The organism is Enterococcus sp. UD-01 (assembly GCF_044909655.1).
Classification (GTDB): Bacteria; Bacillota; Bacilli; order Lactobacillales; family Enterococcaceae; genus Enterococcus_L.
Genome location: NZ_JBIYEU010000006.1, coordinates 1 through 57671 on the forward strand (window position 1 = coordinate 1; position 57671 = coordinate 57671).

A 57671-nucleotide genomic window follows, 5' to 3' on the forward strand; every position below is an offset into this window, starting at 1 on the left:
TCTCCAGCTCCTCCATACAGTCGGTCGCTTCCGCTTCCTCCGTCTATGATGTCATTGCCGGCTCCGCCAGATAGGTAGTCGTCTCCGGCTCCTCCAAGTAAGTGATCATCTGTATTTGAGCCGTAAAGGTAATCATTTCCTTGATTGGTTGAAGTTTGGTCAATAAGATTTAGATAATGTTCATTGGTTGCAAAATGAGATTTGAATTGATAAAACATAGAATCTAATTGCGGTTCTCGATACCGTAAATAGGTTGCCATTTCTGAAAGAAGGTTTTCATTTTCAGCAGTAAATAGTTGTTGTTCAAGAAACACATTCATCAAATCTAAATGATACCCAGAATCATCTTTGACAATCATTGATAAATACGGCTTCAAGATGGTTTGACTCATCATTTCCATATAATACATTTCTACAAAATCTTGATACATCTTTTCTAGCATAGGGCCAGCTGTTGCATTGGGATTACGCCCATTTTGTCCATTAAAGACAGAACCCATGAAAGCTTCAACTACTGCCAGATGCTGAGCATTCATATGACTTCCTCTGCTATTACTTGCTACTCGATCAGCGCCTGATATCTTAAGGAGCAACTGTTCAACTAGTTCTTGTCTAAGACTTCTATCTTCTTCACTGATAATTTGTTTGACTAACTGTTGCACTTGATTATCCTGTGACATTGCTGTATGTAAAGAACGTATATTACCTATACTCCGTATATTCGGCATATCTTCAAAACCAACAACATTTTCATGCTCCTTCGTATCATAATAATCACTAGATACCCATAGCTCGCCGATACTAGCGACTTTCCCATCTATAAATTCAAAGGATGCTGTATTTCCAACGATTGCTTCTGTCGCAGTACCCAAATTTTCTTCCTTGGCATTCAAAGAGATAGAAATAATGCCTAATTCTTTAAGCGTTTTTAGTTCTCCAGCATCTGATACACCATCTCCATCGTTATCCACCCACACAAGCAACTGGTCAAAGATAGCATCATTTTGATCAATGATTCCATCGTGATTCGTATCATATTGGGCTAAAGCTTCAAAACCATTTTTGGCTAATTCTCCATTTGCAAGCATGGTATAATTTCCAAAGACTTCTCGTCCATCATCAATTTGACCGTTACCATTCAAGTCTAAGGCAAGTATGCCATCTTGTGTTGTCCAGTTCATCTTTTCGCGGAAGCCATTGCTGTCCAAATCGAAATAAGTACCTTCTTTTTTGCTGAGAATATTATAACCATCTCCGGCCAAATCTAAAATCAGTGGATCATAAACAGCGCTTACAGCTTCACCAAAGAGACTATTCCATAAATCTCCCAGGCAATCCCCAATACTTTCTCCCAACATACTGCCTAATACTCCACCGCCTATACCCAATAACAAACCTAATGGTCCGCCGAATAAACCGCCTAACAAGGCAGAACTAATGAAGCTACCGCTACTAAAGCCTAATGTTCCCATCAGCCAGCCGCCCGCGGAACTGAATGCCCAATCTTTCACATATTCGATGGCCTGATCTTTGTCCCCGTTCAGCCAAGCAGCAATTGCATTTTTCGTTACAAAGCCCATTTCAATCACATCAGCTAAAACACCAGCAATTGCTAAAGCTTTGCCAGCTTTGCCATGTGTCAGCCAATAGCCGGCCTTCTCTAAAGCCTCATCAATCTGATCACGAATCCGCATGTAGTCTTTTCCAGAAAGTCCTTTTGCACCATCTACTGCATCGTCCAGCCAGTTGATGGAAGCAGTCCCTCTTTCATCCCCAAGCAGATTTTTCATTTTTTGTGAAAAGCTTTTATCTGCAATAATCATCTCATCTAAATCAATATCTGCTTTAGTCCACCCATTTTTATCTAATATTTGATTATGTTTTTTTCTTAAATCAAGATAATCTTGCATTGATAAAGGTTGGCCTATGCCGTCCTCTACACGTTTCAGCCAAACATTGCTATGAGTCGAAGAATTGTCCAGATGCTTGGTAAACTCATCTACTGTACTTCCTGATTTGAAAATTTCAGAAGCATCTTTTTTTATTGTATCCAGAAGATTATTAAAATTGGAGTTTGTATGCAGATTGTCCAGATCAGCAGTTGCCATAATCTGATTCCATTCTCGCTGAAACAGTTCTTTTGGCATGCCATTGATTGAAGTAACGTTAGGATTATTTAATATATTCGGCATCTCTACCATTGCCCATGTTCGTGTTGATGAAGCATTTGGGACAATACATATTACACTTCCGGTAGTTTCCTGCGCCAGACGTTTAGAAGCTTCCGCCCATGGGCCGGTTGTTCCGTTTGTATCCCCTCCGTAGAGGTAATTTCCAAGAGATTTTTCAAAATCTTTAGGTTTTACATTGGGATAAGTATTTTGATAAGCTAGTTTAACTGCGTTTTTATAATCTTCACTCAATAAAAACTTTCCCACATGCGTACGATCTATCACCCTCACATTTGTTGCATTATCATCGACTAAAGCTTGAATTACACTTGAACTATGAGTTTTGTCGTTAATCATTCCACTATACAAAATTGTTGTTGCATTTCCACTTGCTACTGGATCTTCAATAGAGATTTGACGAACTAAATCTTCTAACTTATCTAGAGTTAGTTTATTACTCTTTGAAAATTCTTTTAATTTTTGTATAGCTTCATCATAATTAAACATTAATATGCCCTCCCTTCTACTAAAATTTGAATATTAGGAATAGGTGGGTTTGAAACTTGAGTTCCATCTCGACCATAAACGATCATAGCTTCTTTTAAATCTTGAAAAATTTGTTCTTTTTTACTTTTTAACTTTTCTGATAAATGAATTCCTGGTCCATATAAATTGTTTGGAAAAGTCATAATACGATCAAATTCCCATCCTTCTAAGTCTTCCTCACCCCAAATTCGTTCCATTTGTACAATAAATAAACAACCGTACCAATAATAGTAAAACCATACTTCATCTGAATTATCCTGATTCACTCGATTCGTTTTTACGAATACAGTTTGATCCTCATTTACTGTCATTCCACTCCATGTTGAATACTCTCCAACTCTACCTTTTTTTTCTGGATACATTTCTGCAAAGTACTCTGCCCACTTCATTGCTTCTTCTTCTGATAAAATTACATTTTTAAATTTCATTTTTCCTCCTACCTTTCTTTTTTCAGCATTCTTTTATTACCTTACAATCCGTTTCATTTTCTCCTTTCTTTTAAAATAAACACTTCTTATTACTTTAACTCTAAAGTAACAAGAATTATTTATTTTTCTAATATCTTACTAATTAATTCATTAACAAATGTCATGTTTTTCTCTCCTTCATATTCCTTTATTTTCATTTCGTCTCTCTAAACTATCGAATGCCTCGCAATGCTAATAAGTTTTGTGTCGCATAGGAAAATGATTCTTCGAGGGCCGGTTTAACAATTTCAAGATATTGATCACAAACAGCTTTATAAGAATTTTCTAAGTCATCAAAATCAAGCTTTTCATCACTATATAGTAATGTTCTGGCATGATCATAATAATGTTTAGCATAAAAAATTAAGCATCGCGTTTCTCATCCATGTTGTGGATAAACACTTGTTGCTAATTCGGCAACAGTATAGGATGAAAAGATCTCCGAGAGTTTTAATTCAACAAAAGGTACAGATTTACCTAATTTTATGAAATCATTGTGATAATTGTTTATTTTTCATATAGTTCTCTCAAATAGTGCCCTAAATTTGAAATATCGGATTTGAATTTTTCTTATGTTTCAATTGTCATCATATTAATTTCTCTCCTTTTTATATTACTAAATTGTAGTTAAATTCCTTTGTTTTCGATTATTACTTTCATAAATTATTCAGCTACTTTTTGAGCAGTCTTTTATGTTTTATCCGTAAAGATAATCATTAACTGCATCACTCAAAGCTTTTGCTTTCAAATTGGGAGAGGCAGTAAGTAGAGCCATTCGAACAGCATCCCTGTATGGATTACTCCTTAAAAATTCAGCCACAGGAGTTCGATCTAACAAGCGAACATCCTTTCTTAACGCTAAATCTTCAATTAGCAGATGACTGTGTGTTACTTCATCAATCATACCGCTATACATTATAGTTGTGGCGTCTTCATTCGCCAAAGGGTCATCAACTGAAATTTGTCGAATTAAAGCATTCAAATCTTCGAAAGTAAAATTCCTTTTTCTTTGCCTCAACTTTTTTAGTTCTTTCAACCCTTCTTCATAATTAAACATTTGATTCATACACCTCTTTTTCTAATCTAATTTTGATATTGGGGAGTGGTGGATTTGCCACCTTTGAGCCATCTACGCCATATACAATTAAAGCCTGCCTTAAATCTCTAAAAATGATTTTTCTTTTCTTTTTTAGTTTTTGAGGCAAATGAATACTCTTACTTGAAAGCTGCTCAGGATACGGATTAATCCAATCCACCTCCCACGCTTTTAGCTCTTGTTTTTCCCAAATTTGTTTCATTTGTATATTAAATAGATAGCCATGCCAAAAGTAGTAAAGCCAAACTTGTGTAGGCTTATCCGGGTTATCACATTTGTGTTTTACAAAAACGGATTGGTCTTCATTAATGGTCAGGCCGGACCAGGTTGTCCAGCGTCCTACAAAGCCAGCTTTAGTTGGGTATTTCTCTGCAAAATAATTCGCCCACTTCCCTGCTCCTTTTTTAGTTAAAATTACGTTCTTAAATTTCATTTTTTTCTCCTTTTTATCGCTATTCAAAAACTCAATTTATCTTAGTTTAAAGCTTTCATCCAAATACTTCGTTACCGGTTCAAAAAAGAAATCAATGATTCTTCTCCGTCCAATTTCAATATCCGCAGTGACATTCATTCCTACCAATACATTTTTTGGATCAGCTCTGAATTTGGTTTGCTTTTTTAACAATTCTACTTTAGCCTTATACATCATTTGCTGATCTTCCTGTTTTTCTGCCTCCGGACTGATGTATGTCACCTTCCCCTCTAAAACACCATTTTTTTGAAATGAGAAAGCTTCTACTTTAATTGAAACCTTCTGCCCGATCTGAACATAGCCAATGTCCTGATTTTTCACTAAAATCTCAAAATATAACGGGGCTTTTTCAGGAACGATGGTTAAAACCTCTTGAGCCTGCGGTAGTGTTTCTCCCAGCTCATCCGTCGTAATTTCACCAATAGTTCCGGAAACTGGTGCGGTTACTATTTGGTTTTTTACATACTCTTCACCTTTATCAAGAGCAGCTTGGTATTGTTCGATTTCCTTATTTTTTTCCAAAATCATTGTGGAAATTTTATTTTTTTCTTCCGCCCGTGTACTTTCAATCTGTAAATCAAATTCCCCATTCTTGGCATTAGCTAAATTGATATTTTCCTGCTGTACCGATAAGTCAGCTGTTAGTTGCGCAACTTTTGCCTGATAAGAAGCAATCTGACTATCCAGCTCTTTGATGGCTTCTTCCAGCTCTGCTTTTTTTACTGCTATCTGCGCTTCTTTGTTTTCACGATCCGCTTTTTTACTTTCCCATGCGCTCTTATACTCTTTATTTTCTTCATATTTTTTCCGATAATCTGCTTCATCGCTTTGCGCATATTTTAACTGGAGTTCCAGTTGCGCTAATTCTTCTTTACCTACAGCTTGGTTTTTCTTTTCTTCTAAATAGGTAATCTGAGTTTTTGTATTACTTATTTCTGCATCAATCGATTTTTTTTGAAACTCATACATTGATGCATAACGTTCCTGTTGAATTTTTTCGCTTTGCAAAACCTCAACTGCCGACTGCACTGAAGTAAGCTGAATATTATAATAGGATTCAACTTCTGGATTTTGTCTAATTTCTTCTATCGACAAATAATCCGTTAGTTTTTTGTCTTTGAAAATTGCTGTTAACGCTTTTTTTTCTAATTGAGACTGCTGCAGTAATTTTTCATTTGAAACGTTATCAATCCCAATGACTTGCTCATCATCCACTGAAAATAATGTAGTTCCTTTTTTTACTTTTTGTCCCTCTTCAACATTCATTGCAATAATCGTACTTGTTTTTGGCATCTGAACTCGATATATTTCTCCCTTTGGTTTAGTTGTTCCTCTCGCAGTTGAAACTACATTTATTTTTCCAAAAAAGGTAAATAATAGTATTAAAAATAGAAACAAGCAAATCAGCTTAACAATCCATCTTCCTATTGGCGAGATAGGCTTATCGATCAGCTCAATAACATCCGGCTGAAATTCATTAAGCAACTTCATATCTTTTTTATTTTTACGTAATAATCTTTTTTCAGATGCTTTTTGCATTCGTTGATTTAATTTCCACATCATGTGTTTTTCTCCTTTATGCCTTTTTTACTAAAAGTTTTTTCCAAGCATTCCTTCCTGTTGTTCGTACAAGCCTTTAAAAATTCCTTCCGGCTGTGCTAATAATTCTGGAATACTGCCCATTTCTTTTAGCTCTCCATTTTCTAAGGCAAAAATACAATCCGCGTCTTTTATTGTCGTTAAGCGGTGCGCAATGATTAGAACAGTCCGGTTTTCAGCAATTTTCTTAAGATTTTGCTGAATAATATGTTCTGATTCAACATCCAATGCAGAGGTTGCTTCATCGAATATTAAAATCTTAGGGTCCGTTATCAACGCACGTGCAATTGCTATCCGCTGCTTTTGTCCCCCTGATAAGCCAACACCATGTTCTCCAACCTCTGTATCATAACCATTAGGAAAAGAAGCAATGAAATCATGAGCTCCAGCTGCTTTGGCTGCTTCAATAACCTTTTCTATGGATGCACTAGGATAATTAATCGCAATATTCTCTCTAATTGTTCGATTAAATAAAAAATTTTCCTGTAAAACTACACCAATTTGACTCCTTAGCCAAACCATATCCGTAACGGCAATATTAACGCCATCAATGTAGATATCCCCAGATTCAGGAACATAGAGCCGTTGGATTAGTTTAGTCAAGGTACTTTTACCTGAACCGCTCCGTCCAACAATACCAATTGTTTGACCTGGCTGGATTTCAAAACTCATTGCTTTAATTGCTGGTGATCGGCTTGGATCATAACGAAAAGTGATGTTTTGAAAAACTATTTTCCCTTGTAGCGCCTGCATCCTAGTTTTATTATTACTTTCTTCTTCTGGTTTCGTATCAAAAATATCACCAATCCGATCAATAGAGATACCGGTTTGCTGAACCTCACGCCAAATTTGCACAATTCGTAAAATAGGACTGCTAACCTTACTTGCCAACATACGAAAAGCAATCAGCTGGCCAACTGTTAATTTTCCTTCTAAAACAGCTTTTGCACCAAACCATAAAATAAGTAAATCAGACACCTTTTGAATAAATTGTCCGATAACGCCAACGTCTCCAGATAAAATTGATCCCTTAAAGCTGGCCTTGGTGTAGCCGGCTTCCAGTTCCCCCCATTGTTCCTTCATTTTAGGCTCCAAAGCAAGAGATTTTATGGTATGAATTCCTGAAACACTTTCTACCAAAAAAGATTGTGCTTCCGCACCTGTTGCAAAGCGTTCATCCAGTCTTTCTTTAAATATAGGAGTGGTAATCATGGAAAGTAATACAAACAAAGGAATGGTCAGTAATAAAATCAACGTTAATTGCGTAGAATAAAACAATAAAATTATGAGATAAAATACCAGAAAAATACAGTCAATTATGGCATTCAGTGGCGTACCTGTCAAAAAATTACGAATAGTTTCCAATTCTCTAATACGTGCCACCGTATCTCCAACTCTTCTATTCTCAAAATATCTTAATGGCAAACGCAGCAGATGATCATACAGTCTAACACTAAGCAGTAAATCAATTTTATTCGTTGTATTTGAAAACACATGATTTTTAGCTATCCCCAAGATTAATTCGAAAACAAAAGCAATCAGCAAGCCTGTTCCCAAGACCGTTAGAGTTGCTAAACTGTGATGAGACAATACCTTATCAATGACTACCTGAATAAAAATTGGACTAAATAGGCCCAGTAGTTGAATAAATAAAGCAGCCAGCATCACTTCCAACAAGACATGCTTGTATTTGATAATAGACGGTAAAAACCATTTAATTCCAAATTTCTGATTTTTTTTCTTAATTTGCTTGTGTTTGAGCAAGAGAACTGTTTCAATCTCCATTGTGTAAAGCTCATCCAATGATAATTCTTTTGGTCGCTGTTCTAATGGAAAATAAATTAGTGCTTTTTCTTTAGTAGCTTGAATCAACACAAAATAATTTCCAGCCCAATCCTTCAATATACATGGCATAGGCAAACGATAATACAACTCTGGTGTAAATCGACTACTTTTCGCTTTATAGCCTAAATATTTAATAATCTTAAGCATTTGTTTTTCATCTACATCAGCAAATTCTGTCATATTTAATTCATGAAACATTTGCGGAGGATCGATAGGAACTCCGTATAATTCACTTACCACTAACAAACTCAACAACCAATCATTTTTCATAAAACTCCTCCAACATAAGTAAAATAAATTTTCAATTTAGTAAAATTAAGTTAAGACTTTTGAAGCATATAAATCGCTTCAAATATTCAATTTAAATGTCCATAAAACACAAAATACTTTATAAAAAATAACATATAATTTATATAATAATTATCACATTTCTCCTTTGTGTATTCAATAGAAAAAACGAAACCTTTCTTTACAATTTCTTTCTATTTAAAAGAAAAAAGCAGGAATATTTTTCTAAATTTTCTGTAAACAATGTGAACATTTTGTTTTCTCATAAAGAAATAACTATCTTTTTATAATATAAAATAGAAAAAAGTTGGTTCTTCACGTTTAAGCACTCAATTATTATGGCTCTATTTTTAAATAAAAAGACATTTTTTCAAAATTACTCCGCTATAAAATTATTAATAAAATAAAATCATTTGTCTGAATAAGACCATAAGTAAATTTTACTTTTCAAAAATATTTTTTTAAGAAATTTATGTTAATTAACAAAAAAAAACACTATATAATATTTCCAGAATCCAAAACCTTATCAAGCTTTTAAAACAAAAAAAGCCCGATCTCTCGATAAACAAGAGATCGGACAATCATACTATTAATGATTATTTTACAGTTACTGAAGCGCCAACTTCTTCTAAAGCAGCTTTTAAGCTTTCTGCTTCTTCTTTAGAAACGCCTTCTTTAACTGGTGCAGGGGCGCCATCAACTACTGCTTTAGCTTCTTTCAAGCCTAAGCCAGTTGCTTCACGAACTGCTTTGATAACTTTAACTTTTTGGTCGCCAGCTGCTGTTAATTCAACAGTGAATTCAGTTTGTTCTTCTGCTGCGCCACCTGCTGCTGGTCCAGCTACTGCTACAGGAGCTGCTGCTGATACGTCAAATTTTTCTTCGATAGCTTTAACTAATTCGCTTAATTCTAAGATAGTCGCTGTTTCTAATTCAGCAACGATGTTTTCAATGTTCAATGCCATTTGAATTTCCTCCATTTAAATTAAAATTGTTTGATTTTTTTGTTTATATTTTTGAATCAGGCTGCTCTTAAGCAACTTCTTCGTTTTTCTCTGCCACTGCTTTGACAGCGTAAGCCACGTTGCGGACTGGCGCTTGCAATACAGATAATAGCATAGAAAGTAAACCTTCGCGGCTTGGTAGTTTTGCCAACGCAGTAATTTCTTCTACTGAAGAAACTTTTCCTTCGATGACGCCACCTTTGATTTCTAATGCTTTTGCATCTTTAGCAAATTCGTCGATGATTTTAGCTGGTGCTACTACATCTTCATTGCTGAATGCTACAGCAGTTGGGCCTGTAAAGACTTCGTCTAAGCCGTCTAAACCAACTTTTTTAGCTGCACGAGAAAGGATAGAGTTTTTGATAACTTTCATTTCTACGCCGGCATCACGTAATTGTTTACGCAAGTTAGTGACTTCTTCAACTGTTAAACCACGGTAGTCCACGATTACTACTGATGCTGCTGATTCAAATTTGCCAGCGGCTTCTTGAACTAGGGTTTCTTTTTTAGCGATTGCTGCTTCACTCATTTATTTCACCTCCTGATTTTGATGGTGAAGTTTTGTTGGTTTGCGAGATGAAACGTCGCTCACTTCGTTCGCCAAGTATTGTTTTACATCGGCTTTTTTCAAAAAGTCGTGTAAAACAACAAAACTCCATGCCACCGTAGACATAGAGGGACCGAATTGTATGTATCAACAATTGTCCTCGGTAGGAAATTAAGACTTGCGTCACCTACTGTCTTCGGTACAGTTAATCATTAACCTCACTCACTTTACCATAGGGCAAGTGAGTGAGTCAAGAATTTTTTAGAAATTTTTTACTATGATCTAGCTTCACGACCTAAGGCTTCGGAAAAAAGATAAATTTTGTTTGTGACAAAAAGCGTCACAATCAAAATTTCCTATTTTTCTGTCAGCCTTGAGCGAGTTCGTTCAGCTTTTCTTTTGATCTAGCTTCACGATCTAAGACTTCGAAAAAAAGATAAATTTTGTTTGTGACAAAAAGCGTCACAATCAAAATTTCCTATTTTTCTGTCAGCCTTGAGTGAGTTCGTTCAGCTTTTCTTTTGATCTAGTTCCATAGACCAGATTGCTCAGCAAATAGATAAACTTCCTTCAAAGATAAAAACCATCTTTGAGTAAGTTTCCTAATTTGCTCACAATCTAACCGGTCTATTACACTTTTCTAATTAAAAAGAAGCTTGGTCAACATGGATTCCAGGTCCAAATGTTGTTGTTACTGAAATGTTTTTGATGTATTGACCTTTTGCTGCTGATGGTTTAGCTTTCACTAATACATCATTGATTGTGTTGAAGTTTTCAACTAATTTTTCATTATCAAATGAAACTTTACCGATTGGTACATGGATGTTTCCAGCTTTGTCAACACGGTAAGTTACTTTACCAGCTTTTACTTCGTTAACAGCTTTAGTAACGTCCATTGTTACAGTACCAGTTTTAGGGTTAGGCATTAAACCTTTAGGACCTAAGACACGTCCTAATTTACCAACTTCAGCCATCATGTCTGGAGTTGCTACTACTACGTCAAAGCCAAACCAGCCTTGTTGAATTTTGTTAACCATATCTGCATCGCCTACGAAATCAGCGCCAGCAGCTTCTGCTTCTTTCGCTTTATCACCTTTAGCGAAAACTAAAACAGTTTGTGTTTTACCAGTTCCGTTTGGCAATACAACTGCTCCACGGATTTGTTGGTCTGCCTTTTTAGGGTCAACGTTTAATTTATAAGCAACTTCAACTGTTGCATCAAATTTTGCGATATTTGTTTCTTTTGCCAAAGCTACTGCTTCTTCAACTGAGTAAGCTTTTGTAGCATCAACTTTTTTCAATGCTTCTTGCATTTTTTTGCTCTTTTTAGCCATTTTGTTTCCTCCTTGATTGTGGTTATAACGGTAGAACCTCCCACGTAATTCATATCTTTAAATATGAAATAAACTGAGAAGCTACTTCTTTGGGATGCCGGAATAAAATTATTCTACAGTGATTCCCATGCTTCGTGCAGTTCCTTCAACCATGCGCATTGCTGCTTCAACATCAGCGGCGTTTAGGTCTGCCATTTTAAGTTCAGCGATTTCTTTTACTTGATCGCTTGATACTTTAGCTACTTTCGTTTTGTTTGGTTCACCAGAACCTTTTTCGATTTTTGCAGCTTTTTTCAATAATACTGCAGCTGGTGGTGTTTTAGTAATGAATGTAAATGAACGATCTTCATATACAGAAATTACTACTGGAATGATCAAACCAGCTTGATCAGCTGTACGAGCGTTGAATTCTTTAGTGAATCCCATAATGTTGATACCCGCTTGACCTAATGCAGGACCTACTGGCGGAGCTGGTGTTGCTTTACCTGCAGGAATTTGCAATTTAACGATTTTTTCTACTTTTTTTGCCACGAGACATACCTCCTTAAGTCCGTGATGTGGTTAATTGGAGATGAAGATTTCTCCTCCCACGCGATTCTTTGGCTACGCCAAGAAAAGTTGTATGCAAAAACACACACTAAAACAGTATACAACTTTCCCTCTGGATTTTCAATGCTTTTCCTGTATTTCCCTTGATAGCTTCTGAAATAATTGCTTTTGACTAAATAGAACGCTTCACTATCCTGTAGTTTTTATTTTTCTCCGGCCTCTACATAGCTCATATCGCCGACTGATTCTACCTTGAATTGGTTATTTTCATACACAATTTTTGTTACGCTGGCATTTTCTAATTGGATCGGCAGCTCATCATCCGTTAAGTCCGAAACCATCGCTAAAATAGACATACCGTGCGCCACCAGTAAAACATTGCCGCCGTCTGCTTCTGTCTTTTTGGCAATTTCCTTCAATGCAGTCTGCATCCGTTTTTTAACTGTCGGCTGATCTTCCGCTAAACCGGTCGTATCTAAAGATTTTAGATTTTTTACAGCGTCTGCCATATTCACTTTGCGGTCAGCGAAGGCTTTCATGAAATCTTCATAGGAATTATAGCCCATTTTTTTACCAACGGCTCCCCACATGTTTTCATCGGTATCCCCTTCGTAAATACCAAAACAAAATTCACGTAGACGCTTATCTTCAGTTAAAGGAACTTTTTTCTGTCCACTATTATCTAATACTAACTCTGCCGTTTCACGAGCACGGCCTAAATCACTGGAATAAGCTGCCGTAAACTCAATATTTTCTTTCTTAATACCTTTACCTAATGCTTCTGCCACTTCAACCCCAGCATTCGTTAAAGGTGTATCTGCCCAGCCTTGCGCACGTGTGACTGTATTAAACATTGTTTTCCCATGGCGCGTTACATAAAAAACGACCGGTTTTTCCTTAGCTACCTCTGCACTGCTGCTGGATTGACTGTCACTTTGCTGATTTCCTCCATTGTTTCCGCACGCCCCTAAAACGAATACGGCACTTAATAAGACAAACCCCTTCAAACATTTTTTAGCAATTTTCATTCTAACTCTCATCCTTTCTACTTTATAAAAATGAAAAAACTGAACAATGATGCCAGTTCAAAGAACTAGACCAATTGTTCAGGTTTTGCCCAAAACAGGTAACAATCCCGATTGCTAAATTAATTATAGAAATAAAAGAAAGCGCTGTCAACGATTATTTTACTATAAATTTAAAAAACTAGACAAATTGAAAATTTACACAATAGAAAACAGATATATTCCAGCCGATATAGCTGTCGAATGATCCGAATTATTCTTGAAAACTTTCTCATTTTTTAACTAAAACTCCTTTCTTTTTCAAGCGCATATGTTAAACTACTAGCTGTTAGTACATAGTTATCTGCAGAATACAAGAAAGGTCGCCGGCTCTTTTAGGTTCGACAGCCTTTTATGCTAATTTCGCCGAAAGGAATGAGGTAAAATGATGGAACAATTACGTTATAAAAGTGTTTTTGACATTATTGGTCCGGTAATGGTCGGTCCAAGCAGCTCGCATACAGCCGGTGCTGCCCGTATTGGCAAAATCGTCCGCAGTATTTTCGGAGAACAGCCGGATACGGTTGATATTTATTTGTACGAATCTTTTGCTAAAACCTATCGAGGACACGGCACAGATATCGCTTTAGTCGGCGGACTGCTTGATATGGAACCAGATGATGAACGCTTGGCAGACTCATTGAAAATCGCGCATGAACAAAAGATGGAAGTCTTGTTCGTTCCTTTAAAAGAAAAAGCGGAGCATCCTAATTCTGTTAAGTTACTGGTTTCTAAAGGTGATCGTAAGCTGTCAGTAACCGGCATTTCCATTGGCGGCGGCAATATTCAGATTTCAGAGCTGAACGGCTTTAAGATTTCCCTGACGATGGGCACACCAACCTTCATTATTGTCCATCAGGATGTACCCGGAATGATCGCAAAGGTAACCAACTTGCTTTCCGAAACCAATATTAATATAGGAACTATGACCGTTACTCGTGAATCCAAAGGTGAAAAAGCCATTATGATTATTGAAATTGATCACGCGGAGATTGGCGATATCACCATGAACTTAGTGCAAATTCCGCATATCTATAGTGTTAATTATTTTGATTAAGGAAGGAGTCAAACGCATATGTTTCGATCAATTGAAGAATTAGTACAGCAAGCGGCAGACTTTCCCTCAGTAGCTGAACTGATGATTGCTACTGAAATTGAAAATCAAGGCTATAGTCGAGAACGCATCATCGAAACCATGGAACGAAATTTGATTGTCATGAAGCAGTCCATTCAAGAAGGCACGCAAGGTGTTACCTCTGTAACCGGCATTACCGGCGGCGATGCGGCTCGTTTAAATACCTATTTAGAAGCAGGAAACTTTTTAAGCGGAGAAACGATCTTACAGGCAGTCAGAAATGCAGTAGCTGTTAATGAAGTGAATGCTAAAATGGGCTTAATCTGTGCCACACCAACTGCCGGCAGTGCCGGCGTGGTTCCCGGTGTGCTAATGGCGGCCATCGACAAGCTGCATTTAACGCATGAACAGCAATTGGATTTTCTATTTACAGCGGGCGCTTTTGGGTTGGTCATTGCGAATAATTCCTCAATCAGCGGAGCAGAAGGCGGCTGTCAAGCAGAGGTCGGCTCTGCCAGTGCGATGGCAAGTGCCGCTTTAGTTTGTGCGGCAGGCGGTACTGCAGATCAGGCTGCTCAAGCAATCGCGATCACGTTGAAAAATATGATGGGGTTAATTTGCGATCCAGTGGCTGGTCTGGTGGAGGTTCCTTGTGTGAAGCGAAATGCATTAGGCTCTTCCCAAGCCTTTATTTCCGCGGACATGGCCTTAGCTGATATCCGCAGTGTTATCCCACCGGATGAAGTTGTTGCCGCAATGTATCAAGTGGGTCGCCAAATGCCGCAGATCTTTAAGGAAACAGCGGAGGGCGGTTTGGCAGTGACCCCAACAGCCAAGCGCTTAAGTAAAGAAATTTTAGAACAACAAACCAATGAATAATCTCAAAAAAATTAGCTGAGCCACGCGAAAGTGTCAAAATCAACTCTCGTGTGGCTCAGCTTTTTTCTGGAACTAGCTTACTCTACTTATTAATAAGTGGTACCGCCTAACCCCACAATTCCGACGATGGCATTCATAACTTCTTTCATCGAATTACCTGAAAATTCAATTGTACGTCCATCAATTCGGGTAATTTGAGGCAGCATTTCAATTCGGTCGGCTTGTGCCGTGGTCACACATTGCAGCCGTACAGTTGCTGGCGTAGTAATGGTATAGAATGGCAATTCAGCCAGTTCGCCATCCACTGCTTCAGCGGTTTTAGTAATGATCTCATTTTTTACTTTATTCACTGAAAAATTCTTGATGGCATAGCGCCCAAGAGATTGTTTCGTTGATACAAACGGCACCCAAGGCATCATCTGCTCATCATGCAGCTGCTCTTTCAGTCCAGATTCGCCAATAATCAAGCCCACCGGAACCCCTAATTCGCTAGCATAAGCTGCATTAATCGTTGTTTCATTCATATACACTTCGTTGATTTGCAAATCATAGGCGACACTAGCGCTGTAACCATGATCCATATTGCCGTGAAGCTTACCGATACCGGCATGATACCCTAAAAACAATACAAGATCGTACTCGCTGGTCAACCCACTCATCATATAATCCATGCGAGGAAAGCCGCTCACTAGAGAAATCCGTTCATCCATTTCTGCCAGACGGGCGTAGGATAGATTAACGCCGCGGCTATGAGAATCTGAAATAGTAATTTCGTCTATTTCAGGATTTTTTTGACTCTTTTGAATGCCTTCAATGACCCAGGCTACATGTTGATGATAGATTTCTCTAAAAAGCTGAGTGTCATCCTTTTCCATATCAAAAGTGGCAATTCCCGCCAGTCCTTCAATATCACAGGAAATATAAAGCTTCATTTTGCGCAGCTCCTTTTCAAAATTATTTTAAGCCAGCAGAGAGGGCAGAATCTCTTTCGGGTCTGCTTGCCAAAAAGAATTCTTTTCCCCATCGCCTTTGTTCTTATACACTATACTTTTTAGTTTTTTAAGGAAACATTTTTATAGTAAATCGATCCCAGCGGTCCAAAATCCAAGCCTTGTACTTCATTATTGGCTAAATAGGCCTCGGTAATTTGGTATAACGGTACTAACGGTGCTTCTTCCGCTACTAAACGATCAGCCGCCTGCATCGCTTCCCATCTTTTCTCATAGTCATTAGCATATGTTTCATTTGCATCCTTCACTAATTGATCGTATTTTTCATTGGACCATTTTCCGAAATTATTAGAAGTATTGGTATGCAGCAAGCTTAAGAAATCAATCGGATCTGCATAAACCGGCGTCCAGCCACCTAATACAATATCAAAGTCGCCACTGCGGCTTTTTTCTAAACGATTATTGAAAGGAACTGCAGATACATTCACTGTTAAGCCTTCCAACGTCTCATTTAGCGCACCTTGAATATACTCGCTGATTTTTTTCGCACTATCAGAATCAGAGCACAAGATGGAAACAGTCGCTTTGTCTATGCCTAGTTCCTTTTTCGCAGTACTCCATAATTGCTTGGCTTGTTTTTGATCCGTTGGGTTAATGTCGCCAACTTCTTCAGCAAAATCCTGATCGGTTTCTTGATTTTTAAAGCCGGTCGGCACAAACCCTAGAGATTTTTCAGAGCCGTCATTTAAGACATTTTTCGCTAATTTTTCAGAATCAAGTGCCAGAGCAATCGCTTTTCGCGCATTGGTATTGGCAAATAAATCTTTTTGCGTATTTAACTGAATATAATAAGTGCCTGGTAATTTTCTGATCTTCAACGCCTCATTACCTTGTTCCTGTGCCACCAGTTCACCGGAAATTTTGACTAAATCCAACTGACCGTCTTCAAATAGGTTTTTACCAGTTGTTACTTCCTTGATCACTTGAATCTGTACTTCGTCAAGTGCAACCTTGTCCTTATCCCAATATTCTTTGTTTTTCACATAAGACCAAGAAGTGTTCGTGCCATCCCAGTCTTTTAAAACAAATGGGCCATTGTAAAGAGTGTGTTCTGCGTTTGTCCCGTATTCTTTCCCGGCTTTTTCAACAAATTCTTGATTTAGCGGATAAAACGCTGGTACTGCTAAAAGCTGCTGGAAATAGCTCATTGGATAAGCCAGCGTCACTTCTACCGTTTGCTCATCAAGCGCTTTAATCCCTAATTCTTCTTTGTCCTTTGTTCCGTCTGCTATCTCTTTATAGTTTTTAATACCTTCAAAATAATACGCTTGCGGCGAAGCTGTTTTAGGATCAACCGTACGTTTCCAAGAATATTCAAAATCCTTAGCAGTAATCGGTGTACCATCGCTCCATTTTGCACCATCCCGAATGGTAAAGGTATAGGTTAAGCCATCTGCTGAAGGTTCCACCTTATCCGTAGCCAGCGCCGGTACAGCAGCTCCTGTTTCATCAAAAGAAAACAAACCTTCGCCAACCTGACTCATTACGCTGCAGGCGGTGTTATCCATAGCCAATGATACATCAGCGGTGGACAGCTCTGATTCGATGCCTACCTTTAATACCTGTTTTTCTTTTTCAGCAGCTGTCTTTCCCCCGTTTGAACAGCCTGCTAGTGTCAGCAACATTACCGTTGTTACTGCCAATAATTTTTTATAACGTTTCTTCATTTTTTAGCACCTCATTTTTTTGTTCCCACAAATGTTTATTTTTTGGTAGAATTATTTATAAATGCATCCAAGGAGTTCACTATGAATTTACGTTATCTGCAAGAAACCTATCGTTTAACTAAAACAGATCTTCAAATCCTCAGTTATTTAGACCAACAAAGCTGTCTGCTCAGCGAAATCAGTATTCGACAGACCGCTAAGGATTGCTTTACTTCGCCAACCTCTGTGATGCGATTGGCAAAAAAACTCAATTTATCCGGCTACAACGAGCTGTTATACAAAATTAAGGAATCTCATTTGCCGGCACCTGTTGTTTCGGAAGTTACCCTTTTAAAAGAGGAAATTGAGCAATTCTGTCGGCTGATGCAGCAAAATCAGGGCAATTTAATTACTGTCGTAGGCAATAATTTTTCTGCTCACATTTCGGCATATATCAGTGAAGTATTAAATTTTCACTGTATACCAAGTGTGACCACTGCTCATACTCAAATGATAAATAGTCGGAATAGTCAGAATATTTTACTGATCGTTGTTTCGCATTCCGGCGAGGAAGAGCATTTGCAAAAGACTGTCGATCTAGCAGTTGAACGGAAAAATACCATTATTTCTTTTTTAGGAACAAAGAGAGCTCCGCTGGCTGCTGCTTCTGATTTAGTTTTTTCCACGAATTCTTATAGTCCGTTTTCGACAAATGTTGCTCAACCGCAATTATTCTTTGGACGAACCTTGGTTACCTTTGAAACGTTAATATGCGCATATATAAATTCCAAAGAAAATAAATAATTTTTCTTATTATATCCGAAAAAAATCAGCCGTCGAGAGAAAAAACCAGAAAAGGCACCTGTTCCCTAAAAAGCGGAACACGTACCTTTTCTTCAAAAGACATGAGCTTTTATTTCGTCCTATACCAATAGTTACTATTGAGCAAAATGTTCAATTTCTGCTGCTGTCGGCATTCCAGTTTGAGCGCCTAATTTAGTGACGGATAGGGTCGCACCAAAGCCTGCGAGCCGGACAGCTTCCGCAACTGTTTTGCCTTGTGCCAGACAAGCCGCTAAAATGCCATTAAAGGTATCTCCAGCTCCTGTCGTATCCACTACAGCTACTTTTTCGGCTGGGATTGTCACAACATCGTTTGCGGTTGTGTAAGAAATCCCTTGACTGCCGCGTGTTACAATCAGTTGCGTTTGATGCGTTTTAGCCCACGTTAGCATTTCCTCTTCAAGCTCTTCAGGATCCGTCAAGGTTCGTCCCAACAAGCCTTCAAATTCGGTTTCATTCGGAGTAATTATATCTACAAAAGGCAGCATCTCCAGCACACTTTCATTATAGGGCGCCGGATTTAAAATAGTGATTGCACCTGCTTCCTTTGCAAGCGCCAAGCCTTTTTTAACTGTTTCCAGCGGAATTTCCAGCTGGGTTAAAAATACATCCTGCGCGGTTGTTTTTTCATTAATTACCGCATCGACTTCATTTAAGAGCATATTTGCGCCAGGCAATACGACGATTGCATTATCTTCTTTGAGCTTAAAGATCGAAGCGACTCCGGTGAAAATATTTTTTTCTGTGCTGACTGCCTCTACGTCAATCTTTTCTTGTTTTAAATGTTGGTAAACCTTACTGCCGAAGGTATCGTCACCAATTTTTGCGATCAGAGAAACCGGCGCTCCTATGCGCGCTGCCGCTACTGCCTGATTTGCGCCCTTGCCGCCAACGTAATAATCAATCGTATCTCCAAGCAACGTCTCACCGACTTTCGGCAGCCGATCCGTTTCCATGACCATGTCCATATTAATGCTTCCTAATACCACTACTTTTTTCATCGTGGACCCTCCTTACTTATATTCTCTTCAAATACTTATAGAAAGACCCCAGATGTTCTCTTTCACTTTCCTTATACTCTGAAACTTTTTCAAAACCATGCTTCCTAAAGAAATTTTGCATTTTGAGATTAGAATGATTGGTACTTGAATAAAGATGCTTTCCATTTTTTGCTTTCACTCTATTAATTATATCATTTAGCAAGATTGATGCGTAACCATTCGCTAAATAAGCCGGATCTGTGGCAATTCTTCTCAAGGTATAATCAGCTGGTGCTTCTGTAGTCAATGTTGCCACAGCTACAATGCTGCCCTGATCTATAAGCGTATAAAGCTGCTGACCGGCAAGATCTTCTTGAATGATCTTTTGATTAGGGTAGTCCGTGGTCCATTGATAAATATGTGCCTGCGCCATTTGCTTTTTCGCTGCTTCTAATAAGTGATCGATTTCATTGAAATCGGATGGATCAGCTAATCTAATTTCCATGTAGGGTCATCTCCGAAAACTTTCCATTTTTAATAGGGTAATAAAAGAATGGATAAAACAACGACACAAATAATTCCTACAATGGTTGGTACACTAGTCCGCTTCAAGATTCGAACCGGGCTAACGCCTACTGTTGAAGCAACAATCATCACGACAGCCGCTACTGGTGAAATTGTCCGCGCTAGATTAGCAATCATCTGCATTGGCAAGGCAATGAGAATTCCATCGATGCCGGCTTTTGATGCAATATCAGGAATCAATTCGATAACCGCATAGAACATCGCCAGACCGCCGCCGCTTAAAATTCCAAAGAGTGTCGTAGCGCCACTGAAAATTAAGGTCGTCACTAAACCGGCAGAGGCAGAGGATTCTACAGAAGCCATAATCTTATCGATGATGCCTAAAGACTGAATCGCTGTGGTGAATAATGAGCCGCCGACTACCAGCATAACCACTTGACTAAAGCCTTGTCCCATTCCTTTAAACATTTCCGTTGCTGAATTTTGAATCTTTTTATATGATTTGTGCCGAATCGTTTCAATTGCCACTGCAACAAAGAAGGAAATAAAGGTTAGCACAAAGATATCCATTTGAATGCCTTTAACAAACATGCCGGTAATTCCTACAATTAAAATGAGAATCAATGGCAGTAAAGGTAAAATAGCGTAAAATTTCGGTACATTTGCTTCTTCCTGCTTCTCTAAATCATCATTTTGAATCGCAACAAAAGCCGCTGCACCTTCTTTTTTATCACAGTATTTTTGCCAGAAATAATGAACGGCTGCCATGATTAATAAGGTTGGAATGGAAATCTTCGCGTGCCAGGCAACATAGGTTAATACATCATAATTTAACGTTTGCGCTGCAATGACATTGTCAGCCCCAAGCGGTGTCGGCATAATGGTTGCTGTCATCGCAATAACACCGGCAGCAGTTAAAGATGAAATTCCCATATTCGCCAACATTGGGTATAAAATCGCCATTAAAATAATTGCTAAACTAGAAGCACTTGGAACAACTAGCGACATTAGATTTCCAATCAAGAAAACCAGCGGTACAAACAAGGCTTTTGATTTAATCTTTTGCAACGGTTTTACTAAAATATTTACAGCCACCTGATTAGCACCAATCACATTCATATAGCCTGAATAACCGAATAAAATCATAATGACAATACCAGCTGAGCTGACTTGGCTAATAATTGTGTCTTTAAATTTCAGAAAAACATCGAAAAAAGCTAGGCCAGTTCCTTCACCCTCCGGATAAAGCGGATGTCCTAAAAGTACAGCGAATACTAATAATACCAGTGCTCCTGTAATCAAGCTTAATGCCGGATGGTAATTCTTAATAATCAAATAAGCGACAACACCCAACACCACTAACACTAATAATGACTCAAGCATAATAAGTCTCCTTTTTTAATTAATTTTTTCTAAGTTGGTCACAACCCACTTTTGAAAGGCAGGAATATCGATTTCCAAACAAACCTCTGCATTCGTTGTATCATGATACTTCATTTTTAAATCTGCTACTGTTGCTCCAGCTGCTGGTCCTTCCAAAGCAATTTCCACAAAGGTTGGTTGTGTTTTAAATAATTGCGGGTCAGTTAAATAAGCAATCGCGCAAACATCATGCATTTTTAAGCCAGTCTGTAAGCTGCCGCCGCGATAATGTTGGAACAAGGCGTAGAACATTGCGCCTACTTTACCGAATTCCTTGATTTTTTCTGTTTCATTTTTTGTAAGCACTGCGGTGCTGGTTACATCCAATCCCACCATAACGATCGGCAAGCCTGCTTGAAAAACAATTTGAGCTGCATGAGGATCAACATATGTGTTGAATTCGGCACTTGTATTTGTATTGCCGCGTGATAAGGAACCACCCATCATAACGATTTCCTTGATGTTCTGCTTCGTTTCAGGGTACATGCTGAACAGCAGGGCAATATTGGTCAACGCCGCAATCGGTACTAACGTAATCGGTTCAGGACTAGATAAAATCACTTCTTTCATTGCTTCAACCGCATGTATATCAAGCGCTTTCAACTCTGATACAGGAAAATCATAGCCGTCCATCCCGCTTTCACCATGAATATCAGCTGAATCCTCCAATTGGATCAACAGTGGCTTATCGCAGCCCTTTGCCACAGGAACCTTTTTGCCGAAAAATGACACAAGCTTCAAGGTGTTTTGCGTCGTTTTGTGTACGTTTACATTTCCAGCAACTGTGGTTACTAAGCGCACATCTAGCGCTGGGTGATTTAACGCAATGGACAAGGCCACCGCATCATCTATCCCTGGGTCTGTGTCAATAATAACAGGTCTTTTTTCTTTTACCATAAATCCTTCTCCTCTCTTAGGTTAAGCGCATTACCAAATGTGTATAAAAAAATACCTTTTCAAAAGTAAAAAAGTATTTTCAGGTTAAACGCTTTACCTATCTGTGTCTTATGATAGCGTTTTATTTTCAGTTAGTCAATATTTATTTTATTTTTTTTACACTTTCACCCTTAAACAATGTCGGCGTCAAAATTTGCTTAGTGGTTTGTTCCGCTTCCTTGGTTAACATTTTAGTCAATAAACTAACAGCTTCTTCTGTTAGCTCCGAGCTGTTTTGCTCAACTGTAGCTAATGAAATCCCTAATAAATCTGCAATCTCCAGCCGGTCATAACCAATGATGGATAAATCATTCGGAATCGTATAGCCGTTGGTAACAGCTTGTTTTAACACCCCAAAAGCGACCATATCGTTTGAGGTAATGACCGCTGTGATCGGTTTTAAGCGAAAGAGTTCCTTAGCTTTTTCTATACCGTTAGCAAAACGATAGCCGGTTTCAATAATATAATCCTCTTTGATGGCAATTCCATAGCTGTCCAGCGCTTGCTTATAGCCTTTAATTCGTTCCAGCGTTCCTGGAAGCTCCAAATCACCAGTTAAAAATGCGATGTCCCGATGTCCGTTTTCTAATAAGTATTCTGTAGAGAGGCGTCCACCGGCCAAACTATCAAAATAAACTTGGTTTACTCCGGCAAAAGCAACCTGGCGATCCACCAGCACGAAAGGCCGATCAATCATTTTTAGAAATTGTTCCTGCTCTTTTTTATAGGCAAAGGATTCATTTGATAGTGCAATAATTAAACCATCTACACCGCGATTCAAAAGCATTTGAATTAAATTTTTTTCCACAGCAAAATCGTCATTTGAATTAACAATAATCGTTAAATAGCCCCTTGCCCGAAACTGTTCCTCCAGCTGCTTACAAAGCTTTGAAAAGAACGGATTTTCAATATCAGGAATCACAACACCGATTGTTTGGGAAGCATTTTTAGCCAGACTTTGAGCCGCAATATTGGGCATATAATTTAATTCCTTGGCAATGGCTTTGATTTCATTTTTCTTCTTTTCAGAAATTCGAGAAGGTTTATCATTTAAAACTAAAGAAACCGCAGCTTCCGATACGTTCGCCATTTTAGCGATATCTTTCATTCTGATTTTCATGATGCTCTCCTTTTTCCTCCAGCTGTTTTCTATTTGTTTCTATCAGTCGGCCATAAAAAGTCAGCAACTGCCTGGTCCACTTCCGGATTTTCATGCAGCTGGCTGTGTTGTGCCTGCTTCCCGTAAAAGACTTTTTCAGTGACTGGGTTGCCATGATTTTTTAATAAGGCTACTGTACTTAAGGCATCTGACTCCGGCACCGTGCCGTCACTTAGACTACCATCCTGCAGATCTCCGGCAATGAGGAGGACCTGCATTTCCGGTGAAACATTGGCAATACCACTCGCCAAATCAGCATAGCGCTCACTTTGAACAGAAGGACCGTTAGCAAGTAGCTCCTCCATCGTTTCTCCTTGAGACAGTTCCACAAAATTATTAAAGGGCGCTGCAATTCCAATGAATTGATTTACTGCTGGCAGGCTTGTATCCGCGCCATAGGTAGTCAAATAACGCAGAGCGCTGACCCCGCCCATTGAATGTCCGACAAGATTAACTTCCTTAATGCTGTATGTCTCACCGAGATAACGTAAACAATTTTTTAACCACTCTGCTTGATTCCATTCGTTGTTCTTATTATCTTCAAAAAGGACTTGAACGCTTGGATTATCCGCTTTTCCCGACAATTGTCCAGCTGATTGGACGGTTCCGGTCGGACTAACGGTTAAAACTAACTCTTTTTGAGTTTTCTGATTCAAACGCTTAAGCATTCCGCCAAATGAACGATTTCCTCCGCCATAGCCATGAATAAAAAGAGTCGGCACCGCTGTTTTAGTTGCTATCTGACTTGTGTCAGCGGTGGACTGCTGCGTTTTATTTACGGTCTTTTTACCCGCACAGCCAGCCATAACAATGAGAGCGCCCGCTAGCAGAAGCAAGTATAATTGTTTTTTCCTCAAAATAGCTCCCCCTCCGCCTTTTTGATAGTTAAGAAAAAAGCGGAACAAAACTATAATTCAGCTTTGTACCACTCTTAAATAGCAGCGAATCAGAAAGAAAAATAACCGGAAATTTACCAGACTTTTATTTTTCCTTCTATTTCTAATTAGATAGAATCTACTTGCTCGAAGTCCAGCTCTGTACTTGTTTCGCGGCCGAACATATCGATATTTACTTTTAATTTTTGTTTTTCTTCATCTACTTCAGTCACTTCTCCTTCAAGACCAGAGAAGGCGCCTTCGATGATTCTCACTGTATCTCCTACAGCAACCTCTAAATCAGATTGACGTGTACTCATTCCGATTGAACGTAAGATATGATTGATCTCTTCTTGTAATAAAGGAGCGGGCTTGCTGCCTGCGCCATGAGAGCCGACAAACCCAGTAACGCCCGGTGTATTACGAACAACATACCAAGAATCATCCGTCATGGTCATTTCAACTAAAACATAACCAGGAAAGGTTTTATGAACGATTTCTTTTGCTTTGCCATTTTTTACTTCTGTTTCAGTTTCTTCCGGTACAACGACACGAAAAATAAAATCACCCATGCCCATGCTTTGTGCACGTGATTCGATATTCGCTTTTACTTTATTTTCATAACCAGAGTATGTGTGCAATACATACCAATTTTTTTCAAATGATTCCATGACTGTTGCATCTCCTTTAATTGTGATTAAAAATCCGTTACTTTCAAAAGGCCATAATAGCGCTTGAGTCCATAATTTATGTGCAAATAAAAAAACCTCAGTTTTCCCGAAGTTTTTTTCTCATGGCTATTATAGCACTATTCACCGTAAATTACTAGCTAGTTTATTTAAGAATCCAACCAAAAACAGTCTGAACGGCTGTGTCCATTACGAAGAATAACGCTGCAAAAATAATTGATGTTTCGATAACAATCAATGTATCTTTACGTAATTGTTTTTTTGACGGCCAGCTTACTTGTTTCATTTCGTCTTTTACACTACGCAAAAACTTCATCCCGATTCCTCCAATACTTACTTTGTTTCTTTATGTAACGTGTATTTTTGACAGTATTTACAAAATTTTTTAATTTCCAGTCGTTCGCCACGTTTACCTTCACTAACGGCTTTAGAATAGTTGCGGGAGCCACAAACGGAACAAGCAAGTGCTGATTTTTTCGTTGCCATTGTTCGACCTCCTCTATTCATAAATTTACTCAATAACATTATCATTCTTTTTGTAAATTGTCAATGACTGCTCAATAAACGAGATGTAGTGCGCTTTTGATACAAATAAATATAAGAGAGAAGGCAGGACAATCAAAAAAGAAGATTTCCCGCCCTCTGCTTATGAATAGACGGTGTCCAAATATCAGGCTCTTCGGCAATTTCATAAAATCCGCTAATGCATAAAGCGCATTCGCCTCTTTTACTCCAATTGCTCGTGCCTTAACGATTTTTGGCCAACCTTGAATAAACGGTGCCCAAACATCAGGCTCTTCGGCAATTTCATAAAACCTGCTAATGCATAAAGCGCATTCGCCTCTTTTACTCCAATTGCTCGTGCCTTAACGATTTTTGGCCAACCTCAGTTTCTTAGTCGTTTAGAAAAAAGGGATAGTAAAGGGCCAAATAAGAGCATAACGATTACTGATCCCTCTCGAATATTCAAAATCTCGGAACGAGTAAAATAGATCACCAAACACAAAACAATGCATAATAGATCTACCAACAGTCGAATCACACCATAATCAAGCTTCACAATCGCCTGTAGTACTCGGCATGTTCCTTCGAGTGAAAAGGTAACTATGTTTAATTCCATAATTATCGCAATCGAAAATGCTAGACAAATATAGCTGAAAAGTAATAACATAAGGCGATTAATATAGGCTAAATGGGAGACATTGGGAAAAATTCTATAAAAAAAGAAATTAATATAAATTCCCAAAAGAATACATAGTGGTATTTGTAATATTACTTTCGAATGGATTTTTCCTTTCTGTAAAATCAACTGAATGGCAACACAGCCTAAATTCATTATTAACCCCACAGAGCCCACTTGAATTCTAGTCATTTCAGCAATGGTTTTTGCCATTGCATCCCAAGGACCAACGCCTAGACCACATCTCAAGGCCAGAGCAGAAAAGCAAGCTGTACTCGTTATAAAGAAAAATAAAACAGCCAGCTGAGCAGCTTTTCCTTTTGCTCGAACGCGAGTAATCAAATCAATGGTACCTCAGTATTAATTTTGATCGGTTTGCCCGTTTTTAAAGATTCTTCTGCCGCAATTGCAACCCTTTGCGCCATAATGGCATCAATACCGCTAACCGGTACTTCGCGCCCTTCAATGAGACTGTCAGCAAATTCTACAAGCTCAGCATGATAGGCTTGTCGGTAACGCTGGGCAAAATTCGGGTACGGATTTTTTCTAGTCATATCAAGTTCCGAATAAGCTTCCACCATGCTATCAGAAATATTTTCAGCTTTGAACATTCCAAAGCTGCCGAATAGTTCTAAGCGTTGATCATAACCATAAACCGCTTTACGACTATTATCAATAATCCCAAAGCTGCCATCTTCAAAGGTTAATACAGCAATTAAAGTATCTATATCATCAATTTCTCTCAAAGTAGGATCAATCAGAGTATCTCCTTTCACAAAGACCTCTTGAATATTTTTTCCCATAATAAAACGCGCCATATCAAAATCATGCATGGTAAAATCAAAGATCAATCCGCCAATTCTTTTAATTAACGCATGCGGAAGTAAATCCGGATCTCTGGATGTGATTTTCACTACTTGTAAATTTTCCGGTAATTGTTCAATAGCTTTCGCTTTAATTTCAGAAAATTGAGTATCAAAGCGTCGGTTAAAGCCAATTTGAATTTGAACTCTCTGTGCTTTGATTTCTTTTAAAATTTGAATATTTTTTACTTCATCCAAGCTCATGCTTAATGGCTTTTCACAAAAGATATGTTTTCCAGCTCTAGCGGCCTTTAAGCAAAGCTCTTCATGCGTATCGGTGGAAGTAAAGATACAAACAGCAGCAATATCCTCAACTGCCAATAATTCATCAGCCGTCTTATAGCATTTAACCGTGGGATATTTTTCTTGAATCATGGCTATATTTGCATCAGCTATTCCAACTAGCTCAATTGTTGGGATAGTAAAAATATTTTCGATATGAATTTGACCAACGCGACCTGCGCCGATCACTCCCAGCTTTAATTTATCCATAAAAAGAGACTCCTTATCTCAACTTATTTTCTAACGACATCAAGTAATCAAAACTTTGGGCCATACTATTTAGCATGCCGATCTTGGAAGAATCTTGCTCCACACAGTAAAATTCTACGCCGTTTGCTTCGCCCCAATTGATCACTTGATCCATCGCAATTTCACCAGAACCAACTTCCGCAACACTGTTTGCCAGATCAAACCGGTCAAAGCCAGATTTGAAATCTTTTAAATGAATAATTGGACAGCGTCCAGAATACATTTTTATTGCCTCAACCGGATTTTCACCGGCACAAGCCAGCCAGTAAGTGTCTGGTTCCGCATAAATGCCTACATTAAAATCCGGATCAGTTATGAACTGTAAAACATTGCGATTATTGATTTTATTAATATAGTCATATTCCGGATTGTGTAATCCGATTCGATAGCCTTTCGGAGACAACTCATAGGCTACCTGTAGTAATTGACGTTTTGTCTTGATATAGCCCTCAGTGTTTTGATCCTCATCATCAATATACTTATCAAAAATTGTTTTCGATCCAAATAGTTCACACTCAGAAACAATTCCTGCAATATCATTAAAAAAGCGCTCATGCTTAATATGCATCCCAGCAATTGAAAAGCCTAACTCCTTAACTAGCTGAGCGATGTCTTCTGCCTTATGTCCGCGCATTCCATCGACCTGAACTGCCTGGTACCCGATTTCTTTTAATGCTTTCAAAGTGGCTTGCGGATCCTTTTCAAATTCTTTTCGAACTGAATAAAGTTGTGCTGCAATTTTCTTACGGATTTCTGCCATTTTACTCCCTCATTTCCTTAGCTAAATGATCTCGTTACACTAGTGCTTTTTAAATCTAAATAATCGAGCTCGTCTTGTGTTAATTTAATATTATCAGCTGCTACGGACGATTCCATTTCTTCACGATTTTCAGAACCAATCACAGCTGAAGTTGGGAATTTTTGATTTAATACAAAAGCTAATGAAACTTGAATAGGGCTCACACCTTTTTCTTCCGCTAGTTTTTTCGCTCTAGCATACCGTTCCCAATTATCATCACTATAGTATACTGCAACCATTTCTTCATCATCGCGTACTTCCGGTGCAAAACGTCCCGAAAATAGTCCACCTGCCTGTGAAGACCAAGAGATAAGAGGAAGCTTCGTTTCCTCATGCCAAGCAACCATTTCTTCATCAGCAGAAACACAATCCGGCCAGCGCGGAATTTTAACTCTTGCCAGAGATAAGTTGGGAGAATTAAAGGCAATTTGATGTAACCCATGGCTTTCACAATATGCCATCGCTTCTTTGATTCTTGGTAATGTCCAATTTGATAGACCTGCCGCATAAACACGACCAGATTCGACAACTTCATGAAGCTTTTCCATAATCGGTCCTACTGGTTTCGTTTCATCATCACGGTGTAGCGCTAAAAATTCAACATGGTCTGTTTGCAGTAAACGTAACGACTCTTGAAGATCTTCTTCAATCGCTTCTGGGTTTACTCGAGGTATGTCTAAAGCGCCTCGAACGGGGTGACAACATTTAGTTAAAATATTGATATTATTCCGATTGTCACGTTCTTTCATCCAAACACCAAGCGCTGTTTCACTATGACGGTAGTGTCTGGCAGTGTCAAATGTATTTCCGCCCATTTCAATAAATTCGTCGATAACAGGAGCCGCAAATTCTAAATTGTCTACGCGCAAAAAATCTCCTGAACCCATGATAATATCAGAACAGACGATTTCAATTTCTTTTCCGTTTTTATACCCTTTAATTGTAGTTGATTGATTTATCTTCATAATGATTCCTCCTCCAGTAAGCTAGCAGCAGCTTCATCTAAATAAAAGTCCGCTTCTTTTTCTGCTAATTTTAGCACTGTTGCCGGTAATTGATTTGTTGGTTTTGTTTTAACCGTTTGCTTGACAATTTCTGCCTTTTTTAAACCAGTCGCCATTAAAACAATATTTTTTGCAGCTAATATCTGCTTGAAGCCAAGTGTGATTCCTTCAGTAAGTGGTAATTGTTCATCAAAGTACTTAGACATAACCCTAGTTGTAACTTCGTCTAAAGCTACCACTTGAGCTTCGGAATCAATAGTCACGCCAGGCTCATTAAAGCCGATATGACCGTTCATACCAATTCCTAACAGAATAAAGTCCAATCCTTTTTTAGCGATAAATGCATTGATTCTGTCTAATTCTTTTTCTAAATCATTTGCCTTCCCATCAAAAAAAATGATTTGTTCCTCTCTTAGTCCTAATGGTTCATAAAGATTATCTTGAAGCGTTTGAATACAGCTTCCCTTTGTTTCCTTTCCAAGACCAACCCACTCATCAAGTCCGACAAAATAAGCTTTAGAAAAATCAACTTTCTTTAAATCCGCTTCATGAATCAACTCCTGCATAACTGGTAAAGGCGTATCTCCACCTGCAATGCAGATGACAGCATTTGGCTTTTGATTGACAATCTTAATAATTTCAGCTGCAACTGCTTTAGCTACTTTTTGACTGTCTTTGAATGTAATGGTTTTCATTTTATCCCTCTTTCTAAAAATCTAACTCTAGCTCTGCTAAAATTGAATTTTGTGCTACTTTTTTCTCTGCTTCTTCTTTCATAACTGATTTCTCATACATCTTAAAGAACGGGTAATACATAAAGATCGCAATAATTAAGACGATCAATGCCATAATCGGTGCCTTCCAATCCAAAGTAGCTAGATAATTAGCTAGAAATAACGGAGTCCCGCCTACATTGGCAATTGGTGGTCTTACAATACCGAAATGGAAAACAAACCATTGAACAGTCGCAAGAATCGGTGTTCCTAAAACGAATGGAATAAATAGATATGGATTAAAACAAATAGGCAAGCCAAAAACGATAGGTTCAGAAATTGTAAAAATCATAGGTACTACAGAAGCTTTACCAATCGCTCGCAGTTCTTTTGCCTTACTAAACAAAGCCAATATTACTAAAGCTCCAGTAATTCCTGAGCCGGAAAAGCCCATGAAATAATCCCAAAAATTCGGTGCAAACACATGCGGAATGGGTTCACCAGCTGCAAAGGCCGCCACATTTGCTCCTAAATATTGAGTCATAAAAGGTAAGACAAAACCAATTAGAATGGCATATCCATTCAATCCGATAAACCAAAATAACATTTCTAAAAAAGAAATAATGAAGACAGCATATGGCGTATCAATTGAATTCATTGCTGGTGCTAAAAAGGTTGTCAAAGCTTCCGGAATAATCTTACCTCCTGTAAGCGATTGGACTGCTGCGGATAATAAGACCGAACCGCAGAGAATAGTTAACAACGGCACTACTGATTCAAAAGTAGCTGCAACCATTTCGGGTAGTCCTTTGATTCGAATACTTAAATTTTTTACGATAAACAGTTTTAAGACTTCAACTGTAGCCAATGAAGCTAGAATCGCAACAAAGAGTCCTTTGGAATCCAAAAATTGACTGTCCAAAACACCATCAACAAAACGAGTATTTAAAACCAACGTCGTAATGACGGCCCCAACGATACTGTGTAAAATCGGCGCATCGATCTGTTTTGCATGATTATATGAAATAGTTACTGCCGCATAAACGGATAATAGTCCAAAAGTATACTTAAACGGCAGCGACAGTAACTCTTGATTTGTGACAAAGAACTCTTTAATAACTGTTCCATCTGGAAAAAGATTCCCCAATGAAGTAATGATTAAAGTAAAAGAGCCAATGATTAGGATAGCGATTAATGAAACCATGCCATTTTTGATTGAGGCAATAAATTTTTGCTTCTCAATTTTTGAAGCGATCGGAGAAAATCTTGTTTCCATAAATTCCATAAACTTATTCATTTATTTTTGTCCTCCTCTTAAACAGCTGTATTTTCAGCATTCAGTTTTAAAAGAATTGCTGCTTTTAAAATATTACCCCCATCAACGCGGCCATAATCCTTTGAATCGATCACGGCAATAGGCTTTCCGTACTGATCAGCAAGCTTCGTTAATTCTGCCAATTGATGCTTGATTTGCGGTCCAAGCATAACGACATCAAAATTTTCAATGTGCTCTCTCAGTTCGCCGGCCGGATGAGCTTCAATTTTTACATCTGTCCCTTGCAATGCCTTTGAGCCTTCTGCGACTTCCCGCATCTTAGTCACCATGATTCCTGTCGAATAGCCCAAATTACAAACTAAAAGTACATGTAGTCGTTCCAATTTCATTATTTATTCCTCCCTTTCATAAATTAATTATTCTTTTCAAGTTGTTGAAGCTTCTCTTCTAAACCTGCGATTCTAGCATTTGTTTTGGCAAGTTGTTTGGTAAATGTTTCAGCCAGGATAGTATTCATCAACGTATCTTGGGCATGAATGAGTAAAACATTCACAGCTACAGGCGTTCCTTGTGCTTCAGACACTAGTAACTTCGTCTGTTCATTATGTGCTTCATTCATTAACTGTGTGGCTTCTGCCATCAAAGCAGCGTATCTTTCATTATCTCCTTTCAAGGAAGCGTCATTTGCTTCAAATAATTTACCCATGGCATCACCTGCCAAAGAAATTAAATTGAATGAGATTTCTTCTGGTTTCATTTTCTTCACCTCTATGCAAGAAAGTTTATTTTCAAAAATCGGTATAGCTCTTCTGTTGAATTCATTAGCCTTAATTCGGCAATTTTTTGTTGATCCTTAGAAAAACTCAATGTATTTTCTAATACTTGATTTGTCTCGATATTCTTAAACGCTAAAGTTAAGATGATATCGACGGGTTCCTCCTGATCTGGTAAAAATTTGATCCCTTTTTCAAATTTTGTTAGTGAGATGGCATTAAAATTACAACCATCTTCTGGTCCTGCATGAGCAAAGAATATCCTTGGGGCAATCATCATATACGGTCCAAATTCTCTTGTGTTGCTTTTAATTTTTTCACGATAATTCTGAGTAATTGCATTTATCCTTATTAAGTGCTCCGTTGCCTTATCAACAGCATCCTCCCAGTTTTTGGCTGATGGAACCACCTGAATTGACTCTTTTGTAAAATTGACTTCTACTACCTCCGCATGCCTATGACAAGTCTTTTTTGTTAAAATATCAATTATTTCAAATTCTAGTTGCGACCAATCTTTTACAAGACAATTTTTAGAAATTGCATTCATAATTGCGCCAAAATACTTGATGTCCTCTTGATCCTTGTTTAATTTCCAAGGTAGATATTCTGCGATTTTCTTTAAATCAGACGTGTTGAGTTCCGGCGTGACAGTAATTACATGATGCTGATAATTGTCTGCAAGCGGTACTGTAGTAATAACCAAGTCATATTTACTAAAAAGCGCTTCACTAATATTTCTAACCGGTGAAACAACAATTTTCTCAGTATAAAATAGTTCCCGCATTCGATTTGAAATAACATTAGAAACAATTCGTCCCTCTGGACAAACCACCAAAATTTGCGGTCCTCTTATCCTTTCAGCCTCGATTCTTTTAATCTCTGAAACAAAGTAAATTGCGATCAGAGACAGTTCCTGATCTGATATTTTAAGCCCGGCGCTTGAACTGGTCTTGACTACAATTTTTCGCAATTCATTAACAAATTTTCTGTGATCATTCATAAATGATTCATAGATCGGGTTATGAATTTCATGACTATTGGTAATTCGAATGTTCAAATTTTTCATATGCTCCTCAAGCATACGTTCGAAGGCCGGATTATCTTTTCCTAATTTCACATTAAAATAAGCCTCGACATTCGCGATCAATTTTGACGTAAATTGTGGAGGAATAACAATTTTTTTGCTTTTTGCTATGGACGCGACATGGAGCTGTAATTCATCCAGTCGACAATAATGATGAACGAAAAGGCTTAGATATTCATAATCTGTATAGCTGATCGGGTCTGTAGCTTCTAATTCATCTAGTTTAGCGATTACTTCCTCCACAAGACAATAATCAAACGTATTAAAAAGTAATAGTTCTCCTTTTCGACTAAGCGTGTTTCCTTCCCTTAAATAGCCAGTAATTTCATTGATCGTCAAATTTTCAAGCAATAAGTTATAAATTACCTGCTCTATTTTTGACAAGCGTCCTTTAGCTACGTATTGACCGCATTTGGGTTGTCTAACTTCAAGTTTTTGATGGTCAAAAAATTTAATGACATCTTTTAGGTATTTTCGAAAAGTTGGTCTTGATAAATTAAGCTCTTTTTCAAAAAATGCACTGGATAATGGTTCTTCGGTTACTAGAAGCTTCAACGTGATAAAATTAATACATTCATTTACTGAATATTGGTACGTATCTAAATCTACAAATTGCTCAAAAATGGATAAAGCTGCTTGTGTTTTCTTTTTTTCTGTGAGAGCAACACCCTTTCTTTTGATAATTTCTAAAGAAGATAGGTGATTGCGCAATAGAAACTGATTTATTTTACCAATATGATATCGGGCTGTTCTATCAGAAATAGCAAATTTAGTTGATATTTCTTTATATGGTACTGGTCCGTCAGTAGTGATCAAATACTTTAGGATAGCGATATCAGTTGTTGTCATTTTCAAAGCTATCTCCTCCTTGGTTCATAAGTTACACGTAAGCGTTCGCAAAATAAATAGACTAAATGGAAATCCTTTTCCATTTATATTACAATTTTTTTCATCATTCAGAAAAAATCCCCGCCATTACTACGCTCATTCCAATTTACAGAATAAGTCACCAATTAGTTATTTCAAGGTAGGTATTTAAGCGCTCATTTATCGTGAACAATTTATCCCAATCTCACTAGCCGTTACTTTAGAATATTTGTAAATCTAGAAACAGATTTCTTAGTTCAGGTGTAAAAAGAGCTTAGAAAGGCGGATGAGGCTGGATAAAAGGCATTTGCTGACGTGGCGTTAGTAACTATCCTCGTACAACAAAAAAAGACATAAAACTACCGCTTATGACTTTATTCAAATCCGTGTTATTTAACCATTACCTTTAAACGATTTCTTTTCTCTTTGTTGCTATTTTTTAGGTGTAATTTTAAAAATCCTCTATTACGTCAATAAACTATGGTTTTTGCTGGAATTATGTTATTATTAGCTTGACTTAAGAAACTAACCTACGGGGGGCTTTATCATGTTATTAAAATCCGTTGTTATCAAAAAGAAAGACCTGACCACGGTCAATGAGTCCTGTACTTTGGATGAAGCGTTGGCAATTCTTGAAGATTCTGGCTATCGTTGCGTACCGATCCTTGATGAATCAGAGAAAATCTTTCGAGGCAATATCTATAAAATGCATATTTACCGCCACAAAGCAAATGGTGGAGATATGAGTTTACCAGTCACTTATTTATTGAAAAACGCGACAAAATTCATTTTTGTGAATACCTCATTTTTCAAGGTTTTCTTCACAATTAAAGAATTACCTTATATCGCCGTTTTAGATGAAAATAATTATTTTTACGGTATTTTAACCCACAGTACGTTATTAAATATCCTAGCACAGTCGTGGAATATTGAACGCGGTAGTTATGTCTTGACCATTGCTACAACTGGTAAGCAAGGCGATTTAGCGGCTATTACTAAAATTATTGCCAAGCACAGCAGTATTGCTAGCTGCATAACTCTTGATATCGGTGAAGATGAATTCATTCGCCGTACGTTAATCACGCTGCCGGCAGAAACTACCGAAGAAACCTGCTCTGTAATTGTTGAAAATCTTGAAAGAAAGAACTTAAAAGTTGTAGAAATTGAAGATTTACAGGCACCTGCTGAATAAGTGAATGCCTAAATAGGACGAGACAAAAGCAGCTTCGCTTTTGATCCCGTCCTGTTTTTTTATTTGGCGGCTCGAACAGTTTTAAGATATTTTTTTAGTTTTTTGAGCGCCCAATCGTAGTGGCTGGAAGTCGAAGATACACAATAGCTGCCCAAGGTAGAATTGCCTGTCCATGGCAAACTGTTCTTACTGAATAATTCCTCGTTGGAAAAGCTGTCGATCATTGCCATAACAGCTTCATGGCTTTTTTTTAGTAGAGCTTCAGCTTCTTTATAAGAGGTTTGCTGATGATTTTTGACAAATTCAACATTCATTTGAGCATAACTCCGCCAATTGTAAGGAGCAGGCAAAAAAGGAACAGCCTCACCGTGTTGATTTTTTTGCACCCATTTTAGTAACAATTGATGCCACTCGTACAAGTGAATTAAAACATCCCGTGTATTTTGATCTCGAGTCCAATGCGCTTCCTTTCCTTGAAAATCCTCACCGAACTGTAAATCGCCGGTCTGCTCAGCTGGTGTCATCGTCTGCAGTAAATCCCATAATTTAGTGAAGGTTACTGCCGCAACTTCCTGCAAATCTGCTTTCGTTGTTGGTCTAGCCATATTAATCTCCTCCAGTTTCATTTTTTTCCTTTTCATCATACAACACATAAGGTGACAACAGTCTGTCATCTTATAAATAACTTTTTTGAATCGCAATAACTTCCTGTAAAAGATTTTGTTTAACCGCCAATGGCTCCAGTACTTTGACGTCTTTGCCGAATGATAATCAATAGCTATACAGCCATTGATCATGGGGAAGCTGCGTTTTCAGAATAAAAGAACCGTCCGCACACTCTTGGATTTTGCGGCTGTCAAATTCATCATACAGTCGATAAGCACTTGCGGAACTAAATGCTAAGGTTAAGGAAATAAGCTTCGGTGAAGTCACAGGTTCTGCGCTTTCAGAAGGTAGTTTTTGCAGCTGAAATTGTTTGGCTGACAAAGCCGCCTCCTGCATTCGAGTAAGCTTAAACAAACGATAAGCCTTTTTCTCTAAGCAGTAGGCTTTAAGGTACCAGGCCTTAGCTTTAAAAACTAACCTCACTGGACAGACCCGACGCTCTGTTGTCTGCTGATAACGACCTATATAGCGAAACGTCAGGATCTGCCTTTTTAAAATAGCTCTTTTAATTATAGAAAAACGCGCCTGATCGATCTCCGGATTGCTCCAGCTTGAAAAATCCACCTCAATCCATTCCGCTTCTTGATTTGCAAATAGGTTGTTTAATTTGCTAAGAATTGGTTCAGTATCTACTGTTTGCGCAGCTGCCAAGCTTTGTAGACCGAGCAATAGTTGCTTTTGTTCGTCACTGGTTAGTGTGGCTTTATTTAAGACAAACTCTTCTAATAGAAAAATCCCCCCACCTTTTCCTCGCGTAGTATATACAGGTATTCCTGCCATTGAAAGAGTTTCAATATCTCGTAAAATCGTTCGTCTGGATACTTCAAAATGTGCAGCTAATTCGCTGGCAGTCATTTTTTTCTTGTTTAAAAGAAGATAAACAATCTCAAAAAGTCGTTGAATCTGCATCGTTTCACCTCATTTTTTCTTTATAAAAAATGACTGAAACACAACTCATTGAGTTATATCTCAGTCTATCGTTTACTAAATCCCGCTTTCGCCTATTTTTCTTCACCAATAATGCGGACTTCTGTTTCAAGCTCCACAGCGAATTTTTCTTTAATCACTTGTTGAATATGAGCAATTAATTCAACATAATCCGTCGCTGTCGCATGATCAATGTTTACAATAAAGCCAGCATGCTTTTCAGAAATTTGTGCGCCGCCCCATTTTAAGCCTTGCAGACCTGCATCTTGAATTAATTTACCGGTAAAATGACCTTCCGGACGCTTAAAGACACTACCGCAGGAAGGGTACTCTAAAGGCTGCTTTAATTCTCTTAATTCTGTAAGCTCAACCATTCTCGCTTTGATCGTCTGAGGATCGCCCTTTGCCAAGGTAAAGGTCGCCTCCAGAATAATTCCCTGCATTTCTTGAATAATGCTGTGCCGATAAGAAAAATGCATCTCTTCATTGGTAAGCGTCCGAATCGTGCCGTCAGCCAGCAACACCTCAACGGAGGTGAACACATCTTTGATTTCGCCGCCATAAGCGCCCGCATTCATATAAACAGCACCGCCGACACTGCCGGGAATGCCACAGGCAAATTCAAAGCCAGTCAAATCCTGAGCTAAGGCTTGATAGGTTGTATCAATTAATTTGGCTCCTGCTTCAACAATAAGCTGCTGGTCTTTTACAGAAATTGTGTTCATTTTTTCCAGCATAATCACCATTCCGCGGATACCGCCATCTCTTACAATCAAATTACTGGCATTTCCCAATACTAGCCAAGGCAGGTTCTGCTGTGTACAATAAGCGACCAGCGCCTCTACCTCTGACTTTGATTTAGGAAAGGCAAGCACATCTGCCGGACCACCGGTTTTAGTAAATGTAAAATTTTTTAAAGGTTCATCAAACAACAAGGTAATATTAGCTAATTGATTCGTCATCTCAACTTTATTCATTAGTCGTCCCTTTCTTTCAAGCATCCTATTTATTCTAGCATGCTCCAGCAAAACTTTCTAGTCCGACTCTATAAAATATGCTGCTGATGCTGTTGAATCATCTTGGCGCACAATTCATGGCTGATGAAGGTGTTTTCTTGTTTTAAATGCGCAGCCGTTCCAGTTTTCACTGCTTCAATAAATGCTGATACCATTTGCTGAAAGCCTCTTTTTTCCAGAGTGGTGGTCCAATCGCCAAAGCTTTTTAGCTGAGTCGTTTGTTTTTTTATGGTTAATTCAGTTAAATTCTCTAAAAGATAGGTTCCATCTGCGCTCATCACTTGATAGATTTCTGTATTCGCTCCTGCCAGAAGATTCATCGTGGCGATCGCAGTCGTAGTTTCCGTTTCTACCTGTAGAATCGCTCGTTTTAGAAACCCTTTTTCTTCAATAATTTTCGTATGAATTTGTTTGATGGCGTCATCTAATAAATAAACAACGGTATCAGCCAAATGTAAAAATAAATCGTAAATCACATAATCAGTCATTTCCTCAGCGGCTACACGATTTTTTTGAATCAGCAGCATATTTTTACCTTTGACAGACTTTAGTTCATCTACCAAAGGAGCAAAACGCCGATTAAAACCAATCATCAAAATTAGTTTTTTCTCTTTAGCCAGTTCTTGCAAAGCTTGAACCTCTGCCAAGCTCTCACTCAGCGGTTTGTCAATGAAAACATGAATACCTGCCTCCAGCAATTGCTTGACCAGCTTGCCGTGAGCCTTGGTTGCTGCATGAACAAAGCAGGCTGAAATGCCTGTCTCCAGCAGTTCCTCCACCGAGCTCACGGTTTCCTGAAAGCCATATTTTTCACTCACATCTTTGAGTACCGCTGAATTTCTCGTTGAAAGTACAAAAACTGCCTGATCTCTTGACTGCGCATAAACAGGCAAATAAGCCTTCTGCGCGATATTGCCTAAACCGATCACTCCGAATTTCATCTGTTTCCCTCCAGTATAAATCATCAACTATTTTTGCAAAACACTTCGTTTGTCCAATACTTTGTTCCTTTGAAGATCACACAACTTTTTGCCTTTACTAATCAAGCACAAAACAGCTTAGCCATTTTCCGAAACACTGACAGCCGTTATTCTCTTGGATTTTTACTCTTTTATTCTCCTATAGAATAGCAAGAAATCAATGGCTTGTAAAAAAAGTCAAACTTTCCTACTCTTTCTTAGTTGAAATCACTCGTTTTATTGTTACAATGAGTTTGAGGTGAAGAAGAATGAAATGTATTTCTTGGAATGTCAACGGCTTGCGAGCAGTTGTTAAAAAAAATTTTATGGACGTTTTTAATGAGTTGGATGCTGATTTTTTCTGTTTACAGGAAACTAAACTGCAGGAAGGACAAATTGAATTAGAATTGCCCGGCTATCATCAGTATTGGAATTACGCTGAAAAGAAAGGCTATTCCGGTACTGCTATTTTTGCAAAAGAAGCAGCTATGAGCGTACGCTATGGAATGGGTATTGAAGATCATGATCAGGAAGGACGCTTGATTACTTTGGAATACCCGGAATTTTATTTAATTACTTGCTATACGCCGAATTCTCAAAATGAATTAAAGCGTTTGGATTACCGTATGACTTGGGAAGAGGCGTTCAAAGATTATTTGAATGAATTACAGCAAAGCAAACCTGTTATTGTTTGCGGCGATTTAAATGTTGCTCATAAAAATATTGATTTAAAAAATTGGAAAACCAATCAAAAAAATGCCGGCTTTACACCAGAGGAGCGTCAAAAATTCAGTGAGCTTTTAGATGCTGGCTTTATTGATACGTACCGTTATTTTTATCCAGAGCAGGAAGGCGTTTATTCATGGTGGAGCTATCGTTTTAATGCCCGCAAGAATAACGCTGGCTGGCGGATTGATTATTTTCTTGTTTCTGCTGGCTTGAAGGATGCTTTAGTGGATGCCAAAATTCATACAGATATCATCGGCAGTGACCACTGTCCTGTAGAAGTGGATTTATCTCTTTAAAATAGTAGTAGCGAGCGTGAAACAAAAGTAAATAACACTTTTGCTTCACGCTCTAAGTACGAATAAACGGTGGTAAAAAGTCAGGTTCTTCGACTCAATCGCTCTTTTTCTACTAAGTAAAGCTGGGGATATAGAACTCTTTTTTGCTGTTTAATGTATTCAAAGGAACGGATAGATCGAAAAGGTTTCCTGCTCCATAATTATAGGAGAAGCCTGCGCTTGCTTTTGACGCATTTACACTGAATACAGCGTTTTTCTCAATAAAAATTTGCATTTCATCTGCACTATTTTTTACTGTTAATTGTTTACTAGAATTATTCCTCTCCGCAAACTCCTCAATCGTCCATTTAGAAAAACCGGCTATACTGTGCAAAGAATATTCATTTCTCAAATACAATGTTACAGCGGCATTTTCTTTCACAATTATATTTTTCGCCTTAATATTCCTTCCCGAAATAACATTTTTCCCAGTGAAAATAACAGCAGCTCCTTTTCCACTATTTTGGACAAATGAAGTACCACTAAACTGAACATCCTTAATCGTTAATATCAGGCCTTTATCTGCATTTTCAGAAGTCGCTGAATAAATACTTCCTCTCAGATTGTTCCCCAACACTTTGCCATGCTCAATTGTCACCTTGATTTTTTGGCTGATTGCTTTATTTTTAACTAAAGAGTAATTGTCTGTATTTAAAGTATGCTGATTTAAACAGATTAAGGTATCTTCACTTAATTGAATGTTTTTAGTTAAATGAACATCCGCCATTAATTCAATATTGGCTCGTTTGTTCTCTATCGCTGTACGTAAATCAATTTCTGAAAATACTTTAAAAGGCTTTGCTCTGTCATAATTGAAATCGACATTACCTAAACGAACTAGTTCTAAATCAGCAGAAGTGTTCGAACGCTCAAAAGTCAGATAAATGTCTTTAATTCCTTGTGTTTTCTCAATCAAGATACTGTTTGAGTACCATTCATCCCAGTTTTTAGTAGTAAACAAAGTCGCTTTTCCTAGTATTTCACCAGTCGGACTTCCTTCGCGAACTGTTACTTTCGTATCATCGTAGTAAACAGAAGCCGTCAATTGAATTACCCCCTGGGTTTGACTCAAATCAACCTTTCCATAAGAGACCCAATTATTGGTTCCTATATTAGTTAAATAAAATTGATCATCCTCGACTGCATTAATTGCGCCATAGGTTCGATCATACTCAATTGCTGGGACAAGCTTTGAAACAGAGGCTGTTTCTCCTTTTAGCGAATGATAGACATTATTTGCCAACAAGGCTGCTCCTTTGGCATTTGGATGAATAGTATCCGGAAATAAAGCCTCTGCATTTTCTGTGATGCTTTGATTATCAATTACTGAAACGTCTGCCCCTGCCTGCTCGGCCGCCTGCATCATCATTGGTAAGTAGGTCTCTAACCGCGATTGAACGACTCCATCAGCAGCGAACAGCTTGGGTGGTAAGCAGATATAAATAATCGGTTTAGTCGGCAAATTTTTATATACATTGATTAGGCTGATATAATCCGTAATAAATTTATCTTTCTTTCTGAAATTAGCCGAACGTGTATCATTTGTTCCTAATTGAATCACTACAATGTCAGGCTTAGATCTTAAACTATCACGATATTGGGCTGTACGAAAGTATGGATCATCTCCTGTTTCTAGTAATGTTTTCGCACTAACGCCAAAATTTATTACGTTATATTGCTTCCCTAAACGATTATTCAACTGCTTTGGATAGGCAGTTTGCGACTTATTGTCAATTCTTGCGCCATATGTAATACTATCGCCAACTGCTGCAATAGTAATTGCTTTTGTTTTAGGATAAACAGTCACTAACCCCTTCACCTTTTGTCCTGTTTTCTCAGCTCTGCCTTCCAGCTGATGGGTACCTATCCGCTCCGTTAATTTCTCGTCGACCTTAGGCCACTTAACCGTATCCTGCAACACTTGATTGTTTGCTCCTAAGTAAGTTACTTTTTTAGGCAGCTGTACAGGCTCGCCTTGAACAGTGACTACATTAGATACCGGATAAAAACTTTCCTGTGCAAACACTTTTACTTCCTTCAGACTAATTAAATACATGATTATTAAAAAAAATACCACTACGCCCTTTTTATTTTTCATTTTTCGCTCCTTGTCGCTTACTTATCGTTTAATACAATTTTAAATTAAACTCAGTCAATATTACATTGCAAGTTTTTTTAGTAAAAAAGACCGCTCTTTTTCAAAGACTCGATAAGCTCTATTGTACCAAAAAAAAAACAAATAAATTTATTCATTTGATCGTCAACATAAAAAACAGAGTCACTTTTAATAAAATTTATTCATTTATACTTTTAGAAAGAAATATAATTGTTTAAGAATAAGTATAGTTCAGCTCAGACGCTAGTAATTCCAGGTCATTTTTGTTATACTTAATGACCGAATGAATTGTACAGAAAGGGATAATGACCATGAATTTTTATTCCATTGACTTTGAAACTGCCAGTTACGCCAAGCACAGTGCTTGCTCGGTGGCCATGATAAAAGTAGAAAATAGTCGGATCGTTGATGAATATTATACCTTAATTAAGCCGGAAACTGACTTTTTTTGGAAAAACATTCAAATTCACGGGATTCGTCCGGAAGATGTAGCCAGTGCGCCTAAGTTTCCTGAGGTTTGGGCACAAATCCAAGCTTGTTTTAGACCAAATAGCTTAGTAGTTGCTCACAATGCTCCGTTTGACTGCGGCGTTTTAGCAGGTTGTCTGGATTATTATGGGTTGGCTCAGCCGAATTATCTTTCCTTATGCACTGTCAAAACCAGTCGTAAGCTTTTTCCTGAAATGCCAAATCATAAATTGAATACTATTTGCGAAAGTTTAGACATTCAGCTAAACAACCACCACGATGCCCTTGAAGATAGCCGGGCTTGTGCTGAAATTTTACTTTACCAGGAAAAACATTTTGGTGTAGAGCCCTTGAAAAAACTAGTAACGATTAAATAAGAGTAACGATCATTAAAAAAAGTGAAGCCAAGGCTTCACTTTTTTCTATTTTTCCAAGATTTCAATAATCTCATCCATTGTTTTTGAACCAAAAACAGTTTGTTCATCGTCAATAATCATGGCTGGTACACTCATAATTTTCTTTTCCGCTTTTAAATCCGGAAAGACGCCGATATCGATCATTTCAGCTTCAACGTTATGATTAATAGAAGCGATTCGTTGGCAGGAAGCAACAACATCGGGACAATAATGGCAAGTTAAAGAGACAAAAATCTGTACTTTTCTCTTAGGCAACTCATTAATTTTAGCTACAGTCGGTCCTTCAATTGGCTGACCTTCACTCCCTACATTGTAGACTGCTAAGACGATTGAATTCACTTCGTGTCCGCTTGGAATACCGCTAAACTTAATACCGGTATATTCGCCATTTTCGTCTAATACAACAACGCTAGGCAATTTATCAATACCATAGCTGGCTTCCAGCTCAGGCTTTTCCCCTTTTTGAATCGTTTCCAGTGAAATTTTATCGCTTAATGAAGCAAACTCCGTTAAAAATGAATTCAGCTCCAAGGATTTTGCCTCACTGCTGTCCATGACTTGCATTAATGTCACTGTTTTAGTTAATTTTCCAAAGATACCGCTCAATTGTTCCCGCATTGCTTCTGGGAACCAAGTACTGCTACCGGATGCTTTCGCTGGCTTTGCCTTCTTTTCACTAGGAGTCGCTTGCGCTTCACGCTGAGCTTTTAAGCGTGCCTCTAATTGCGGATTAACAATCGGCAAGCCTGCTTTGGTTTTTACTTCTGTAACATATTTTTGAGCGCTTGTTGCTGCAATCGCTCCATCAGCAACTGCCGTTACAATTTGGCGTAATTCTTTAATCCGTAAATCACCGGCGGCATAAACACCGGAGACATTCGTTTCCATATTTTCATTGGTAGGTACATAGCCGCGATCTAATGCAATTTTCCCTTCAAAAATCTCTGTACTTGGCTTATTACCGGCAAAAACAAACATCCCAAAGGTACTATCTTCAGGTGCTTCATAAACCGTTTCTTCCCCCGTTTCATTGTTCACAAATACTGCTTTGCGGACAAAATCATCTCCAGTAATTTCTTTGACTTCTGTATTATAGACAATTTTAATATCGGGATGCTGCTTGGCCGCTTCAGCCGTTAATTTGGCACAGGTGAAATCAGGTTCTCTAATGATCATCGTGACTGATTTTCCATAACGCGTTAGATAGACCGCTTCTTCAGCAGCCGCATAACCGCCACCAATCACGAAAATATCCAAGCCTTGGAAAAATTCGCCGTCACACGTAGAACAATACGCAATACCACGACCCGTAAATTCAACTTCGCCTGGAAAACCAATCTTACGCGCAGAAGCACCCGTGGCAATAATGACAGCATAAGCTTGGTAGGTTTTAGTAGCTGATTTAACTGTTTTAACCGTTTGACTAAAATCAACATCAATGATTTCGTCCGTCGCAAACGCAACGCCAAAATCCAACGCTTGCAAACGCATCTCCTCCATTAATTCAGGACCTGTCGTCGCTCTAATGGCCGGATAATTTACGATTTCTGAAGTTGTCGTTACTTGTCCACCAATTTTGTCTTTTTCAATAATTAAGGTATCCAACATAGCACGGCCGGCATAAATCCCTGCTGACAAAGCAGCAGAACCGCCGCCAATAATGATTAAATCATAAATTTCTTGGCTCATATTTGTTCTCCATTTCTTCTCTATTTGAATTTTAAGAAAGAGTCTGGGAGGGCTATACAAAACTCAAAAACAAGTTTTGTACAGCCCTCCACTTATGAATGAATGGTGGTCAAAAGTTAGGCTCAACCTCTCTCACTCTGACTCTGGAATGAATGACAGAACAGAAATAATTTTGTCTGTCCCGACATCTTCGTTAATAGTTTGTTTTAAGTTTAAATTTTACCAACTAAATCCAAGCTTGGTGCAATTGTTTCTTCGCCTGGTTTCCAGTTTGCCGGACAAACCTTATCGCCGTGCTCTGCTACAAATTGAGAAGCTTCTAGTTTACGAACAAGCTCTTCAGCGTTACGACCGATACCCATATCATTGATTTCATAAGACTTGATTTCGCCTTCAGGGCTGACAATAAACGTACCACGGTATGCTTGACCTAGCTCTTCATTTAAAACACCGAAGAAACGAGCTAACTGTCCATTTGGATCTGCCAACATTGGGTATTTAATTTTGCCGATAGTATCTGTTGCATCTGCCCAAGCTTTATGAACAAAGTGGCTGTCTTCAGAAACTGAATATACTTCGCAATTTAACTCTTTTAAGTGATCGTAATGATCCTGCATGTCGCCGAGCTCTGTCGGACAAACAAATGAAAAGTCAGCTGGGTAGAAGAAGAAAATACTCCATTTGCCTAAAACATCTGCTGTAGATACCTTGATAAAATCTCCATCTTGATACGCATCGCATTCAAAGTCTAAAAGTTTTGTGTTAATTAAGTTCATTCCTAGTCCCTCCTGATTTTTGCTTCATTGAGCTATCTTATTTTGAGAATAAGTGCAACTAAATTTATTGCTTGAATTGTTTTTTTATACTAAAACAGCTCAAAAAGCGAATGGTTTTTCTACCTTTTTAGCGTACCAATTTAAAATAGATCTGTCAATAGAATAATTATAATTTAGTTAAATTAATTTTCTTTTTTTCCCATTCTTATTGAGAAAATCATCCCTTCATTCTCAATAACGTTAACAATTATGCTTAAAACAGCTTTTGATAAATAAGACAGGAAGTGAAAATAAATAAACCAAGCTCCTTTTTGATAAACTTGTTATCTCAAAAGAGCTTGGTTTCTTACTATTTTCTATATTTATCAATCGGTTTTTGAAGATATTTACCACAAATTTTCCCGAATTGCTTGAATGACTTGTTCGTTTTCAACTAATTCACTATGGCTTGTTTCTTTTCCTTGTATTAATAGTTCTTGATACGCTGCTGTTTGTTTTTGATAGATAAATCGACTGGAAAAGGCACTCATAATCGGAACTGTGCTATCGTTTTCACCAGCTATAGCTAGCACCTGAATCGTCGACGGAATATTTGCTTTGTTTTGAAGGTTTTCTTTAAGTAAAAGGCTCTCTTTTTTCACTTTGGTAAACGTTGTTTTCAGCGTATTGTATTTTTGCGAGGTATCATTAAATGGAGTAGCTATGGTAACCAATTTGTTCAATGCTGGATCTTGACTTTGCCGGAAATTTTCAAGATAGGAAGTAATCACTAGCCCACCATTGGAATGACCGACGTAATTATAGGAATCAAAAAGGTAATATTTCTGTAAATAATTTAACGCCAGTTGAAACCAGCTTCCCTGAAGCGGTAAGGTCTCATCACTGCTGTCTGCAAAGGCAACTACGATTAAGGGATGCTCGCTGATACTAGTCAGTTGGCCCTTCACTGAAATCGTGCCGTCTGTCTGCACAGTTAACTTGAGAATATCTGTTTGCTCGTCAGTCAATTGTTTAAACAAACCGTTGAAACGTTCCGCTGTCCCATTTGTTCCCGGAACAAAAATAGTCGGCTGCTGAATACTTATAGGCTCTGTTTCATTTGTTTTTACAGCAAAAACAGTCAAACTCTTTTGAAAAAGAAAAAGGCCTATAATACTTATAGCAACTGTCAACAGTATCTGTAAAATCTCTACTTTCATTCGTTTCATCAAACTCGCTCCTTTAAAAAGAGCTTACGTTGTGAAACTTAAATGAACATTAAATAAAAAGCTTGGACAAAACTAAAAAACAGTCTTGTTCAAGCCTCGTTATTTTTAAATTATTTTTTAACTAGACGAATTTGAATAGCTTCCATTCGCAGTTTTTTTCCAGAGGTGCCGGCAACTTTTCCATCTCTAACCCATGGCAGCCAGCCCTTATTTTGGACATGTGCACGATATTCAATATGATAATCTTTACTGACATCTCCTGTTAAAGAAATCTTGATTGCTTCGACTCGGAGTTTTTTCCCTGTCGTACCCGCTGTAGCACCGTTTGTTTTCCATGGCATCCAGCCCTTATTTTGAACATGCGTTTGATATTTAATGCCACCTGGATAATCTTTTAGATTAATTTGAATGGCTTCCATCCGTTTCTTTCGTCCCGTTACTCCGGCAACAGTGCCATTTTTCTTCCATCCCATCCAGCCATAATCCTGTGAATGACTACGATAGTTGACTACAGGAGTTTTAAATGATTTTGCGCTAATCCATGATTTAACTAATGCCAGTTTTGATGAATTAATTCGTGTAGCCCAGTTAGTGTTTTCATAAGTTGCTGCACTTGTATGAATACCGACAATCTGATTCGAATTATTATAAACGCCAGACCCGCTTGCTCCGCCAGTAGTGTCTAATTGATAATAAAGAAGGTCTGTTGATACGTTCGTTGCATTACCTGTTTGAGTCGCCATTGTATAATCATGATCCCCATGAAAGCCTGTTAAAGTAATCGGATTTGTAAAATTGCTAGTTAAACCAAACCATCCCGTTTTATTTCCCAGTGGATTACTTAACTTAATGGCCCCTAAATCATATTGGGTCTGATTTGTAGTCGTCCAGCCGCTAGTAGTTATAGCATCTTTAGCTACGCTATAACCATATGGCGCGATATTTTTATTGTAAGCTGGATAAGCCGTTATTTCCTGTGCAAAACCGCCATACTGCGGGTGGTAAATGTTATGTCCGGCGGTTAAAACGGTATCTGCTGAGATCATGACTCCAGTTCCTCGACCATATCCCCCCGGAAATTTAATCATTAGCAAAACAACTTTTCTATAAGGATCCTTCGTTGTATCTGTTACCTGTAAACGTTGATCCGCTCCAATAATCTTACGCGGTTGAATCTTTTGGCTTTCTAAAATTGTTTCCGGAAATTCTGGAACAACTTCCTCTGCCAAAATGCCATCACCATCAAAACCGTCCAATTCAGTAAGTACACCTTCTTCAACCGAATCTTCAAAACGTTCAGTCTGCCCATCCCAATGCACACTGTTCAAATTTTCATCAGCAAATGCCTGTTGTGTATTAAATCCTATTACTAACATACATCCTGCTACTACTAATTTCCACTTTTTCATCAATCTAAATTTCTCCCTTCATTTTTGAACACCATAACAAAAAAAGCTATAAATATAATTGTATCATAAGATAAAAAATTTATTTTATTTTTTTGAAAAAAAAACAAATCAAATTAAAATAGGATCATTTTAACTTGAATTGTTTTTTTTATCTATCTTTTGTAATCATAATCACTCCATCGCCTAAAGGCAATAAGGTGGAAGTTAAATCCGGATGCGTCATCACTGTATCTAGAAATTGATTCAATTTTCGATGAATCGTTCGCTGGTTACGGGGAATTTCTTCGATTGGGTCTAAAATAGTTCCTGCTTGAAAAACATCATCTACCATCAAGACGCCGCCTACTTTCAAAAGACGTAAGCATTCCGGTAAGAACTCAATATACTTTGATTTGGCACTGTCCATAAAAATAAAATCATAGGGTCCAGTCAAGGTCGGTAGTAGTTCAGCCGCCTGTCCTTCAAGCAGCGTTACTTTATCCGTTAAGCCTAAACGCTCATAAGTCGCTTTGGCTCTTCTAATCATGACGTCGAAGCGATCAATGGTCGTAACGTGACCGTCCTCTGCCATACATTGCGCCATTAAACTGGAAGAAAAACCAATCGCCGCTCCGATTTCTAAAATATTTTTAGGCTTCAGCTGGCCTAAGAAAAACTGCAGAAAGACAACTGTTTCATGAGGGATAATCGGTACTCCTTCTTGGTGTGCTTCTTCTTCAATCACACCAAGTTCTCCGGCAATTTTCTTTTGTTTATTACGCATAAAATCGACTAGCTCTTTTTTTACGACTGGTCGATGCATCATTTCGTTTCGCATAGTCTTCGCTCCTTTTCGCTTCTTTATTATACGAATGAACGGATATGATGTCAAAGAGGAGTGCAAAACAATAACTATACCGCTATTGTTCTGCACTTCTAGGTTTTATTTTTAATAAAGCAAGTCAACAAGCTCAGCTTTTTCAATATTTCCAAAATACTTTTTCACATCAATTTGATCAACCGCTGCTTCAATCGCCGCTTTTTCATATTTGACACCAGTCAAAAGGTCTTCAACATCTTTTATTTCACCTAAGCCAAAGAAATCGCCGAAGATTTTTATTTCTTTAATTTCTCCGTTTTCGACATTCATTTGGGCATCAATGCTGCCGATTGGGAAGCGATGACGACGCTCTAGATTGAATGCTGGAGATTTACCGTAATTCCAATCCCAGTTACGATAGTATTCATCTGCAATTTGATTAATCTTTTGCCAATCTTCGTCCGTCAGCTCATAGGTTTTGATTTGGTCAACCGTATCCACGCCAAAAATTTTCAATAGAATATCCTGTCTGAATTCTTCTGTCGTCATCGACTGCTTGTCGGCTGGTAAAAACGGTTTGATGTTGGTTACTCTTGAACGAACAGACTTGATTCCCTTCGAAGCAATTTTGTCTTTCCGAACTTTTAAAGCATTCACAACTTCATCAATGTCGCTGTCAAACATTAATGTCCCATGAGCAAACATTCTGCCTTCTGTAGCATACATCGCATTTCCCGAAAATTTCATATCATTAATCACTAAATCATTACGTCCCTTTAATTCTGCACCGGCAACGCCTAAATCATGCAATGCCTGAATAATTGGCTGAGTCACTTTGGCAAAATCACGGAATGAGTTGCCGTCATCCGGCATAATAAAACTAAAGTTCAAGTTCCCATGATCATGGTAAACAGCTCCGCCTCCACTTAAGCGTCGAACAACATGAATGCCGTGTTCTTCTACATAGTCTTTATTAATTTCTTCAATTGTATTTTGATTGCGGCCAATAATAATGGACGGATCATTAATGTAAAAAAGTAAAATCGGTTCATCCAATGGCTTCTCTTTTAATAAAAATGTTTCAATTGCTAAATTTATTCTTGGATCGTTTATTTCATTCGGTACAAAAATCACTTTTTCCACACTCCTCAAATAGTTATAACCAGATTTTTTTCAGCTAATAGCACCGGCAGTTGATTGTCTGCAGCATTTTCCGCCTGCTGTTTTAATTCAGCTAATGATCCGTGCTGCGGCAAATGAGTCAATACTAGCTTTTTAACGTTGGCTGCTTTAGCAATTTCACCAGATTCCTTTGCAGTAAAATGAGCATGATGGCGTTCATTTCCTTCAAATAAATACGTATCTGCTAAAAAAACATCTGCATCTTTCGCAAAATCTACGAAGCTTTCTAAATAGCCGGAATCGCCCGTGAAGACAAAAACTTTTCCCGTTGCCGCTTCTACGAAACGCATAGCATAGCAAGGCACAGGATGAATCGTTTTCATAAAGGTAATTAGAAAAGGACCGATTTTTAATTCTTCCGCTTCAAAATAAGGTCGCGCCTCAGATACGCCCGCTAGATTTAATTCTTCAAAATGAATGGGATCATCCGTATGTCCGTAAATTGGCAAAACAGGCGTCGGTTCTAAGGTAGGATATAATTGCCGGTAATATTGCAAAACGCCCAGATCAGCAATATGGTCATGATGATAATGAGATAAAATTACAGCATCTAGTGTCAGCGGATCAAGCTGCTCTTCCAAATTCACTAACGTGGTACTGCCTGCATCCAACAATAGCTTGAAGCCGTCTGATTCCAGTAAATATGAGCTTGTTCCCTGTCCCTTATAGGGATATGCGCCCAAGCAACCTAAAACTGTTAGTTTCAATTGTATCGACCTCCTTGATTTTCGTCTTCTTAATGGTAACATAAAACAGAAAATTAATGCTAAATGATGCTGAAATTTCTATTATTTCCAGGTTCTTTTTACTGCAAAAAAACAAGTGTTAAACGATCGCCTAATCGCCCAACACTTGTCTTTTTGATTCCTGTTAGATTAAACCGCTGGAGCCCCTTTTTCCTCACGCGCTGTATCATAGAAGCTGGCAATGGCTACGTCACGATAAGGAAACACCCATAGTAACCCAATAGCAAAAGCCAAGCCGCCGATAATATACCAGCCGATAAAAGAAAGCTGCAGTAAAACATATTGTCCGAAGCGACCCTTCATTAAAAATAGGGCATATTTTAATGCGTTCGTCACTGTTAGTTCCGGATCATCAATTTTTGTCCAAACAGCAAATTGGAAAATGCCGCTAATAAAAATACTGAGTAAAAGCATTAATAGAGCAAAAAGAAGTATTAATAACGCAAAACTTAAATCGCCCACCAATTCTCTTTGGAGCTGTGAAACAGACACCGTATTAAACATCAGACCAAAATATAAAACTGATCCATATGACAGTAAAACCGGCAACAGCAAAATCAAATTGAAAACAAAATTAATTAAATACTGAATAAAATTAATGATCAGCATTGGCAAATAAAATTTTCCTTGAAACATACTCGTCAACATGCCGACTTTTACTCTATGACCTCTTAAAACCTGTAAAGCACAGTAATAGGTCCCATAAGTGATTGCGAAAAAAATAAAATTATTTAATAAAAATGCAATAAAATTATTACCGCTACTATTAGCCGGAAGATTGGCAAAACCGCCCACGATTCCGTTAATAACAATTTGTAAAAATACGGCTAGAAAGGTAATCCAAGCCATCGTTCCCCATTGATCCTTCAAAGCAATTCGTGCTTGTTCACGATGCATTGCATTTGTAATTTGACTTTTCATATGAGCTCCCTCCTTGCTTAATAGCTTTTAATTTTAGCTACGGTTTCTTTGTCTAAACGCTTCACGACTTCCGTGACCAGCTTCACTGTATTCAAGTAATCATCCTCGTGAATAATAGAAGTATGCGAGTGCAGATAACGCACAGGCACAGTGATTGCTAATGAAGGAATACCATCTTTGGCTAAATGCATTCTGCCGGCATCCGTACCGCCGCCTGTAATTACCGTATATTGGAACGGAATATTATTTTCTTCAGCTACTTGTATAACAAAATCACGCAATTTTTTATGCGGAATCATAGAGGCATCAAAAATTAAAATCTGCGGCCCTTTACCTAGCTCAGAATCCGCTTCTTTAGGGGTCATTCCCGGTGTATCCCCTGCCGTGCCGGTGTCTAAGGCAAAGGCAATTTCTGGATCAACCAAATGCGTACTTGTTTGCGCTCCACGCAGACCAACTTCTTCCTGTACATCACTGCCGGCAAATAAAATATTCGGATGTCCCGCTTTGGCTAAATTTTCCAATACTTTTAATGATACAGCCGTACCAATTCGATTATCCCAAGCTTTAGCTAGTAAAAACTTCGTATCATTCATGCGGCGATATTCAATATAAGGTGTAATCATATCTCCCGGCTTAATGCCCCAATCAGCTGCTTCCTGATCGCTGGCAGCACCGATATCAATAAACATCTCTGCTACATCATAGGGCTGCTTTCGGGCTTCCTGCGTCAGTACATGGGGCGGTTTTGAACCAATGACACCATGAATAAGTTTGCCTTGGCTTGTTTTAATTTGAACTTGCTGAGCCAGCATAACTTGTCCCCACCAGCCGCCGAGTGTTTGAAATTTAATAAAGCCCTTTTCAGTGATTTGAGTGACCATAAAGCCCACTTCATCCAAGTGACCGGAGAAAAAGATTTTTGGTCCTTCTTTGTCGCCGACTCGTTTGGCAATAATACTGCCTAAGCCGTCATACATTATTTTGTCTGCAAAAGGCGCGGCATACTTTTTAAAAACATTCCGTACTTCCTCTTCGTTGCCGGGCACGCCTTTGGCATTGGTCAGCTCGATCAACATTTTCTCTTCTTGTTGTTCCAAATTCTGTTGCTCCCTTCAAAATCAATTCTATTTTATTATACCATTCTTAAGAAAATTAAAATAAGAAAATGTATAGTTCGCTTTATTTAAAGATAATAAAAAAAGAAGAACAAAGGGATCGGTTCCCTTCGCTACTCCTTTTTCCATTATTCCATTATTTGTGCTGGATCTTTAGATTGCCAATCTTTTGAATAAAAATCACTATTTAGCTGATACGCAGGCTTTTGGTACTTTCCTTCCAGAAACGGTTGAATCTTTTGGTCGGCAGCCAGCCAGCCACGCCAGCCCAAGTGAATCGTATCGGCCATAAAATAACGGGTATCGCATTCTTTTGAAAAATCAGCGATATTTGTGAAGCCTTGACTTTCCAGTTGATAGCGTACTTTTTTAGCAAAGCCCTGCAGCATCTCTTGTGAAAGTCCTGTAAAGTCCGTCCAACGTTTATTCACTGGCGGAATGATAAACAGAACTTCCGCCTGATCCTGCGCTAGCTGATTTAAAACCAGCTGTAAATCGGAAAATTCCGGAGATGAACGATAGTCCCACTGAACTTGAGAATTTTCCAATTCGTTTATATGATTTTTAACGCGCTTCGTATAAAATTTATTAGCTAGTTCAAAAGGATTATTATTCGTTGCCCTTTCGCCAATTTCTATCGCCAGCTGATCCAGCTTTTGATCATTATAAACAGCCGGCAAACGTTTTACCGCTTTTTTCACCGCTTTTTCTTTGCTGATCATGCCAATTTTACCAAAAAGCTCATCTTCTCTTGAATACATATTCAACATCAAATGAAGATAACCGCGATCAGATGAACTTGGCAACTGGCCCTCTTGAATCCTTTTCAATGCATTTGTTAAGCGTTGATCCTTCTTCACTTTTGAAAAATCCAACAAACGCTGCGCTAAATATTGATCACTGCGCGACACAGTTTCCAGCCTATCAATCCACTGATAAGTTTGCAAATCAGAAAAATACGCATTAAAGTAATCCTCTGTCACACCATTTTTAACAAACCATTGCGGTGAAAGAATAAATACGACTTTTTTCTTAGAAAGATTATCTCCCATTGATTGCATCATCATTGCCTGTGTTAAAGATTGCGTTCCCGGAGCGCCTAATAAAAATGGACGGTAATTCCGGTCATATTTTTCAGCTAAAGCAGATGGATGAAAGGCACTGATTCGACTCAATTCAGAGGAGCCAAAAAATGGTACGTATTTCTTTGATGCCATCGCTTTGTTTTTGATCGCATTGCCACGTAAAACATTACTGGCCATTGAAGTAGATGCATCTTCCAACACTTTTGGACTATCTAAATCAATTTTAAACGGCGCGAAGAAAAACAACACCAGCAATATTACTGAAAATAGGATTGGTCCAAAAATCCCAAACAGTTTTTTCTTCACGCTCATTATTGAAAAGCTTTCACTTGTTCAATAATTTTATTTGGTGTATTCCATAATTCACGATCGAACTCGGAAACGGGGACTTGCGCGCCCAGCTGGCCTTCTAATTCCACTAGTAATTGGACCGTTGCTAATGAATCCATCAGCCCCTCTTCAAATAAATCAATCTCTCTATTTTCCTTTACTTCGTCAGTTCCAGTAATTTCTTCTAAAATAGCTAATACGGTTTCTTCTACATTCATGATTGTTTTCTCCTTTGAACAGATTGAACTGTTATGTTCTATTTAAAAAATAATTGATCTAAAAATCCTGAAAAAATTAGAAAGCTGATACACACGGCATTAAACGTCAAAAAGACGGCAAATGCATGCGTAAATTTGTTGGAAGGTATTTGCGCCTTATGTTTTTTCTTAAATCTAAGCCAAGCATCCGTTAAACAAATCAAGGCCGCATGATACAAGCCATAAACTAAGTAATACCATGTTAGGCCGTGCCAAACACCCATCAATAAAAACAGAGCGAAATAACCTACATTTGAAGCGACAATCCGGCTTTTAAAGACTTTCTTTTTAATCAAGGTAAACATTAAACGCATATACACATAATCTCTAAACCAAAACGAAAGCGTCATATGCCAACGATTCCAGAATTCTTTAATGTTCCAGCTTAAAAATGGTTTATTAAAGTTAACCGGTGTGTCGTAGCCCATCAAATAACTGGTTCCTACAGCAAACAAACTATAGCCGGCAAAATCAAAGAACAGATACATACTGTAAATATACATATAAGCAACCAGTTCCCAGGAAAGACCGCCCGTTTTTAATGCAAACTTTCCGGCAGGCGGCAGCAGCACCTGACCAAAATAATAGCCGATAATGAACTTATACAAAAAGCCCAGAAAGAAATGATGAATTCCTTTTGCCAGCAAATCAATATACTGCTCTGGCGCCGGTGGCTGTTCTAAATCTTTTTCAAAACGACGATAACGGTCAATAGGACCTGATGAAATCGTCGGGAAAAAGAGCAGAAACTGCACATAGCGAAAAATATTATATTCTTTGATTAAACCATCGCGTGTTTCCATAATCATTTGAACAGACTTAAAGGTTAAATAGGAAATGCCCAGAAACCCGAAAAACGAGGAATGTCCGGCAAAAAACGGGGTAACCTTTACTAAAAATAATGGCATAATTGCTAAAAAAACGGAAAGATAAAAGACCCAGCTGGTATTTTGCTTTTGACGATAGTGAAAATAAAGCCAGACCAAAACCGTTTGCCAAATCACATAAACAATCAGCGCTACTCCTTGTTTCCAATCCGCACCACCAAAGCTCATGTAAAGGAAAAAGAGCGTGATTAAAACCTGATACCAGCCCCAGCGCTTCCCTTTCAGCAGTAATGTTGCAATCATTGGCGCCAGCCCGATCAACAGATAAAGAAAATAAATCGGATTCGCATAAGGAATCATATAGGGAAAATTAGTCATGTTGCATTTACCTCATTCATCAAGCCTTTGCGGTCAATTTTACCGTTCGCTGTTAACGGAAGCTGTTCCACATAAATAAATTTCTGCGGGATCATGTAATCCATGACCAGCTGACTTAATTCTTCTTTTATCGCTTTTGTTAATTTGAATTCTTTTTCAAAATCATTTTCAGCGGCCACGACAAAAGCGACCAGCTGCTGCACTTTATGCTGATGATATTTTGGAACCACCGCGGCTTGCTTCACATAGGAAACTTTGGCTAAATGATGATCGATATCCTCCAGCTCAATTCGATAGCCATGCAGTTTAACTTGAAAATCAATACGGCCATCGTAGATTAACAACTCATCATGAAATCTACCAGCATCTCCTGTCCGATAAGCAGGTTCTCCCTGATAGACAAAGAAAGCTTGAGCAGTTTTTTCCGGATTATTTAAATAGCCCTTCGATACACTTGGACCGGCAATCACAATTTCGCCAACTTCGCCTGTGGGTACTTCCCTGTCTTCTGACAGAATATAAACAGTCGTATCTTCTTTCACATAGCCAATAGGCACTCGGCTGTACTGTTTTAAAAGCTCATGAGTAATTTCCACGGCTGAGACAGCCACTGTTGCTTCTGTCGGACCATACGTATTAAAAATACGCGCCTTAGGAAAACGTTCCAATAATTTTGCTGCTGTAGCATGCGGCAGCTCCTCGCCGCAAAATAAAAATGTTTTAAGACTGTGGACATGTTCTCCATCGAAGGTCGGCTCCATTAGACAAATTTCCATAAAGGACGGCGTTGACACCCAAACTTCAATTTCTAAAGAAGGCAATACACAAAATAATTCTTTAAAATTATTGATGACCTCTTTCGTCATTGGGGTTAAAGAGCCACCGGATACTAACGCCGGATACAGATCCATAACAGATAAATCAAAAGAATATGGCGCCTGAGATAAGAAACGCATCCCCTCTGTAATGCCTAAATCACGCAGCTCCCAATTGACAAAGCTCAAAAGATTGTCGTGACTGATCTGAACGCCTTTAGGTATGCCAGTCGTACCCGAAGTGAAAATAATATAATAGGTCTGATCACCTGTGACTGGCTTTAAATCAACTGCTGCTTTGAAAGCTGTAGAGCCGCCTTGAAGCAACGCTTTTATTGAAACAACCTGTGCAGAGCTTTCAATCGCCGGCCAATCCCCGACAGCCAATATTATTTCCGGATCAGCAACCGATAAAATCATTTCAATTCGTTCCTTTGGTGTATGAGCATCTATTGGAATATAAGCATGCCCCGCTTTAGTAGCCCCTAAAAAGCAAGGTAGCATTGCAAATTCCAATTCACCATAAACAACCACCGGGCGTTGCGGCTGACTGTTCTCTTGTAAATAGGCTGCAATCAAATCCGACTCTTTTTTCAGCTGTCCATAGGTTGCGGTCTGTTCCTTTTCAATATAAACGGGACGATCCGGGTCTTGTATGCCCCAACGATCAATTGCTTCTGTAATAGTAAACATCGTCATCAAGATCTTCCTTTCTAAAATTCATTATAAATAAAAGTTCCACCTTCAATATTTTTATAATGATATAAATAAATCAACATTAACAAAACAGCAAAATAAAAAACTGTCTTGCCGATGAATTTGGTCCAATATAAAACATTGGGCTGCTTAAAAAAATCTTTCACTTTTGATTCCTCCCAATTGCTTCTGCACTTTCTCTATATGTCATTGTAATCAAAAAGCAACAAAAAAGATATTTAATTTCCGAACAAAGCCGCTTTTTCTACTAACACTTTTGTCACTTTTTACACAAAACGAAGGTGGAACAAAAATAAGCTTCTTTGATCCACCTTGATTTTTATATAAAATGTCATTTAAATCAATCTAAAGGGTGTTTTTAGCATTCTTAAAAAACATATAACTCTTTTTTTCTTTCCTTTATACTTATATAAATAACAAAATGACTGTACTTGTTATCTTTAAAAAAATTTAATTTTAACGCTGGTCTCGGCCGCGAA

Annotated in this window: 57 protein-coding genes and 1 other annotated feature (1 of these 58 running past the window's edge); of the genes, 6 read left to right on the forward strand and 51 right to left on the reverse strand. The window is 38.2% G+C overall.

Annotated features, from left to right (window positions below; translation table 11 throughout):
• The 11 genes from ABH902_RS06865 to ABH902_RS06915 all read right to left on the reverse strand — a co-directional run.
• A partial coding sequence (locus tag ABH902_RS06865; RefSeq protein WP_404589845.1) for a hypothetical protein occupies nucleotides 1-2678 on the reverse strand: 2678 nt, incomplete at its 3' end.
• On the reverse strand, nucleotides 2678-3145 hold the full coding sequence (locus ABH902_RS06870) for a hypothetical protein (protein ID WP_404589847.1): 468 nt from the start codon (nucleotides 3143-3145) through the stop codon (nucleotides 2678-2680). The genes ABH902_RS06870 and ABH902_RS06865, both read right to left, overlap by 1 nt.
• 736 nt (nucleotides 3146-3881) lie before the next feature.
• On the reverse strand, nucleotides 3882-4241 hold the full coding sequence (locus tag ABH902_RS06875) for a hypothetical protein (RefSeq protein WP_404589849.1): 360 nt from the start codon (nucleotides 4239-4241) through the stop codon (nucleotides 3882-3884).
• Complete coding sequence (locus ABH902_RS06880; protein ID WP_404589850.1) at nucleotides 4234-4713, reverse strand: hypothetical protein; 480 nt, start codon at nucleotides 4711-4713, stop codon at nucleotides 4234-4236. The genes ABH902_RS06875 and ABH902_RS06880 overlap by 8 nt, the downstream gene beginning before the upstream one ends.
• 36 nt (nucleotides 4714-4749) lie before the next feature.
• A complete protein-coding gene (locus tag ABH902_RS06885; protein ID WP_404589852.1) occupies nucleotides 4750-6315 on the reverse strand; it encodes an HlyD family efflux transporter periplasmic adaptor subunit in 1566 nt (521 codons plus the stop codon).
• Nucleotides 6316-6342: 27 nt separating this feature from the next.
• The gene (locus tag ABH902_RS06890) at nucleotides 6343-8466 is read right to left on the reverse strand and encodes a peptidase domain-containing ABC transporter (protein WP_404589854.1); all 2124 of its coding nucleotides are present in this window, start codon (nucleotides 8464-8466) and stop codon (nucleotides 6343-6345) included.
• A gap of 614 nt (nucleotides 8467-9080) precedes the next feature.
• Entirely contained in the window at nucleotides 9081-9449 is a 369-nt protein-coding gene (gene rplL, locus ABH902_RS06895) for a 50S ribosomal protein L7/L12 (RefSeq protein ID WP_154778066.1), read from the reverse strand.
• 67 nt (nucleotides 9450-9516) lie between these two features.
• The gene (gene rplJ / locus ABH902_RS06900; RefSeq protein ID WP_404589855.1) at nucleotides 9517-10017 is read right to left on the reverse strand and encodes a 50S ribosomal protein L10; all 501 of its coding nucleotides are present in this window, start codon (nucleotides 10015-10017) and stop codon (nucleotides 9517-9519) included.
• Nucleotides 10018-10125: 108 nt separating this feature from the next.
• Nucleotides 10126-10253: a sequence feature (ribosomal protein L10 leader region), on the reverse strand.
• 426 nt (nucleotides 10254-10679) lie between these two features.
• Entirely contained in the window at nucleotides 10680-11369 is a 690-nt protein-coding gene (rplA, locus tag ABH902_RS06905; protein WP_404589856.1) for a 50S ribosomal protein L1, read from the reverse strand.
• Nucleotides 11370-11477: 108 nt separating this feature from the next.
• Complete coding sequence (gene rplK / locus ABH902_RS06910) at nucleotides 11478-11900, reverse strand: 50S ribosomal protein L11 (protein WP_404589858.1); 423 nt, start codon at nucleotides 11898-11900, stop codon at nucleotides 11478-11480.
• Nucleotides 11901-12121: 221 nt separating this feature from the next.
• Nucleotides 12122-12946 carry a histidine phosphatase family protein gene (locus ABH902_RS06915; RefSeq protein WP_404589859.1) on the reverse strand — a complete coding sequence of 275 codons (825 nt, stop codon included), beginning with the start codon at nucleotides 12944-12946 and terminating at the stop codon, nucleotides 12122-12124.
• A 424-nt stretch (nucleotides 12947-13370) separates the two neighbouring features.
• Between ABH902_RS06915 and sdaAB the strand changes: the two genes are divergently transcribed.
• Both sdaAB and sdaAA read left to right on the forward strand, forming a co-directional pair.
• On the forward strand, nucleotides 13371-14039 hold the full coding sequence (gene sdaAB, locus ABH902_RS06920; RefSeq protein WP_404590066.1) for an L-serine ammonia-lyase, iron-sulfur-dependent subunit beta: 669 nt from the start codon (nucleotides 13371-13373) through the stop codon (nucleotides 14037-14039).
• Between the two features lie 18 nt (nucleotides 14040-14057).
• The gene (gene sdaAA, locus ABH902_RS06925; RefSeq protein ID WP_404589860.1) at nucleotides 14058-14936 is read left to right on the forward strand and encodes an L-serine ammonia-lyase, iron-sulfur-dependent, subunit alpha; all 879 of its coding nucleotides are present in this window, start codon (nucleotides 14058-14060) and stop codon (nucleotides 14934-14936) included.
• An 89-nt stretch (nucleotides 14937-15025) separates the two neighbouring features.
• Here sdaAA and ABH902_RS06930 read toward each other — a convergent pair whose 3' ends face one another.
• Both ABH902_RS06930 and ABH902_RS06935 read right to left on the reverse strand, forming a co-directional pair.
• Nucleotides 15026-15868, reverse strand: a complete 843-nt coding sequence (locus ABH902_RS06930) for a M55 family metallopeptidase (RefSeq protein ID WP_404589862.1) — start codon at nucleotides 15866-15868, stop codon at nucleotides 15026-15028.
• Nucleotides 15869-15987: 119 nt separating this feature from the next.
• Nucleotides 15988-17613: an ABC transporter substrate-binding protein gene (locus ABH902_RS06935; RefSeq protein ID WP_404589863.1), complete on the reverse strand. Its 1626-nt coding sequence runs from the start codon at nucleotides 17611-17613 to the stop codon at nucleotides 15988-15990.
• Nucleotides 17614-17694: 81 nt separating this feature from the next.
• On the opposite strand from ABH902_RS06935, the gene ABH902_RS06940 reads away from it, so the two are divergent.
• Nucleotides 17695-18396, forward strand: coding sequence for a MurR/RpiR family transcriptional regulator (locus ABH902_RS06940; RefSeq protein ID WP_404589864.1), 702 nt, complete (start codon nucleotides 17695-17697; stop codon nucleotides 18394-18396).
• 134 nt (nucleotides 18397-18530) lie between these two features.
• On the opposite strand, the gene rbsK is transcribed toward ABH902_RS06940, so the two are convergent.
• The 18 genes from rbsK to ABH902_RS07030 form a co-directional block, all read right to left on the reverse strand.
• Nucleotides 18531-19436: a ribokinase gene (gene rbsK, locus ABH902_RS06945; RefSeq protein ID WP_404589865.1), complete on the reverse strand. Its 906-nt coding sequence runs from the start codon at nucleotides 19434-19436 to the stop codon at nucleotides 18531-18533.
• A gap of 16 nt (nucleotides 19437-19452) precedes the next feature.
• Nucleotides 19453-19920, reverse strand: coding sequence for a GNAT family N-acetyltransferase (locus ABH902_RS06950; RefSeq protein ID WP_404589867.1), 468 nt, complete (start codon nucleotides 19918-19920; stop codon nucleotides 19453-19455).
• Between the two features lie 29 nt (nucleotides 19921-19949).
• On the reverse strand, nucleotides 19950-21323 hold the full coding sequence (dcuC, locus tag ABH902_RS06955; protein ID WP_404589869.1) for a C4-dicarboxylate transporter DcuC: 1374 nt from the start codon (nucleotides 21321-21323) through the stop codon (nucleotides 19950-19952).
• Between the two features lie 15 nt (nucleotides 21324-21338).
• Entirely contained in the window at nucleotides 21339-22259 is a 921-nt protein-coding gene (gene rihC, locus ABH902_RS06960; protein WP_404589870.1) for a ribonucleoside hydrolase RihC, read from the reverse strand.
• A 142-nt stretch (nucleotides 22260-22401) separates the two neighbouring features.
• Entirely contained in the window at nucleotides 22402-23418 is a 1017-nt protein-coding gene (locus tag ABH902_RS06965) for a LacI family DNA-binding transcriptional regulator (protein WP_404589871.1), read from the reverse strand.
• Between the two features lie 29 nt (nucleotides 23419-23447).
• Complete coding sequence (locus tag ABH902_RS06970) at nucleotides 23448-24314, reverse strand: alpha/beta fold hydrolase (protein WP_404589872.1); 867 nt, start codon at nucleotides 24312-24314, stop codon at nucleotides 23448-23450.
• A gap of 146 nt (nucleotides 24315-24460) precedes the next feature.
• Nucleotides 24461-25003: a transcription termination/antitermination protein NusG gene (nusG, locus tag ABH902_RS06975; RefSeq protein ID WP_404589874.1), complete on the reverse strand. Its 543-nt coding sequence runs from the start codon at nucleotides 25001-25003 to the stop codon at nucleotides 24461-24463.
• 163 nt (nucleotides 25004-25166) lie between these two features.
• On the reverse strand, nucleotides 25167-25337 hold the full coding sequence (secE, locus tag ABH902_RS06980) for a preprotein translocase subunit SecE (protein ID WP_404589875.1): 171 nt from the start codon (nucleotides 25335-25337) through the stop codon (nucleotides 25167-25169).
• A gap of 17 nt (nucleotides 25338-25354) precedes the next feature.
• Nucleotides 25355-25507 carry a 50S ribosomal protein L33 gene (gene rpmG, locus ABH902_RS06985; protein WP_069633969.1) on the reverse strand — a complete coding sequence of 51 codons (153 nt, stop codon included), beginning with the start codon at nucleotides 25505-25507 and terminating at the stop codon, nucleotides 25355-25357.
• A gap of 400 nt (nucleotides 25508-25907) precedes the next feature.
• The gene (locus tag ABH902_RS06990) at nucleotides 25908-26543 is read right to left on the reverse strand and encodes a hypothetical protein (RefSeq protein WP_404589877.1); all 636 of its coding nucleotides are present in this window, start codon (nucleotides 26541-26543) and stop codon (nucleotides 25908-25910) included.
• Nucleotides 26540-27556, reverse strand: a complete 1017-nt coding sequence (locus ABH902_RS06995) for a Gfo/Idh/MocA family oxidoreductase (RefSeq protein WP_404589878.1) — start codon at nucleotides 27554-27556, stop codon at nucleotides 26540-26542. The genes ABH902_RS06990 and ABH902_RS06995 overlap by 4 nt, the downstream gene beginning before the upstream one ends.
• A 13-nt stretch (nucleotides 27557-27569) precedes the next feature.
• Nucleotides 27570-28355 carry a sugar phosphate isomerase/epimerase family protein gene (locus ABH902_RS07000; RefSeq protein WP_404589879.1) on the reverse strand — a complete coding sequence of 262 codons (786 nt, stop codon included), beginning with the start codon at nucleotides 28353-28355 and terminating at the stop codon, nucleotides 27570-27572.
• Nucleotides 28356-28372: 17 nt separating this feature from the next.
• Nucleotides 28373-29359, reverse strand: coding sequence for an aldo/keto reductase (locus ABH902_RS07005; RefSeq protein WP_404589881.1), 987 nt, complete (start codon nucleotides 29357-29359; stop codon nucleotides 28373-28375).
• Entirely contained in the window at nucleotides 29356-30093 is a 738-nt protein-coding gene (locus tag ABH902_RS07010) for a glucosamine-6-phosphate deaminase (protein ID WP_404589883.1), read from the reverse strand. The genes ABH902_RS07005 and ABH902_RS07010 overlap by 4 nt, the downstream gene beginning before the upstream one ends.
• 13 nt (nucleotides 30094-30106) lie before the next feature.
• Nucleotides 30107-31408, reverse strand: a complete 1302-nt coding sequence (locus ABH902_RS07015; RefSeq protein WP_404589884.1) for a PTS sugar transporter subunit IIC — start codon at nucleotides 31406-31408, stop codon at nucleotides 30107-30109.
• 17 nt (nucleotides 31409-31425) lie between these two features.
• Nucleotides 31426-31776 carry a PTS sugar transporter subunit IIB gene (locus ABH902_RS07020; RefSeq protein ID WP_404589885.1) on the reverse strand — a complete coding sequence of 117 codons (351 nt, stop codon included), beginning with the start codon at nucleotides 31774-31776 and terminating at the stop codon, nucleotides 31426-31428.
• Between the two features lie 23 nt (nucleotides 31777-31799).
• Entirely contained in the window at nucleotides 31800-32144 is a 345-nt protein-coding gene (locus ABH902_RS07025) for a PTS lactose/cellobiose transporter subunit IIA (RefSeq protein ID WP_404589886.1), read from the reverse strand.
• 11 nt (nucleotides 32145-32155) lie between these two features.
• A complete protein-coding gene (locus ABH902_RS07030; RefSeq protein WP_404590068.1) occupies nucleotides 32156-34093 on the reverse strand; it encodes a BglG family transcription antiterminator in 1938 nt (645 codons plus the stop codon).
• Nucleotides 34094-34658: 565 nt separating this feature from the next.
• On the opposite strand from ABH902_RS07030, the gene cbpA reads away from it, so the two are divergent.
• On the forward strand, nucleotides 34659-35303 hold the full coding sequence (gene cbpA, locus ABH902_RS07035; protein WP_404589888.1) for a cyclic di-AMP binding protein CbpA: 645 nt from the start codon (nucleotides 34659-34661) through the stop codon (nucleotides 35301-35303).
• Between the two features lie 59 nt (nucleotides 35304-35362).
• Here the strand turns inward: cbpA and ABH902_RS07040 are convergent, their stop codons facing one another.
• The 4 genes from ABH902_RS07040 to ABH902_RS07055 all read right to left on the reverse strand — a co-directional run bounded on the left by ABH902_RS07040 (nucleotide 35363) and on the right by ABH902_RS07055 (nucleotide 38853).
• Entirely contained in the window at nucleotides 35363-35908 is a 546-nt protein-coding gene (locus tag ABH902_RS07040) for a ClbS/DfsB family four-helix bundle protein (RefSeq protein WP_404589890.1), read from the reverse strand.
• A gap of 166 nt (nucleotides 35909-36074) precedes the next feature.
• Nucleotides 36075-36878 carry a helix-turn-helix transcriptional regulator gene (locus ABH902_RS07045; protein ID WP_404589891.1) on the reverse strand — a complete coding sequence of 268 codons (804 nt, stop codon included), beginning with the start codon at nucleotides 36876-36878 and terminating at the stop codon, nucleotides 36075-36077.
• A 92-nt stretch (nucleotides 36879-36970) separates the two neighbouring features.
• On the reverse strand, nucleotides 36971-37873 hold the full coding sequence (gene murB / locus ABH902_RS07050) for a UDP-N-acetylmuramate dehydrogenase (RefSeq protein WP_404589893.1): 903 nt from the start codon (nucleotides 37871-37873) through the stop codon (nucleotides 36971-36973).
• A 68-nt stretch (nucleotides 37874-37941) separates the two neighbouring features.
• On the reverse strand, nucleotides 37942-38853 hold the full coding sequence (locus ABH902_RS07055) for a Gfo/Idh/MocA family protein (RefSeq protein WP_404589894.1): 912 nt from the start codon (nucleotides 38851-38853) through the stop codon (nucleotides 37942-37944).
• A 287-nt stretch (nucleotides 38854-39140) separates the two neighbouring features.
• Here ABH902_RS07055 and ABH902_RS07060 point away from each other — a divergent pair, with 287 nt between their 5' ends.
• Nucleotides 39141-39896 (forward strand): exodeoxyribonuclease III, encoded by a 756-nt coding sequence (locus ABH902_RS07060; RefSeq protein ID WP_404589895.1) that lies wholly within the window; start codon nucleotides 39141-39143, stop codon nucleotides 39894-39896.
• 112 nt (nucleotides 39897-40008) lie between these two features.
• On the opposite strand, the gene ABH902_RS07065 is transcribed toward ABH902_RS07060, so the two are convergent.
• Nucleotides 40009-42033 carry a GDSL-type esterase/lipase family protein gene (locus ABH902_RS07065; protein ID WP_404589896.1) on the reverse strand — a complete coding sequence of 675 codons (2025 nt, stop codon included), beginning with the start codon at nucleotides 42031-42033 and terminating at the stop codon, nucleotides 40009-40011.
• 329 nt (nucleotides 42034-42362) lie between these two features.
• Here ABH902_RS07065 and ABH902_RS07070 point away from each other — a divergent pair, with 329 nt between their 5' ends.
• Nucleotides 42363-42896: a 3'-5' exonuclease gene (locus ABH902_RS07070; protein ID WP_404590070.1), complete on the forward strand. Its 534-nt coding sequence runs from the start codon at nucleotides 42363-42365 to the stop codon at nucleotides 42894-42896.
• Nucleotides 42897-42941: 45 nt separating this feature from the next.
• Here ABH902_RS07070 and ABH902_RS07075 read toward each other — a convergent pair whose 3' ends face one another.
• From ABH902_RS07075 to ABH902_RS07145, 15 genes are all read right to left on the reverse strand, one after another.
• On the reverse strand, nucleotides 42942-44624 hold the full coding sequence (locus tag ABH902_RS07075; RefSeq protein ID WP_404589898.1) for an FAD-dependent oxidoreductase: 1683 nt from the start codon (nucleotides 44622-44624) through the stop codon (nucleotides 42942-42944).
• A 212-nt stretch (nucleotides 44625-44836) separates the two neighbouring features.
• Nucleotides 44837-45400, reverse strand: a complete 564-nt coding sequence (gene ahpC, locus ABH902_RS07080) for an alkyl hydroperoxide reductase subunit C (protein ID WP_404589900.1) — start codon at nucleotides 45398-45400, stop codon at nucleotides 44837-44839.
• Nucleotides 45401-45786: 386 nt separating this feature from the next.
• Nucleotides 45787-46608 carry an alpha/beta hydrolase gene (locus ABH902_RS07085; RefSeq protein WP_404589902.1) on the reverse strand — a complete coding sequence of 274 codons (822 nt, stop codon included), beginning with the start codon at nucleotides 46606-46608 and terminating at the stop codon, nucleotides 45787-45789.
• 110 nt (nucleotides 46609-46718) lie between these two features.
• Complete coding sequence (locus tag ABH902_RS07090) at nucleotides 46719-48017, reverse strand: trypsin-like peptidase domain-containing protein (protein ID WP_404590072.1); 1299 nt, start codon at nucleotides 48015-48017, stop codon at nucleotides 46719-46721.
• 148 nt (nucleotides 48018-48165) lie between these two features.
• The gene (locus ABH902_RS07095) at nucleotides 48166-48834 is read right to left on the reverse strand and encodes an O-methyltransferase (protein WP_404589903.1); all 669 of its coding nucleotides are present in this window, start codon (nucleotides 48832-48834) and stop codon (nucleotides 48166-48168) included.
• Nucleotides 48835-48945: 111 nt separating this feature from the next.
• Nucleotides 48946-49950 carry a lipoate--protein ligase gene (locus ABH902_RS07100; RefSeq protein ID WP_404589905.1) on the reverse strand — a complete coding sequence of 335 codons (1005 nt, stop codon included), beginning with the start codon at nucleotides 49948-49950 and terminating at the stop codon, nucleotides 48946-48948.
• Between the two features lie 14 nt (nucleotides 49951-49964).
• Complete coding sequence (locus tag ABH902_RS07105) at nucleotides 49965-50705, reverse strand: MBL fold metallo-hydrolase (protein ID WP_404589907.1); 741 nt, start codon at nucleotides 50703-50705, stop codon at nucleotides 49965-49967.
• Nucleotides 50706-50873: 168 nt separating this feature from the next.
• Entirely contained in the window at nucleotides 50874-51665 is a 792-nt protein-coding gene (locus tag ABH902_RS07110; RefSeq protein WP_404589909.1) for a DUF975 family protein, read from the reverse strand.
• Between the two features lie 17 nt (nucleotides 51666-51682).
• On the reverse strand, nucleotides 51683-52744 hold the full coding sequence (locus tag ABH902_RS07115) for a M42 family metallopeptidase (protein WP_404590073.1): 1062 nt from the start codon (nucleotides 52742-52744) through the stop codon (nucleotides 51683-51685).
• Nucleotides 52745-52911: 167 nt separating this feature from the next.
• A complete protein-coding gene (dltD, locus tag ABH902_RS07120; RefSeq protein ID WP_404589910.1) occupies nucleotides 52912-54180 on the reverse strand; it encodes a D-alanyl-lipoteichoic acid biosynthesis protein DltD in 1269 nt (422 codons plus the stop codon).
• Nucleotides 54180-54416, reverse strand: a complete 237-nt coding sequence (gene dltC, locus ABH902_RS07125; protein ID WP_404589912.1) for a D-alanine--poly(phosphoribitol) ligase subunit DltC — start codon at nucleotides 54414-54416, stop codon at nucleotides 54180-54182. Before dltC ends, dltD begins: the two co-directional genes overlap by 1 nt.
• A gap of 38 nt (nucleotides 54417-54454) precedes the next feature.
• Nucleotides 54455-55660, reverse strand: a complete 1206-nt coding sequence (dltB, locus tag ABH902_RS07130) for a D-alanyl-lipoteichoic acid biosynthesis protein DltB (RefSeq protein WP_404589914.1) — start codon at nucleotides 55658-55660, stop codon at nucleotides 54455-54457.
• Entirely contained in the window at nucleotides 55657-57174 is a 1518-nt protein-coding gene (gene dltA, locus ABH902_RS07135; protein ID WP_404589915.1) for a D-alanine--poly(phosphoribitol) ligase subunit DltA, read from the reverse strand. The genes dltB and dltA overlap by 4 nt, the downstream gene beginning before the upstream one ends.
• Before the next feature lie 14 nt (nucleotides 57175-57188).
• The gene (locus tag ABH902_RS07140) at nucleotides 57189-57338 is read right to left on the reverse strand and encodes a teichoic acid D-Ala incorporation-associated protein DltX (protein ID WP_404589917.1); all 150 of its coding nucleotides are present in this window, start codon (nucleotides 57336-57338) and stop codon (nucleotides 57189-57191) included.
• A 310-nt stretch (nucleotides 57339-57648) separates the two neighbouring features.
• Nucleotides 57649-57671, reverse strand: the 3' portion of a protein-coding gene (locus ABH902_RS07145; RefSeq protein WP_404589918.1) for an FtsX-like permease family protein. The gene runs 2059 nt beyond the window's last position; only the last 23 of its 2082 coding nucleotides appear in the window; the start codon falls outside the window, past its right edge; it ends in the stop codon at nucleotides 57649-57651.

What these genes read in the sequence shown, in the direction of transcription:
- nusG (WP_404589874.1), bottom strand. Translation starts at nt 25,003, where the DNA reads ATGGAATCATTTGAAAAAAATTGGTATGTATTGCACACATACTCTGGT.
- ABH902_RS07090 (WP_404590072.1), bottom strand. Translation starts at nt 48,017, where the DNA reads ATGAAAAAGTGGAAATTAGTAGTAGCAGGATGTATGTTAGTAATAGGA.
- ABH902_RS06890 (WP_404589854.1), bottom strand. Translation starts at nt 8,466, where the DNA reads ATGAAAAATGATTGGTTGTTGAGTTTGTTAGTGGTAAGTGAATTATAC.
- ABH902_RS07075 (WP_404589898.1), bottom strand. Translation starts at nt 44,624, where the DNA reads ATGAGCCAAGAAATTTATGATTTAATCATTATTGGCGGCGGTTCTGCT.
- ABH902_RS07000 (WP_404589879.1), bottom strand. Translation starts at nt 28,355, where the DNA reads ATGGCAGAAATCCGTAAGAAAATTGCAGCACAACTTTATTCAGTTCGA.
- ABH902_RS07055 (WP_404589894.1), bottom strand. Translation starts at nt 38,853, where the DNA reads ATGAAATTCGGAGTGATCGGTTTAGGCAATATCGCGCAGAAGGCTTAT.
- ABH902_RS07025 (WP_404589886.1), bottom strand. Translation starts at nt 32,144, where the DNA reads ATGAAACCAGAAGAAATCTCATTCAATTTAATTTCTTTGGCAGGTGAT.
- rpmG (WP_069633969.1), bottom strand. Translation starts at nt 25,507, where the DNA reads ATGGCAACGAAAAAATCAGCACTTGCTTGTTCCGTTTGTGGCTCCCGC.
- ABH902_RS06950 (WP_404589867.1), bottom strand. Translation starts at nt 19,920, where the DNA reads ATGGAAATTAGATTAGCTGATCCATCCGATTTCAATGAAATCGATCAC.
- dcuC (WP_404589869.1), bottom strand. Translation starts at nt 21,323, where the DNA reads ATGCTTGAGTCATTATTAGTGTTAGTGGTGTTGGGTGTTGTCGCTTAT.
- ABH902_RS07095 (WP_404589903.1), bottom strand. Translation starts at nt 48,834, where the DNA reads ATGCGAAACGAAATGATGCATCGACCAGTCGTAAAAAAAGAGCTAGTC.
- secE (WP_404589875.1), bottom strand. Translation starts at nt 25,337, where the DNA reads ATGAAGTTTTTGCGTAGTGTAAAAGACGAAATGAAACAAGTAAGCTGG.
- dltD (WP_404589910.1), bottom strand. Translation starts at nt 54,180, where the DNA reads ATGAGCGTGAAGAAAAAACTGTTTGGGATTTTTGGACCAATCCTATTT.
- ABH902_RS07045 (WP_404589891.1), bottom strand. Translation starts at nt 36,878, where the DNA reads ATGCAGATTCAACGACTTTTTGAGATTGTTTATCTTCTTTTAAACAAG.
- ABH902_RS06965 (WP_404589871.1), bottom strand. Translation starts at nt 23,418, where the DNA reads ATGAAAATCAGAATGAAAGATATCGCTAAAATGGCGAACGTATCGGAA.
- dltB (WP_404589914.1), bottom strand. Translation starts at nt 55,660, where the DNA reads ATGACTAATTTTCCCTATATGATTCCTTATGCGAATCCGATTTATTTT.
- rplL (WP_154778066.1), bottom strand. Translation starts at nt 9,449, where the DNA reads ATGGCATTGAACATTGAAAACATCGTTGCTGAATTAGAAACAGCGACT.
- sdaAA (WP_404589860.1), top strand. Translation starts at nt 14,058, where the DNA reads ATGTTTCGATCAATTGAAGAATTAGTACAGCAAGCGGCAGACTTTCCC.
- ABH902_RS06885 (WP_404589852.1), bottom strand. Translation starts at nt 6,315, where the DNA reads ATGATGTGGAAATTAAATCAACGAATGCAAAAAGCATCTGAAAAAAGA.
- rihC (WP_404589870.1), bottom strand. Translation starts at nt 22,259, where the DNA reads ATGGTAAAAGAAAAAAGACCTGTTATTATTGACACAGACCCAGGGATA.
- rplA (WP_404589856.1), bottom strand. Translation starts at nt 11,369, where the DNA reads ATGGCTAAAAAGAGCAAAAAAATGCAAGAAGCATTGAAAAAAGTTGAT.
- ABH902_RS07005 (WP_404589881.1), bottom strand. Translation starts at nt 29,359, where the DNA reads ATGAAGATAAATCAATCAACTACAATTAAAGGGTATAAAAACGGAAAA.
- ABH902_RS07040 (WP_404589890.1), bottom strand. Translation starts at nt 35,908, where the DNA reads ATGGCTAGACCAACAACGAAAGCAGATTTGCAGGAAGTTGCGGCAGTA.
- rbsK (WP_404589865.1), bottom strand. Translation starts at nt 19,436, where the DNA reads ATGAAAAAAGTAGTGGTATTAGGAAGCATTAATATGGACATGGTCATG.
- ABH902_RS07030 (WP_404590068.1), bottom strand. Translation starts at nt 34,093, where the DNA reads ATGACAACAACTGATATCGCTATCCTAAAGTATTTGATCACTACTGAC.
- sdaAB (WP_404590066.1), top strand. Translation starts at nt 13,371, where the DNA reads ATGGAACAATTACGTTATAAAAGTGTTTTTGACATTATTGGTCCGGTA.
- ABH902_RS07065 (WP_404589896.1), bottom strand. Translation starts at nt 42,033, where the DNA reads ATGAAAAATAAAAAGGGCGTAGTGGTATTTTTTTTAATAATCATGTAT.
- ahpC (WP_404589900.1), bottom strand. Translation starts at nt 45,400, where the DNA reads ATGAACTTAATTAACACAAAACTTTTAGACTTTGAATGCGATGCGTAT.
- ABH902_RS07015 (WP_404589884.1), bottom strand. Translation starts at nt 31,408, where the DNA reads ATGAATAAGTTTATGGAATTTATGGAAACAAGATTTTCTCCGATCGCT.
- cbpA (WP_404589888.1), top strand. Translation starts at nt 34,659, where the DNA reads ATGTTATTAAAATCCGTTGTTATCAAAAAGAAAGACCTGACCACGGTC.
- dltA (WP_404589915.1), bottom strand. Translation starts at nt 57,174, where the DNA reads ATGACGATGTTTACTATTACAGAAGCAATTGATCGTTGGGGCATACAA.
- ABH902_RS06915 (WP_404589859.1), bottom strand. Translation starts at nt 12,946, where the DNA reads ATGAAAATTGCTAAAAAATGTTTGAAGGGGTTTGTCTTATTAAGTGCC.
- ABH902_RS06870 (WP_404589847.1), bottom strand. Translation starts at nt 3,145, where the DNA reads ATGAAATTTAAAAATGTAATTTTATCAGAAGAAGAAGCAATGAAGTGG.
- ABH902_RS06995 (WP_404589878.1), bottom strand. Translation starts at nt 27,556, where the DNA reads ATGGATAAATTAAAGCTGGGAGTGATCGGCGCAGGTCGCGTTGGTCAA.
- ABH902_RS07070 (WP_404590070.1), top strand. Translation starts at nt 42,363, where the DNA reads ATGAATTTTTATTCCATTGACTTTGAAACTGCCAGTTACGCCAAGCAC.
- dltC (WP_404589912.1), bottom strand. Translation starts at nt 54,416, where the DNA reads ATGAATGTAGAAGAAACCGTATTAGCTATTTTAGAAGAAATTACTGGA.
- ABH902_RS07060 (WP_404589895.1), top strand. Translation starts at nt 39,141, where the DNA reads ATGAAATGTATTTCTTGGAATGTCAACGGCTTGCGAGCAGTTGTTAAA.
- ABH902_RS07085 (WP_404589902.1), bottom strand. Translation starts at nt 46,608, where the DNA reads ATGAAACGAATGAAAGTAGAGATTTTACAGATACTGTTGACAGTTGCT.
- ABH902_RS07110 (WP_404589909.1), bottom strand. Translation starts at nt 51,665, where the DNA reads ATGAAAAGTCAAATTACAAATGCAATGCATCGTGAACAAGCACGAATT.
- ABH902_RS06935 (WP_404589863.1), bottom strand. Translation starts at nt 17,613, where the DNA reads ATGAAGAAACGTTATAAAAAATTATTGGCAGTAACAACGGTAATGTTG.
- ABH902_RS06940 (WP_404589864.1), top strand. Translation starts at nt 17,695, where the DNA reads ATGAATTTACGTTATCTGCAAGAAACCTATCGTTTAACTAAAACAGAT.
- ABH902_RS07010 (WP_404589883.1), bottom strand. Translation starts at nt 30,093, where the DNA reads ATGAAAACCATTACATTCAAAGACAGTCAAAAAGTAGCTAAAGCAGTT.
- rplJ (WP_404589855.1), bottom strand. Translation starts at nt 10,017, where the DNA reads ATGAGTGAAGCAGCAATCGCTAAAAAAGAAACCCTAGTTCAAGAAGCC.
- ABH902_RS06930 (WP_404589862.1), bottom strand. Translation starts at nt 15,868, where the DNA reads ATGAAGCTTTATATTTCCTGTGATATTGAAGGACTGGCGGGAATTGCC.
- ABH902_RS07115 (WP_404590073.1), bottom strand. Translation starts at nt 52,744, where the DNA reads ATGTTGATCGAGCTGACCAATGCCAAAGGCGTGCCCGGCAACGAAGAG.
- ABH902_RS07020 (WP_404589885.1), bottom strand. Translation starts at nt 31,776, where the DNA reads ATGAAATTGGAACGACTACATGTACTTTTAGTTTGTAATTTGGGCTAT.
- ABH902_RS06875 (WP_404589849.1), bottom strand. Translation starts at nt 4,241, where the DNA reads ATGTTTAATTATGAAGAAGGGTTGAAAGAACTAAAAAAGTTGAGGCAA.
- ABH902_RS06880 (WP_404589850.1), bottom strand. Translation starts at nt 4,713, where the DNA reads ATGAAATTTAAGAACGTAATTTTAACTAAAAAAGGAGCAGGGAAGTGG.
- murB (WP_404589893.1), bottom strand. Translation starts at nt 37,873, where the DNA reads ATGAATAAAGTTGAGATGACGAATCAATTAGCTAATATTACCTTGTTG.